54 protein-coding genes and 1 riboswitch (1 of these 55 running past the window's edge) are annotated in these 55,844 nt (G+C 60.1%); of the genes, 25 read left to right on the top strand and 29 right to left on the bottom strand.

Annotated features, from left to right (window positions below):
• The 3 genes in view from ACA065_RS00270 to ACA065_RS00260 are tightly spaced (at most 12 nt apart) and all read right to left on the bottom strand, a layout consistent with a single transcriptional unit that may run on beyond the window.
• A protein-coding gene (locus ACA065_RS00270; RefSeq protein ID WP_497692832.1) for a c-type cytochrome crosses the window boundary here: on the bottom strand, window positions 1-1,190 show its 5' portion. Its footprint begins 109 nt before the window's first position; 1,190 of the gene's 1,299 nt are visible here — the first part of the coding sequence; it begins with the start codon at window positions 1,188-1,190; its stop codon lies beyond the left edge, outside the window.
• 12 nt (window positions 1,191-1,202) lie between these two features.
• Entirely contained in the window at window positions 1,203-2,987 is a 1,785-nt protein-coding gene (locus ACA065_RS00265) for a GMC family oxidoreductase (protein ID WP_497692831.1), read from the bottom strand.
• Window positions 2,988-2,989: 2 nt separating this feature from the next.
• Complete coding sequence (locus tag ACA065_RS00260) at window positions 2,990-3,742, bottom strand: gluconate 2-dehydrogenase subunit 3 family protein (protein ID WP_497692830.1); 753 nt, start codon at window positions 3,740-3,742, stop codon at window positions 2,990-2,992.
• Window positions 3,743-4,015: 273 nt separating this feature from the next.
• On the opposite strand from ACA065_RS00260, the gene ACA065_RS00255 reads away from it, so the two are divergent.
• On the top strand, window positions 4,016-4,672 hold the full coding sequence (locus ACA065_RS00255) for a dual specificity protein phosphatase family protein (protein WP_497692829.1): 657 nt from the start codon (window positions 4,016-4,018) through the stop codon (window positions 4,670-4,672).
• A gap of 132 nt (window positions 4,673-4,804) precedes the next feature.
• Here ACA065_RS00255 and ACA065_RS00250 read toward each other — a convergent pair whose 3' ends face one another.
• Entirely contained in the window at window positions 4,805-5,080 is a 276-nt protein-coding gene (locus tag ACA065_RS00250) for a YheV family putative zinc ribbon protein (RefSeq protein ID WP_017528719.1), read from the bottom strand.
• Window positions 5,077-7,176, bottom strand: coding sequence for an oligopeptidase A (prlC, locus tag ACA065_RS00245; RefSeq protein WP_497692828.1), 2,100 nt, complete (start codon window positions 7,174-7,176; stop codon window positions 5,077-5,079). Before prlC ends, ACA065_RS00250 begins: the two co-directional genes overlap by 4 nt.
• 54 nt (window positions 7,177-7,230) lie before the next feature.
• On the opposite strand from prlC, the gene ACA065_RS00240 reads away from it, so the two are divergent.
• Together ACA065_RS00240 and ACA065_RS00235 are read left to right on the top strand one after the other, a co-directional pair.
• The gene (locus tag ACA065_RS00240) at window positions 7,231-7,773 is read left to right on the top strand and encodes a gamma carbonic anhydrase family protein (protein WP_497692827.1); all 543 of its coding nucleotides are present in this window, start codon (window positions 7,231-7,233) and stop codon (window positions 7,771-7,773) included.
• The gene (locus ACA065_RS00235; protein ID WP_497692826.1) at window positions 7,770-8,429 is read left to right on the top strand and encodes an HAD family hydrolase; all 660 of its coding nucleotides are present in this window, start codon (window positions 7,770-7,772) and stop codon (window positions 8,427-8,429) included. Before ACA065_RS00240 ends, ACA065_RS00235 begins: the two co-directional genes overlap by 4 nt.
• A 101-nt stretch (window positions 8,430-8,530) precedes the next feature.
• Here the strand turns inward: ACA065_RS00235 and ACA065_RS00230 are convergent, their stop codons facing one another.
• Window positions 8,531-9,574, bottom strand: a complete 1,044-nt coding sequence (locus ACA065_RS00230; protein WP_497692825.1) for an aminopeptidase — start codon at window positions 9,572-9,574, stop codon at window positions 8,531-8,533.
• Window positions 9,575-9,715: 141 nt separating this feature from the next.
• Between ACA065_RS00230 and ACA065_RS00225 the strand changes: the two genes are divergently transcribed.
• On the top strand, window positions 9,716-10,138 hold the full coding sequence (locus ACA065_RS00225; protein ID WP_497692824.1) for a PA0061/PA0062 family lipoprotein: 423 nt from the start codon (window positions 9,716-9,718) through the stop codon (window positions 10,136-10,138).
• Here ACA065_RS00225 and ACA065_RS00220 read toward each other — a convergent pair whose 3' ends face one another.
• Window positions 10,139-10,378: a DUF1161 domain-containing protein gene (locus ACA065_RS00220; RefSeq protein ID WP_497692823.1), complete on the bottom strand. Its 240-nt coding sequence runs from the start codon at window positions 10,376-10,378 to the stop codon at window positions 10,139-10,141.
• 239 nt (window positions 10,379-10,617) lie between these two features.
• Window positions 10,618-11,049, bottom strand: a complete 432-nt coding sequence (locus ACA065_RS00215) for an OsmC family protein (RefSeq protein WP_024072591.1) — start codon at window positions 11,047-11,049, stop codon at window positions 10,618-10,620.
• Between the two features lie 217 nt (window positions 11,050-11,266).
• On the opposite strand from ACA065_RS00215, the gene ACA065_RS00210 reads away from it, so the two are divergent.
• The gene (locus tag ACA065_RS00210) at window positions 11,267-12,268 is read left to right on the top strand and encodes an LLM class flavin-dependent oxidoreductase (RefSeq protein WP_497692822.1); all 1,002 of its coding nucleotides are present in this window, start codon (window positions 11,267-11,269) and stop codon (window positions 12,266-12,268) included.
• Between the two features lie 71 nt (window positions 12,269-12,339).
• Here the strand turns inward: ACA065_RS00210 and ACA065_RS00205 are convergent, their stop codons facing one another.
• On the bottom strand, window positions 12,340-12,564 hold the full coding sequence (locus tag ACA065_RS00205; protein ID WP_497692821.1) for a DUF1161 domain-containing protein: 225 nt from the start codon (window positions 12,562-12,564) through the stop codon (window positions 12,340-12,342).
• Between the two features lie 113 nt (window positions 12,565-12,677).
• Window positions 12,678-12,893, bottom strand: coding sequence for a dodecin (locus tag ACA065_RS00200; RefSeq protein WP_078739963.1), 216 nt, complete (start codon window positions 12,891-12,893; stop codon window positions 12,678-12,680).
• Window positions 12,894-13,049: 156 nt separating this feature from the next.
• Between ACA065_RS00200 and ACA065_RS00195 the strand changes: the two genes are divergently transcribed.
• Window positions 13,050-13,376 carry an ElaB/YgaM/YqjD family protein gene (locus ACA065_RS00195; protein ID WP_003170746.1) on the top strand — a complete coding sequence of 109 codons (327 nt, stop codon included), beginning with the start codon at window positions 13,050-13,052 and terminating at the stop codon, window positions 13,374-13,376.
• Between the two features lie 8 nt (window positions 13,377-13,384).
• Here ACA065_RS00195 and ACA065_RS00190 read toward each other — a convergent pair whose 3' ends face one another.
• Window positions 13,385-14,281 (bottom strand): LysR family transcriptional regulator, encoded by an 897-nt coding sequence (locus ACA065_RS00190; RefSeq protein WP_497692820.1) that lies wholly within the window; start codon window positions 14,279-14,281, stop codon window positions 13,385-13,387.
• Between the two features lie 110 nt (window positions 14,282-14,391).
• On the opposite strand from ACA065_RS00190, the gene trpB reads away from it, so the two are divergent.
• From trpB to ACA065_RS00175, 3 genes are all read left to right on the top strand, one after another.
• Complete coding sequence (gene trpB, locus ACA065_RS00185) at window positions 14,392-15,618, top strand: tryptophan synthase subunit beta (protein WP_497692819.1); 1,227 nt, start codon at window positions 14,392-14,394, stop codon at window positions 15,616-15,618.
• Window positions 15,619-16,428 (top strand): tryptophan synthase subunit alpha, encoded by an 810-nt coding sequence (gene trpA, locus ACA065_RS00180; RefSeq protein WP_497692818.1) that lies wholly within the window; start codon window positions 15,619-15,621, stop codon window positions 16,426-16,428.
• Window positions 16,429-16,566: 138 nt separating this feature from the next.
• Complete coding sequence (locus ACA065_RS00175; RefSeq protein WP_497692817.1) at window positions 16,567-17,025, top strand: anti-virulence regulator CigR family protein; 459 nt, start codon at window positions 16,567-16,569, stop codon at window positions 17,023-17,025.
• Between the two features lie 44 nt (window positions 17,026-17,069).
• Here ACA065_RS00175 and ACA065_RS00170 read toward each other — a convergent pair whose 3' ends face one another.
• From ACA065_RS00170 to ACA065_RS00145, 6 genes are all read right to left on the bottom strand, one after another.
• On the bottom strand, window positions 17,070-18,380 hold the full coding sequence (locus ACA065_RS00170; protein WP_497692816.1) for an MFS transporter: 1,311 nt from the start codon (window positions 18,378-18,380) through the stop codon (window positions 17,070-17,072).
• A gap of 163 nt (window positions 18,381-18,543) precedes the next feature.
• A complete protein-coding gene (gene dgoD / locus ACA065_RS00165; RefSeq protein ID WP_017137927.1) occupies window positions 18,544-19,692 on the bottom strand; it encodes a galactonate dehydratase in 1,149 nt (382 codons plus the stop codon).
• Window positions 19,693-19,753: 61 nt separating this feature from the next.
• The gene (locus ACA065_RS00160; protein WP_497692815.1) at window positions 19,754-20,374 is read right to left on the bottom strand and encodes a 2-dehydro-3-deoxy-6-phosphogalactonate aldolase; all 621 of its coding nucleotides are present in this window, start codon (window positions 20,372-20,374) and stop codon (window positions 19,754-19,756) included.
• Between the two features lies 1 nt (window position 20,375).
• Complete coding sequence (locus tag ACA065_RS00155; protein WP_497692814.1) at window positions 20,376-21,335, bottom strand: 2-dehydro-3-deoxygalactonokinase; 960 nt, start codon at window positions 21,333-21,335, stop codon at window positions 20,376-20,378.
• A 163-nt stretch (window positions 21,336-21,498) separates the two neighbouring features.
• A complete protein-coding gene (locus ACA065_RS00150) occupies window positions 21,499-21,825 on the bottom strand; it encodes a DOPA 4,5-dioxygenase family protein (RefSeq protein ID WP_497692813.1) in 327 nt (108 codons plus the stop codon).
• A 30-nt stretch (window positions 21,826-21,855) separates the two neighbouring features.
• Entirely contained in the window at window positions 21,856-22,806 is a 951-nt protein-coding gene (locus tag ACA065_RS00145) for a choline sulfate utilization transcriptional regulator (RefSeq protein ID WP_497692812.1), read from the bottom strand.
• Window positions 22,807-22,909: 103 nt separating this feature from the next.
• Between ACA065_RS00145 and betC the strand changes: the two genes are divergently transcribed.
• The 3 genes from betC to ACA065_RS00130 all read left to right on the top strand — a co-directional run bounded on the left by betC (window position 22,910) and on the right by ACA065_RS00130 (window position 27,086).
• Window positions 22,910-24,424 carry a choline-sulfatase gene (betC, locus tag ACA065_RS00140; protein ID WP_497692811.1) on the top strand — a complete coding sequence of 505 codons (1,515 nt, stop codon included), beginning with the start codon at window positions 22,910-22,912 and terminating at the stop codon, window positions 24,422-24,424.
• 18 nt (window positions 24,425-24,442) lie between these two features.
• Complete coding sequence (gene choX, locus ACA065_RS00135; protein ID WP_497692810.1) at window positions 24,443-25,357, top strand: choline ABC transporter substrate-binding protein; 915 nt, start codon at window positions 24,443-24,445, stop codon at window positions 25,355-25,357.
• Window positions 25,358-25,517: 160 nt separating this feature from the next.
• Window positions 25,518-27,086, top strand: a complete 1,569-nt coding sequence (locus tag ACA065_RS00130) for a SulP family inorganic anion transporter (protein WP_497692809.1) — start codon at window positions 25,518-25,520, stop codon at window positions 27,084-27,086.
• A gap of 128 nt (window positions 27,087-27,214) precedes the next feature.
• On the opposite strand, the gene aroE is transcribed toward ACA065_RS00130, so the two are convergent.
• Window positions 27,215-28,033 (bottom strand): shikimate dehydrogenase, encoded by an 819-nt coding sequence (gene aroE, locus ACA065_RS00125; RefSeq protein WP_497692808.1) that lies wholly within the window; start codon window positions 28,031-28,033, stop codon window positions 27,215-27,217.
• Complete coding sequence (gene hemF / locus ACA065_RS00120) at window positions 28,033-28,965, bottom strand: oxygen-dependent coproporphyrinogen oxidase (RefSeq protein ID WP_497692807.1); 933 nt, start codon at window positions 28,963-28,965, stop codon at window positions 28,033-28,035. The genes aroE and hemF overlap by 1 nt, the downstream gene beginning before the upstream one ends.
• A gap of 160 nt (window positions 28,966-29,125) precedes the next feature.
• Between hemF and ACA065_RS00115 the strand changes: the two genes are divergently transcribed.
• Complete coding sequence (locus ACA065_RS00115; protein WP_497692806.1) at window positions 29,126-30,103, top strand: quinone oxidoreductase family protein; 978 nt, start codon at window positions 29,126-29,128, stop codon at window positions 30,101-30,103.
• Window positions 30,104-30,235: 132 nt separating this feature from the next.
• On the opposite strand, the gene tsaC is transcribed toward ACA065_RS00115, so the two are convergent.
• The 3 genes from tsaC to ACA065_RS00100 form a co-directional block, all read right to left on the bottom strand.
• A complete protein-coding gene (gene tsaC, locus ACA065_RS00110; protein ID WP_053253621.1) occupies window positions 30,236-30,793 on the bottom strand; it encodes an L-threonylcarbamoyladenylate synthase type 1 TsaC in 558 nt (185 codons plus the stop codon).
• Window positions 30,794-30,847: 54 nt separating this feature from the next.
• The gene (dprA, locus tag ACA065_RS00105; protein ID WP_497692805.1) at window positions 30,848-31,942 is read right to left on the bottom strand and encodes a DNA-processing protein DprA; all 1,095 of its coding nucleotides are present in this window, start codon (window positions 31,940-31,942) and stop codon (window positions 30,848-30,850) included.
• 63 nt (window positions 31,943-32,005) lie between these two features.
• Window positions 32,006-32,782: a peptidoglycan-binding protein gene (locus ACA065_RS00100; protein ID WP_497692804.1), complete on the bottom strand. Its 777-nt coding sequence runs from the start codon at window positions 32,780-32,782 to the stop codon at window positions 32,006-32,008.
• A gap of 135 nt (window positions 32,783-32,917) precedes the next feature.
• On the opposite strand from ACA065_RS00100, the gene def reads away from it, so the two are divergent.
• The 5 genes from def to ACA065_RS00075 all read left to right on the top strand — a co-directional run bounded on the left by def (window position 32,918) and on the right by ACA065_RS00075 (window position 37,597).
• Window positions 32,918-33,424 (top strand): peptide deformylase, encoded by a 507-nt coding sequence (gene def, locus ACA065_RS00095; RefSeq protein WP_016970668.1) that lies wholly within the window; start codon window positions 32,918-32,920, stop codon window positions 33,422-33,424.
• A 69-nt stretch (window positions 33,425-33,493) separates the two neighbouring features.
• Complete coding sequence (gene fmt / locus ACA065_RS00090; RefSeq protein WP_497692803.1) at window positions 33,494-34,447, top strand: methionyl-tRNA formyltransferase; 954 nt, start codon at window positions 33,494-33,496, stop codon at window positions 34,445-34,447.
• On the top strand, window positions 34,444-35,754 hold the full coding sequence (gene rsmB / locus ACA065_RS00085) for a 16S rRNA (cytosine(967)-C(5))-methyltransferase RsmB (RefSeq protein WP_497692802.1): 1,311 nt from the start codon (window positions 34,444-34,446) through the stop codon (window positions 35,752-35,754). The genes fmt and rsmB overlap by 4 nt, the downstream gene beginning before the upstream one ends.
• 21 nt (window positions 35,755-35,775) lie before the next feature.
• The gene (gene trkA / locus ACA065_RS00080) at window positions 35,776-37,149 is read left to right on the top strand and encodes a Trk system potassium transporter TrkA (RefSeq protein ID WP_497692801.1); all 1,374 of its coding nucleotides are present in this window, start codon (window positions 35,776-35,778) and stop codon (window positions 37,147-37,149) included.
• A gap of 136 nt (window positions 37,150-37,285) precedes the next feature.
• Window positions 37,286-37,597 (top strand): tetratricopeptide repeat protein, encoded by a 312-nt coding sequence (locus ACA065_RS00075; protein ID WP_497692800.1) that lies wholly within the window; start codon window positions 37,286-37,288, stop codon window positions 37,595-37,597.
• 133 nt (window positions 37,598-37,730) lie between these two features.
• Here the strand turns inward: ACA065_RS00075 and ACA065_RS00070 are convergent, their stop codons facing one another.
• A complete protein-coding gene (locus ACA065_RS00070; protein WP_497692799.1) occupies window positions 37,731-38,618 on the bottom strand; it encodes a lysophospholipid acyltransferase in 888 nt (295 codons plus the stop codon).
• A gap of 40 nt (window positions 38,619-38,658) precedes the next feature.
• Window positions 38,659-39,216, bottom strand: a complete 558-nt coding sequence (locus ACA065_RS00065) for a DNA-3-methyladenine glycosylase I (RefSeq protein ID WP_497692798.1) — start codon at window positions 39,214-39,216, stop codon at window positions 38,659-38,661.
• Window positions 39,217-39,297: 81 nt separating this feature from the next.
• Between ACA065_RS00065 and glyQ the strand changes: the two genes are divergently transcribed.
• The 4 genes from glyQ (at window position 39,298) to ACA065_RS00045 (ending at window position 43,694) form a co-directional block, all read left to right on the top strand.
• Window positions 39,298-40,251, top strand: coding sequence for a glycine--tRNA ligase subunit alpha (gene glyQ, locus ACA065_RS00060; RefSeq protein WP_003213601.1), 954 nt, complete (start codon window positions 39,298-39,300; stop codon window positions 40,249-40,251).
• Entirely contained in the window at window positions 40,248-42,302 is a 2,055-nt protein-coding gene (gene glyS, locus ACA065_RS00055; RefSeq protein ID WP_497692797.1) for a glycine--tRNA ligase subunit beta, read from the top strand. The genes glyQ and glyS overlap by 4 nt, the downstream gene beginning before the upstream one ends.
• Window positions 42,302-42,841 (top strand): D-glycero-beta-D-manno-heptose 1,7-bisphosphate 7-phosphatase, encoded by a 540-nt coding sequence (gmhB, locus tag ACA065_RS00050; protein ID WP_497695445.1) that lies wholly within the window; start codon window positions 42,302-42,304, stop codon window positions 42,839-42,841. The genes glyS and gmhB overlap by 1 nt, the downstream gene beginning before the upstream one ends.
• Window positions 42,842-42,923: 82 nt before the next feature.
• On the top strand, window positions 42,924-43,694 hold the full coding sequence (locus ACA065_RS00045) for a lysophospholipid acyltransferase family protein (RefSeq protein ID WP_497692796.1): 771 nt from the start codon (window positions 42,924-42,926) through the stop codon (window positions 43,692-43,694).
• A gap of 182 nt (window positions 43,695-43,876) precedes the next feature.
• Here ACA065_RS00045 and ACA065_RS00040 read toward each other — a convergent pair whose 3' ends face one another.
• The gene (locus ACA065_RS00040) at window positions 43,877-46,153 is read right to left on the bottom strand and encodes a CHASE2 domain-containing protein (protein ID WP_497692795.1); all 2,277 of its coding nucleotides are present in this window, start codon (window positions 46,151-46,153) and stop codon (window positions 43,877-43,879) included.
• A gap of 335 nt (window positions 46,154-46,488) precedes the next feature.
• On the opposite strand from ACA065_RS00040, the gene ACA065_RS00035 reads away from it, so the two are divergent.
• The 3 genes from ACA065_RS00035 (at window position 46,489) to ACA065_RS00025 (ending at window position 49,298) form a co-directional block, all read left to right on the top strand.
• The gene (locus ACA065_RS00035; protein ID WP_497692794.1) at window positions 46,489-47,214 is read left to right on the top strand and encodes a response regulator transcription factor; all 726 of its coding nucleotides are present in this window, start codon (window positions 46,489-46,491) and stop codon (window positions 47,212-47,214) included.
• Window positions 47,215-47,439: 225 nt separating this feature from the next.
• A riboswitch (Fluoride riboswitch) is annotated at window positions 47,440-47,512 on the top strand.
• A 77-nt stretch (window positions 47,513-47,589) separates the two neighbouring features.
• Window positions 47,590-48,936, top strand: coding sequence for a voltage-gated chloride channel family protein (locus tag ACA065_RS00030; RefSeq protein WP_497692793.1), 1,347 nt, complete (start codon window positions 47,590-47,592; stop codon window positions 48,934-48,936).
• Window positions 48,933-49,298: a putative PII-like signaling protein gene (locus ACA065_RS00025; protein WP_497692792.1), complete on the top strand. Its 366-nt coding sequence runs from the start codon at window positions 48,933-48,935 to the stop codon at window positions 49,296-49,298. The genes ACA065_RS00030 and ACA065_RS00025 overlap by 4 nt, the downstream gene beginning before the upstream one ends.
• A gap of 337 nt (window positions 49,299-49,635) precedes the next feature.
• Here the strand turns inward: ACA065_RS00025 and gyrB are convergent, their stop codons facing one another.
• Genes gyrB through dnaA form a run of 4 tightly spaced genes read right to left on the bottom strand, consistent with a single transcriptional unit; the run spans window position 49,636 to window position 55,844 of the window.
• On the bottom strand, window positions 49,636-52,053 hold the full coding sequence (gyrB, locus tag ACA065_RS00020) for a DNA topoisomerase (ATP-hydrolyzing) subunit B (RefSeq protein ID WP_497692791.1): 2,418 nt from the start codon (window positions 52,051-52,053) through the stop codon (window positions 49,636-49,638).
• A gap of 4 nt (window positions 52,054-52,057) precedes the next feature.
• Window positions 52,058-53,161, bottom strand: coding sequence for a DNA replication/repair protein RecF (recF, locus tag ACA065_RS00015; protein WP_497692790.1), 1,104 nt, complete (start codon window positions 53,159-53,161; stop codon window positions 52,058-52,060).
• A gap of 20 nt (window positions 53,162-53,181) precedes the next feature.
• A complete protein-coding gene (gene dnaN / locus ACA065_RS00010) occupies window positions 53,182-54,285 on the bottom strand; it encodes a DNA polymerase III subunit beta (protein ID WP_053258802.1) in 1,104 nt (367 codons plus the stop codon).
• Between the two features lie 38 nt (window positions 54,286-54,323).
• On the bottom strand, window positions 54,324-55,844 hold the full coding sequence (dnaA, locus tag ACA065_RS00005; protein ID WP_497692789.1) for a chromosomal replication initiator protein DnaA: 1,521 nt from the start codon (window positions 55,842-55,844) through the stop codon (window positions 54,324-54,326).

Here is a 55,844-nt window from a genome sequence, read left to right as displayed (position 1 = left end):
CAGCTGCCACGCACAAAACTGACGACATCCGCCACTTCCTGGTCCGACAACCGCCAAGCAAACGCCGGCATGGTAAAGGTCGACGGCGCCGTGTGGGTGGCCGGCAAGGTGCCGCCGTTCAACACAATGTTGATCAGCGAGGTAGCATCTGCCGTCTGCAACACCGGGTTACCCGCCAGCGCCGGGAACACCCGCGTGTAGCCATGGCCATCGGTACGGTGGCATGCCGCGCAGTTGTCGATATACACCGACGCGCCCGGCTTGCTGTCATCACCCTTCCACAGCGCCTCGGCCACCTGTTTGTCGTACTGGTGCGGCTGATCCTTGGGATCCACCGCCGGCAGGCTCTTGAGGTAGCGGGCGATAGCGGTCAAGTCGTCTTGCGACATGTACTGCATGCTGTGCACCACCACATCGCTCATGCCGCCAAACACCGCGCTGCGATCACTGCGGCCGGTCTTGAGGAATTGCACCAGTTGCTCCTCGCTCCAGCTACCGAGGCCGTCCTTATGGTCGCCCCGCAGGCTTTTCGCGATCCAGCCTTCCAACGGCGCGCTGCCGGACAGGAAGGCGTTGCCGTCGGTGGCACTCAGGGCTTTTTCCTGCATGGTCAGCGCGCGCGGTGTGTGGCACGCGCCACAGTGGCCGAGGCCTTCAACCAGATAGGCGCCCCGGCTGATCACCGGGTCGGCAGCCGCTTGTGCCGGATGCTCCTCGACCGTCGGCGCAAACATCCAACGCCATGCTGCCAACGGCCAGCGCATGCTCAGGGGCCAAGGAATGTCGCTGTCCTTGTTCGCTTGCGCGACCGGCTCTACACCCTTCATGAAGTAGGCGTACAACGCCTGCATGTCGCTGTCGCTGACACGCGCGTAAGACGGGTAGGGCATCGCCGGGTAAAGCGTACTACCGTTCTTGGCGACGCCATGGCGCACGGCCTTGTCGAAGTCTTCGAAGCTGTAGTCGCCCAGGCCAGTCTTGTCCGGGGTGATGTTGGTGGAGTAAATCACGCCGATCGGCGTTTCCATCGGCAAGCCGCCAGCAAAGGGTTTGCCACCCTTGGCGGTGTGGCAGGCCACGCAGTCACCGCCGCGAGCCAGGTATTCGCCTTGCTTGATCAGGTCGGTTTCAGCGGCGCTCACCGAGCAGTTGCTGAAGAGCGCCAAGGAGGCGATAACGAGTGCTTTCATGGTCATCGCTCCTTATGCCTGAACCAGTGGGCCGGGGTTTTTCAGGTACTGCTCGCGGATCGCCCGCGCCGACCAATAGGTCAACGCCGCCACCAGCCCGGTAGGGTTGTAGCCCAAGCCTTGTGGGAAAGCCGATGCGCCCGGGACAAACACGTTGTGTACATCCCAGGATTGCAGGTAACGGTTCAACGCACTGGTTTTCGGGTCAGTGCCCATGATCGCGCCACCGTTGAGGTGGGTGGTCTGGTAGGCCGCTGTGTTGAAGTGCTCACCGACCTTTTTGCCCAACACAGCAATGGCCTTGGGGTTCATCGCTTCGGCGACCTTGCCCATCTTCTCCATCATGAAGCGGTTCATCTTGATGTCGTTTTCCTGCCAGTCAAACGTCATCCGCAGCAATGGCAGGCCGTAGGCATCGCGGTACACAGGGTCCAGGTCCAGGTAGTTGGCCCGGTAGGATTGATGCGCACCGTGAGAGTCCATCGACACCTGGTGGGTGTAGTAATCGGCGGTGGCGCGTTTCCAGGCACTGCCCCAGGCCGGGGTGCCCGGCGGGTTGGACGTACCGGCAATCGGCCGGCTGCCGGCCTGGTTAACCCACATCGGTGAACCCCCCACGAAGCCGTGCGGCCCGTGGTCGAAGTTGTCCGCGTTGAAGTCGTCGATGGCCACGCCATTGCCGCCCGCACCGATGAAGTTGTTGGTGTGGGTCTCCTTGTCGAAGAAGGCTTTGATGGTGCCCATGTTCTGGTAAGCGAAGTTCCTGCCCACCACGCCCTCGTTGGTAATCGGGTCGTAGGGCTTGCCAATGCCCGACAGCAGCATCAAACGCACATTGTTGAACTGGAAGGAGCCGATGATCACCAGGTCTGCCGGCTGTTCGCATTCGCGACCCTGGCCGTCGATATAGGTCACGCCGGTGGCTTTGCTCTTGGTGCTGTCGAGGTTGACCTTGAGTACGTGGGAATTGGCCCGCAACTCAAAGTTCGGCACCTGGCGCAACGCCGGCAGGATGTTCACGTTCGGCGAGGCCTTGGAGTACATGTAGCACACGTAGCCGCTGCAGAAACCGCAGAAGTTGCACGGGCCCATCTGCGCGCCGTACGGGTTGGTGTACGGCCCCGAGGTATTGGCCGACGGCAGGTTGTAGGGTTTGTAACCAACCTCGGCAGCCGCTTTCTGAAACAGCTGTGCGGAGACGGTGTTTTTCTGCGATTCCAACGGGAACGGGTTGGAGCGATCCGGCGCATACGGGTTGCCGCCACGGCCTTCGCCCACCAACTGACCTTTTACGGTCCAGGCTTGGCCGGAGGTGCCGAAGACTTTTTCCGCATAGTCGAAAAACGGCTCCAGCTCTTCGTAGCTCACACCGAAGTCCTGGATGGTCATGTCCTTGGGGATGAAGTTCTTGCCGTAGCGCTCTTCGTAATGGCTGCGCATGCGCAGCTCGATTGGGTCGACACGAAAGTGCACGCCCGACCAGTGCAGGCCCGCACCACCCACGCCATTGCCCGGTAGAAACGCACCCAGCTGGCGGTTGGGCAGGGCGACGTCATTCACGCTATGGCGAATGGTCACGGTCTCTTTGGAGATGTCCTGAAAGAGTTTTTTACGCACGCTGTAGGTCAGTTCGTCGATGACCTGGGGATAGTTGCCGTCCGGATAAGTGTCCTGCATCGGGCCGCGCTCCAGCGCTACCACGTTGAGGCCAGCTTCCGTCAGCTCCTTGGCCATGATCGCGCCGGTCCAACCGAAACCGACGATCACCGCATCCACTTTCTTCATGATGGTCGCCACGTTTATGCCCTCTCGCCGCGAATGGAAACAGCCGGGAAGGGGTATTGCTCGTTGCGTTCCACCCAATCCATAAAGTCGGCGCGGGCGCCGGGGAAGCCGATCATGGTCCAGCCGACCATGCCTTTGTTGCCACCGTGGATCGGGTCGCAGAAGAAGCCTTCCTTGGTGTTTTGCAGCAACAGGTTGAAAAACATCTTCGCCGGCACCGCCTCGAAATGCGCAGTCATTTCGCTGCCGCCAGCCTCCATGCGCCGCAACATATCCTCCTGGGTAGCGCTGTCTTGCGCGGCAAAAGCTTTGCCATTGAACGCCTTCGACCAAGCATCCGTGGCGGCAATGCCCAGGCGATAAATGTCCTTGGGCACCAGTTTGCTCTGCCAGCCCATCTCTGATGGCGCATCGGCGTTGAACGGGCCTTGCATGAACCACAGTGCGCCGGCGGCATACGGCGTGTTCATCTGGCGGTCGATGTATTCCGGCGCGCCGGCTTCCAGGGCGCCAGGGCCTTGGGCGTCAGCGGGAATCAAGCGTGCGACGGCGGCGTTGATGAACGCCCACTCTTCGGCGCTGAAGTAGCTCGGCTCGTAGGCCTTGTCGCTGACGGACGGCTTAGCCTCGGCGGCCTGGGCCGGTTCCGGCGTGGCCATCAGCATCGAGCCACCAAAGCCGGTGCTGGCAACCGTGACCACCGGGATCAAGGTCAAGGATTTGCGCAAAAAGTCACGCCGCGGGTTGTCTTGATCTTGATCAGACATGGGTGCACCTCATCATGTGGTCACGGGTTTATCAGCCGCTTCTGGGAGCAGCGTGAAGGCTTGCCGAAGAAATTGGATCCAAAGGAATAGAACACCCTGGCAAACAATAGTTACAAATGATAGCAGGCTAAGAATTGAGAAGAACCGATTCAGCGATAAAAACACCGGATCAGCCAGGTATTCACGATCCTTTGACGAGCACCTCACGCGGCGTTGACTCCCGGCGGGCGAATCTTTGACCCATCAGCCAACTCCCTATTCGGTCACCAACGCATGTTCGAGATTCGATTGCTGCCTGCCCTCGGCATGGCGTTCCTGGCCCTGTTCACCACCGCTCACGCGCAAGCCGAAGGCGCCTCATCGTTGCGCTCGCCGGAATGGGCCCAGCCTGTAGGCGACCAATTCAACCTGCACCAGATGACGCCCACGCTGTATCGCAGCGCACTGCCCGACAGCAGTGCGGTGCCTGTGTTGGAAAATCTCAAGATCGGTACGGTGATCAACTTCCTGCCGGAATCTGATGCGGCGTGGTTGAAGACATCTGATATCAAACAGGTACAGCTGACTTATCGCACCAACCACGTCGACGATTCCGACGTGCTGGCAGCACTAAGAGCGATTCAGGAAGCGGAGGCGAACGGTCCGGTGTTGATGCACTGCAAACACGGCTCCGACCGCACCGGCCTGATGGCAGCGATGTACCGCGTGGTGATCCAGGGGTGGAGCAAGGAGGACGCGCTGAACGAGATGACCTTGGGCGGTTTCGGCACCAGTAACGGCTTCAGGGACGGCGTTCGCTACATGATGAGGGCCGATGTCGACAAATTGCGTAAAGCGTTGGCGAATGGCGATTGCAGCACCAGCGCGTTTGCGCTGTGTTCGATGCAGGATTGGATCACGACAACGGGTAAAGACCCGAAGCCACGGTAGCGCGCCCTCCTGTGGGAGCCCGGCTTGCCCGCGATGCAGGCACCGCGGTGTATCAGTTGCACCGCGTTGATGCTATCGCAGGCAAGCCAGCTCCCACAGAATGCGCGCCCCCACAGAACTGGGGTGTGGGCCTCAGTCTTTTTTCAGCTTGGGATTGGGGAAAAACTGCACCGCCTGCACTTTCGGGTCCGCCGGCGCTTTCAGCGCCGAGGTATTGACCCGCGTGCCCAATTCCTTGGGCACCGACAGACCTTGGTCATTCAACGTGTCGGTATAACCGCAGGCTACACATTCGCGGTGCGGCACGCTGTCTTCGGTCCACATCTTCAACTTGTCCGGCTCGCTGCACGCCGGGCAAACCGCCCCGGCGATAAATTGCTTTTTGGTGATCACAGGCCCTTCGCTCATGCTGCCGCGTCCTCACTCAGGCCGCTGTGGCGCAAGAGTGCGTCAATCGACGGCGCACGTCCGCGGAAGTCGACGAACAGCACCATCGGTTCCTGGGAACCGCCACGAGCCAGGATGGCTTCGCGGAATGCGCGGCCGGTCTCGGCATTAAGCACGCCGTCTTCTTCGAACTTGGAGAAGGCATCCGCCGACAACACTTCCGCCCATTTGTAGCTGTAGTAACCCGCCGCGTAGCCGCCGGCAAAGATGTGCGCAAAGCTGTTAGGGAAGCGGTTGTACGCCGGTGGGCGCATCACCGAGACTTCATCGCGCACGCCTTCCAGCACTTGCGCCACGCTGCGGCCATCGCCGTGGGTGGCGTGCAGCTCGAAGTCGAACAGCGAGAATTCCAGCTGGCGCACCATCATCAGGCCGGACTGGAAGTTTTTCGCCGCGAGCATTTTCTCAAGCAGGTCCTGGGGCAGCGACTCGCCGGTTTCATAGTGGCCGGAGATCAGCGCCAGGCCTTCCGGCTCCCAGCACCAGTTCTCCATGAACTGGCTCGGCAGTTCCACCGCATCCCAGGCCACGCCGTTGATGCCGGAAACGCCAGCATGCTCAACGCGGGTCAGCAGGTGATGCAGGCCGTGGCCGAATTCGTGGAACAGGGTAGTCACTTCATCGTGGGTCAGCAGGGCAGGCTTGCCGCTGTCGGCCGGGGCGAAGTTGCATACCAGGTTGGCCACCGGGCTTTGCAGCACGCCGTCGACCGTGCGACGACGGTCGCGCGCGCCGTCCATCCAGGCACCGCCACGCTTGTTGGCGCGGGCGTACAAGTCGAAGAAGAAGCGGCCGACATGCTGGCCGTTTTCCTTGATTTCAAACAGGCGAACATCCGGGTGCCAGGTGTCAAAGCCTTTTTGCTCGGCGATCTCAATGCCGTACAGGCGTTGCACAATGGCAAACAGGCCGCCCAGCACTTTGTCGATTGGAAAGTAGGCGCGCAGGGCTTCCTGAGACACGCTGTAACGTTGCTCACGGAGTTTTTCGCCGTAGAAACCGCTGTCCCAGCTCTGCAGGTCGGCGCAGCCTTGTTCGGCAGCGTAAGCCTTGAGCTGTTGCAGGTCCTGGGCGGCAAACGGTTTGCTGCGCTTGGCCAGGTCGCGCAGGAAGCTCAGCACCTGGTCGCTGGACTCGGCCATCTTGGTGGCCAGGCTCAGTTCGGAGAACGAGGCGTAGCCCAACAGTTTGGCCAGCTCCTGACGCAGGTCGAGGATCTGTTCCATCACCGGGCCGTTATCATTCTTACCGGTATTCGGGCCTTGGTCCGATGCGCGGGTGCAGTAGGCCGCGTAGACCTCTTCACGCAGGGCGCGGTCGTGGGCGTAGGTCATCACCGCGTAGTAGCTGGGGAATTCCAGGGTGATCAGCCAGCCGTCGAGGCCTTTGGCCTGCGCGGCGGCGGCCATTTGCGCCTTGGCCGAGTCGGTCAGGCCAGCGAGGGTGGCCTCATCGGTGACATGTTTGGTCCAGGCTTGGGTGGCGTCCAACAGTTGATTGGAAAATTTGCTGCCCAGCTCGGAGAGCTTGCTCTGCACTTCGGCGTAGCGCTTTTGCTGCTCAGGCGGCAAATCGATACCCGACAGGCGGAAGTCACGCAGGGAGTGCTCGAGGATAGTTTTTTGCGCCACGTCGAAATCGGCCGCTTGCGGGCTGTTGGCCAGGGCTTCAAAGGCCTGGAACAGCGCGCGGTTCTGGCCCATCTCAGTGGAGTAGGCGCTCAATGCCGGCAAGCAGGCCTCATAGGCTTCGCGCAGTTCGGCGCTGTTGCACACGGCATTCAAGTGGCTGACCGGGCTCCAGGCGGCGCCCAGGCGGTCATTCAGTTCGTCCATGGCCAGCACCATGCCGGCCCATGTCGGGTTTTTGCCCTGGCTTTGCAGGATGCCTTCGATGGCAACACGGTTGTCGGCGAGGATCTGTTCAATGGCCGGCTGCACGTGCTCGGCACGGATCGCCGAGAACGGCGGCAGGTCGTAGGACTGCAGAAGAGGGTTGTTCGCGCTCACGGTTGGCACCTTGGCTGAAGAAACATGTAAGAACAAAGATGGGGCCATCTTAATTACAATCAACGCCCACCGCAGCTATCAGCAGAAGAGAGAGAGGCTATCGTGACCCTTCGCACCTATCAGAACCACACGCCAACCCTGGGCAACGGGGCGTTTGTCGACATTTCGGCGGTGGTGATCGGCGATGTCGAAATCGGCGCCGACAGCTCGGTTTGGCCGCTGACGGTGATTCGCGGCGACATGCACCGCATCCGCATCGGGGCGCGCACCAGCGTGCAGGACGGCTGCGTGCTGCACATTACCCACGCAGGCCCCTTCAATCCTGATGGTTTTGCGCTGCTGATCGGCGACGACGTGACCATCGCCCACAAAGTCATGCTGCACGGCTGCAGCGTCGGCAACCGCATCCTGATCGGCATGGGCAGCATCGTGATGGACGGCGCTGTGGTGGAAGACGACGTGATCATCGGCGCCGGCAGCCTGGTGCCACCGGGCAAGAAGCTTGAAAGTGGCTTTTTGTACGTGGGCAGCCCGGTTAAACAAATCCGCGCGCTGACTGACAAAGAGCGTGCCTTTTTCACCTACAGCGCGGCGAACTACGTGAAGCTCAAAGACCTGCACCTGGCTGAAGGATTCGACCAATGACCCAGCGTTATCAAACCGTCCTGTTCGACCTGGATGGCACCCTGACCGACCCGCGTGAGGGCATCACCCGCTCGATCCAGTACGCCCTCGGCAAGCTGGGCATCGATGAGCCGGACCTGACCAAGCTGGAACACTTCATCGGCCCGCCGTTGCTGCAAGCCTTCATGCAGTTCTACCGCTTCGACGAGGCCAAGGCGTGGGAAGCAGTGAATTTCTACCGCGAGCGCTTCAAGGTCACCGGGCTGTACGAAAACCGCGTGTTTGAGGGCGTGATGCCGCTGCTCGAAGCGCTGAACGGCCAGGGCCGCCAGCTGTATGTGGCCACCTCCAAGCCATGGGTGTTTGCCCAAGAGATTGCCCGGCATTTCGATTTTGCCAAGCACTTCAAGGTGATCTATGGCAGCGAGCTGGATGGCACGCGCACCAACAAGGTTGAGTTGATTGCGCACTTGATGAGCGAAGAGGGCCTGGACCCGGCGACCACCTTGATGATCGGCGATCGCAAGCATGACCTGATCGGCGCCCGCAGCAATGGGCTGGACTCGGCGGCGGTGGGGTATGGGTTTGGCAGTTTTGAAGAGTTGAGTGCAGAGGCGCCGACTTGGCATTTTGAGACGTTGGATGAGATGCATCAGGCGTTTTCGCAGCGCGCTTGAGATCGCTATCGCAGCGATGCGGCGACCCGACGAGCCAGCTCCCACATTGGATCGGCGTACACCGATCAAAATGTGGGAGCTGGCTTGCCTGCGAAGAGGCCCTAACGGCCAACACCCTCCAACTGCCTCAACGCCGCCTTACGCTGCGCCACCGGCAACCCACCCAACCGCTCCACCGCCGCAAAGAACTTCACCCAATCCCCACCTTCCTGCGCAAACAACGCCGCAAACGCCGGCACCCATTGGTCATACAGCCCAAACGGCAACAAGCGCGCATTGTTCATCGGCTGGTTGATCCACACGTCGTAACGTTTATCCCCACCCCATTGGCTGTCGCGCATGTGCCGATACTCGCTACGCAAACGCTCAAATTCCGCCGCCTTGGCCCGCCGCAGCACATCAACCGCCAACGGCTGCGCGTAAAGCACTTCCAGGCGTTTGCGGGTATCCAAGACCAGCCGGATAAACTGATCACGTTGCTGCAACGCCGCATTACTGACCGGCGCCAAGCCACGCGCCGCACGCCATTGGCGAGTGCCTTCCTGCTCGACGAAGTTGGCATACGACTCGTTGAACTCGGTGTCGTCCTTCACATAAAAACGCTGGTGTGCCAACTCATGAAAGATCAGCGTGGCCAGGCGCTCGTCGCCCCAACTCATCATCGAACTCATGATCGGGTCGTTGAACCAGCCCAGGGTGGAGTAAGCCTCGACGCCGCCAATCGACACGTCCATGCCTTTTTGCTGCAACAACGCCGCCTCGCCGCGCGCTGCGCCTTGGTTGTAGTAACCGCGATAAGCGACGCATCCGGCAATCGGGAAGCAATGGGTTTGGGGTGAGAGGGAAAACTCCGTCGTAGCGAAGACGTTCCAAACGACGTAGGGCCGGCCAATGTCCGCATACAAGCGGTAACTCTGGTTGTCGGGCAAGTGCAGGTGCTCACTGGCAAAGGCGCGCGCCTTCTGCGCTTGCACCAAGTGATCGCGCAACACCTGTGGGCGGGAAGGGTCGGCGATAACCTCAGAAACCGGCTCGCGCGCCCGCAACAATTGCCACTGGCCGCTGGCCAACTGGCTGTAATAACTGACACTGGAACAGCCGCTGAGCAGCACAACCATTAACCCTGGAAGAAAACGCCTCAACATGCTCCGACTGCTCCTGGGTGATTGGCTCGCCAGACTATCCTGCCTGCGCGGAATTTTTCCATGCCCAGCATGTTTATACTCATGGCGAGTCTGCTGCCATCGGCGCCAGGCTCAACTTCTTCTTACCGTTGAGTGCCCGCCATGCGTCAGCTCTTGCTACCCGTCACCGCCCTGTTTCTCAGCGCCTGTACTACGACGCCGATACCGCCGGCCGACCCGCATCAGGCCTGGGTCGATTTCACCACCCCCACACCGGGGGCCAAACTGGTGATGGCGCAACGTCTGGATGGTAAAAACCTCAACGACGGACGCTACTTCCAGGTCCCGCCGGGCAGTCACGAACTGATGGTGCGCTTTGATTTCGAAGTGCCGACCGGCGGCGGTTTGGGCGGGTTGTCGCAGACCCAGGACCGGACCTGCTTCATGACCTTGCAGTACGACAACTTCCAGGCGGGCCAACGCTATGTACTGGAAGGCCGCTCGCTGGCCTTCACGCCCAACATCCGGCTCTACAACGCCGCGCGGCAATTGTTGGCGGAGGAACGCAGCGTGAACTGCATCTGATCAGTCGTTGTTCTTCTGATAGATGATTGTTTTGGTCCCGTTATCGCAAGTACCTACACGCATGGCCTCGTCGTGCTTGTCGCCTTCTTCCTTACTGACGACTTCAAGGGTGTAGGACGGAACGGCGTTAGCCTGGATCTTGACCTCGATCTCTTTCCTGAGCTCTTCACAATCTTTTGGCGCGGCCACGGCCGAAGTGGCCAAAACACCGCAGATGATCGCCAAGGCAAAACGTTTCATGTGTGTAGCTCCCTGAATGCACTGCGCACGGGTGTGCGCCTAGGCTGCATAGGCTATTCGACCACAGTTTGGAAACGCGAGTTCTGATTTAACGCAGAACTAAATGTGGGAGCGGGCTTGTGTGGGAGCTGGCTTGCCTGCGATGGCAGCGCCTCGGTGCAACTGAAAAACCGAGGTGTACCTATCGCGGGCAAGCCCAGCTCCCACACAAGCCCGCTCCCACATTGGAAGGTGCTGTATCAGTTAACCAGCGTGGCATCCAAGCTGATTTTCGCGTTCAGTACCTTGGAGACCGGGCAGCCTTCCTTGGCCTTTTTGCTCAGTTCGTCGAACTGTGCCTGGCTCGCGCCTGGAATCTTGGCTTTCAGAACCAGATGCACGGCGGTAATCGCGAAGCCGCCTTCAACCTGGTCCAGCGTCACTTCAGCCTGGGTGTCGATGCTGTCAGCCTTGAGGCCCGCGTCGCCCAGAATCATGGAAAACGCCATCGAGAAACAGCCGGCGTGGGCCGCACCAATCAATTCCTCAGGGTTTGTGCCCTTGCCGCCCTCGAAACGGGCCTTGAAGCCGTAGGGCGCTTCGCGCAGCACGCCGGTTTCCGTGGAAATGGAACCCAGGCCTGTTTTCAGATCACCTTCCCAATGCGCGGATGCTTTTTTAACGATACTCATAGCGGTCTCCTCGAACGGTGGTTTTGCTTCAGTAAGGGTTCTGAGGATAGAAGCTCTGGCAAAGTTCATCTTGTCGGAGAAACCTAGCGATCTAGTAGGAAATTTCATTAGCCGCTATTGAATCTCGGGTATATGCCCTCATTGCATAGAACATGCACATGAAGCGGCAGGTTTTGGTTCGACTATGAGCCTGCGCACCTATTGGAGAAGCAGGCTTATGAAATCGCTGACCGACGTGAAGTTCTCGACCCTGGACCTGGTGCCCGTGCGCGCCAATGGCAGCCCGGCGCAGTCGCTGCGCAATTCGCTGGACCTGGCCCAGCACGTGGAAAAGTTTGGCTACAACCGTTTCTGGGTGGCCGAACACCACAACATGGACGGTATCGCCAGTTCGGCCACTTCGGTGTTGCTGGGCTATCTGGCGGGCGGCACCTCGACCATTCGCGTCGGCTCCGGCGGCGTCATGTTGCCCAACCACGCGCCCTTGGTGATCGCCGAACAGTTCGGCACCCTGGAAAGCCTGTACCCCGGCCGTATCGACCTGGGCCTGGGCCGCGCGCCTGGTTCCGACCAGATGACCGCCCGCGCCCTGCGTCGTGAACGCTCGGGCAGTGCCGATGACTTCCCCGAAGACGTGGCCGAACTGATCGCCTACCTCGGCCCACGCACACCCGACCAGCGGGTGATCGCTGTGCCAGGCACCGGCACCAACGTGCCGGTGTGGCTGCTGGGTTCCAGCCTTTTCAGCGCGCAGCTTGCGGGAGAGAGGGGTTTGCCCTACGCCTTTGCCTCACATTTCGCACCGCGCCTGATGCATGAAGCGATTCGCGTGTACCGCAACCACTTCAAGCCTTCAGCCGTATTGGACAAACCCTACGTGATGCTCGGCATTCCGCTGGTGGCTGCCGATACCGACGAGCAGGCCGATTACCTGGCAACTTCCGTATACCAACGCATCCTGGCACTGATGCGCGGGCAAAGCCTGGTGCAGCGCCCGCCGGTCAAGACCATGGACGGCCTATGGCTGCCCCATGAGAAAGACGCGGTCGGTAGCTTCCTCGGCTTGGCGATGGTTGGCAGCCCGGCGAAGATCCGCGCTAAATTGGAGGTGCTGATCGAGCAGACCGGCGCCGATGAGCTGATCTTTACCTGCGACCTTTACGAGCATGCTGACCGGATACATTCCTACGAGCTGCTGGCGCAGTTGATGAAGGGCTAATACCCCACAGGACCCACAGGCGAAAAAAAACCGACGCACTCGCGTCGGTTTTTTATGTCTGGAACACGGGGTTAACCGCGCTTGTAGACAATTTCCTTGGTGCCGCCTTCGCAGCTGCCGACCACTTTAGCGTCGGTAGAGGCGCCTTTATCCACTACTTCCAGTGAATAACCCGAGGCCCCTTTGGCGTCGATTTTTGCCGCGATTTCGCTTTTCAGCTCATCACAAGGTTTGCCCGCCGCCATTGCCGTCCCCGCAATGCTCAACAAACCTACCGCTAACAGAAGCTTCTTCATCCGATACTTTCCTTGCGCTGATCAAAAAGAGCGTGCCGACGCATCGCGTCGGCACCCCAAGGTTGTAGCGCAGGTTATGGCAATCGGCCAGTCAGCAAGTTCAACCAGCGTGATCAACTACTGGCAATTCGGAATCCCACCTTCAGCGTGACCTGGAAGTGCGCGGCCTTGCCGTCCTTGATATGACCACGGGTTTCAGTCACCTCGAACCACTCCAAGTGCTTGATGCTCTTGTTTGCTTCAGCGATTGCGTTGTTGATGGCATCTTCGATGCTGGTGGTCGAAGAACCGACCAGTTCGACTTTCTTGTACGTGTGATGATCAGACATAGCGTTTTCTCCTGAGGTCTCTAGTCAGCGTAGCAGTCAATGTTCGTACTGCTTCTGGCGACCATTCCTACCCGAAAGTTCAGATTTACTGCACTTTCTGAAAACGCTGGAGTCGGTATCTACACATGCCACTCAATCACTTCAGGAGATGTCCACATGGCCAACACTTCTTTACGCAAAGCGTCGCTGGAAAGCATGGAAGCCGAGATTTCGAGCCTGCTCAAGTCCCTTGAGAGCCTCAAGGACGATGCGTCCGACGAGTCGCGCAAAACGCTGAAGGCCCTGAAAAGCAATGCCGAGAATGCCCTCAAGCACTCCCGTCATCTGATCAGCGATGCCTACGAAGAAAGCAAAGTCAAAATCCGCGAAACCGGTGTTGCAACCCGGGACTACGCACAAGAGCACCCATGGACTACCGCCGGCGTCGCCGTTGGCGCGCTGGGCCTGCTGGCAGCCTACCTGCTGTGCAAACGCGGTGACTGATTGACCGGCTACACCGGCTGGCGCAACAGCTCTGCCTTGAGCCACTGCGCCAGCTGACCGGCACGCCCGTCTGCGGCGCGCTTGGGTAGCCACAACGCCAGGTGCGCCGGGGTTTCACTGAAACCCCACGGCGCCACCAGGCGACCCGCTCGCAGGTCCTCTGCCACCAGCGGTTCAGGCGCAATTGCCACTCCCAAACCGGCAACGGCCGCTTCCAGCAAATAATACAAATGCTCAAACCCTTGGCCGTGCTTCAACGCGCCCGGCGCGATGTCGTGTTGCTGTGCCCAACTGGGCCAGGCTTGCGGGCGCGAGGTGGTGTGCAACAGGGCTTCGCCACACAGGGCTTGCGGCGGGGCTTGGCGCAGACGCTCGTAACCGGCGAAGCGCGGGCTCATCACCGGGCCGATGCGTTCGCTGGCAAGCGTGTACACCTGCATGTCCGCGGGCCACGGCGGCTCGGCGAACACCAGCAGGGCATCGAGGCCGGGGCGCCGAGGGTCGAGGTCGCCGTCACCCGCCGACAGGTGCAGACGCAAGTCCGGCAGGTCGGCGTTCAGGCGACCCAGACGCGGGATCAACCAACGCGCCAGCAAACTGCCCGAGCAACCCAGCACAAAGGGCGCATCGGCGCTGGCCTGGGTCAGTTCAGCGCATACATCCCTTAAGCGTTCGAAGGCTTCAGCACTTGCATCGCGTAGGCGAATGCCCGCATCTGTGAGTTTAAGGCCGCGCCCATCCTTGGCGAACAGGCTGACACCTAAATGCTCTTCAAGCACCTTCAACTGGCGGCTGACGGCGCCGTGGGTTACATGGAGTTGCTCGGCAGCCTGGCTCACGCTGTTGAGCCGCGCGGTGGCTTCAAACGCGCGCAGGGCATTGAGGGGTGGAAGGTCTCGGCTCATCTGTGAGTTTTCCTGACAGGTTACAGCGATCTTATCGGTTTTCAGCGTAGCGTGTCAGGGGTAGAGTGGCCGTCATTGCTTCTCACACGAATTATTTCCTGGAGCGCCCCATGACTCAGTCCCAGACCGATCTACGCAACGGCCCCGACGCCAATGGCCTGTTCGGCGCGTTCGGCGGCCGCTACGTCGCTGAAACCCTGATGCCGTTGATCCTTGAGCTGGCCCGCGAATACGAAGCGGCCAAGATTGATCCGGCTTTCAACGAAGAACTGGCCTACTTCCAGCGCGACTACGTCGGACGCCCAAGCCCGCTGTATTTCGCTGAGCGCCTGACCGAGTTCTGCGGCGGCGCCAAGATCTACCTCAAGCGCGAAGAGCTGAACCACACCGGCGCGCACAAGATCAACAACTGCATCGGCCAAATCCTGCTGGCACGGCGCATGGGCAAAAAACGCATCATCGCCGAGACAGGCGCCGGCATGCACGGCGTGGCTACCGCCACCGTGGCTGCGCGCTTTGGTCTGGACTGCGTGATCTACATGGGCACCACCGACATCGAGCGCCAGCAGGCCAACGTGTTCCGCATGAAGCTGCTCGGCGCTGAAGTGATCCCTGTGGTGGCCGGCACCGGCACCCTCAAGGACGCGATGAACGAAGCCCTGCGTGACTGGGTGACCAACGTCGACAGCACCTTTTACCTGATCGGCACCGTGGCCGGCCCGCACCCATACCCTGCGATGGTGCGCGACTTCCAGGCCGTGATCGGCAAAGAAACCCGCACCCAGATGCAAGCCCAGGAAGGCCGCTTGCCGGACAGCCTGGTGGCCTGCATCGGCGGTGGTTCCAACGCCATGGGCCTGTTCCACCCGTTCCTGGATGACGCCAGCGTCGAGATCATCGGCGTGGAAGCGGCCGGCTACGGCATTGAAACCGGCAAGCATGCCGCCAGCCTCAATGGCGGCGTACCGGGCGTGCTGCACGGCAACCGCACCTTTCTGCTGCAGGACGACGACGGCCAGATCATCGACGCCCACTCGATTTCCGCGGGCCTCGACTACCCCGGCATCGGCCCTGAACACGCGTGGTTGCATGATATCGGCCGCGCCCAGTACACCTCGGTGACCGACGACGAGGCCCTGATCGCATTCCACAAATGCTGCCGCCTGGAAGGGATTATTCCCGCACTGGAAACCGCCCACGCCTTGGCCGAAGTGTTCAAACGCGCACCGAATCTGCCGAAGGATCACCTGATGGTGGTCAACTTGTCCGGCCGTGGCGACAAAGACATGCAGACCGTGATGCACCACATGGAACAGTCTCAGCAGGAGAAACACTAAATGAGCCGCCTGCAAACCCGTTTTGCGCAGCTGAAAGAACAAAACCGCGCCGCCCTGGTGACCTTCGTCACCGCCGGCGACCCGGGTTATGACACCTCGCTGGCGATCCTCAAGGGCTTGCCGGCAGCTGGCGCCGATGTGATCGAGTTGGGCATGCCCTTCACCGACCCAATGGCCGACGGCCCGGCGATTCAACTGGCCAACATCCGCGCGCTGGAAGCCAAGCAGAACCTGGCGAAAACCCTGCAGATGGTTCGCGAGTTCCGCAAAGACAACAACGACACCCCGCTGGTGTTGATGGGCTACTTCAACCCGATCCACAAATACGGCGTGCCGCAGTTCATCACCGATGCCAAAGAAGCCGGCGTTGACGGCTTGATCGTGGTGGACATGCCGCCCGAGCACAACGGTGAGCTGTGCGACCCGGCCCAGGCTGCAGGCATCGACTTTATCCGCCTGACCACGCCGACCACCGATGACGTGCGCCTGCCGACCGTGCTGAACGGCAGCTCAGGCTTTGTGTACTACGTCTCGGTGGCCGGTGTGACCGGTGCCGGTGCCGCCACGCTGGAGCACGTCGAAGAAGCCGTGACCCGCCTGCGTCGGCATACCGACCTGCCGATCAGCATCGGTTTTGGTATTCGCACCCCCGAACAAGCCGCCGCCATCGCGCGCCTGGCTGACGGTGTGGTGGTGGGTTCGGCACTGATCGACCACATCGCTAATGCCAAAAATGATCAGCAAGCCATTGATGGTGTATTGAGCCTGTGCGCGGCGCTGTCGGAAGGTGTCCGTAACGCCCGTAAGTAAACGCCGTGTAGCAGTAGGTAAAGTTCCTGATACAGAGGAATCAAACCGGCGGTTCAGTACCTAAACTGACAAGACCAAGGGATTTCGAACCTCGTTCGACATCCCTTTTTTGTTCGTGCAGTACTGAGGAAACACCCCATGAAAATGCCTAAACGCTTGATCGCTGGTCTCGGCGTGCTGATGCTCGGCGCGAGTGCCCTGGTGCAGGCCGCGCCGCCTGACCAACGCGGTGATGGCGACGGCCCTGGCCGTGGCGGCCCGCAAGGCCAGCAAGGCCAGCACGAGCAACGTGGCGACGACCATCGCGGCCCGCAGAATAATCGTCGTGGCCCGCCTCAGGACTTCGGCCCAGTGCGGCAGATCATCCACGACAACCACGGCCAGTTCTCCCGCGGCGCACCCCCACCGCCGAATGTACGCCTGGTGCGCGGCCAGCCACTGCCACGCGGCTACTATGGCGAACGCCTGGACAACCGCGCCCTGGCCCGCCTGCCGGTTTACCAGGGTTATGAATGGCGCCGCTCCGGGCCGGACGTGGTGTTGATTGCAGTGGGCACGGGCATCGTCTACGAAATCCTCGACGGCGTGCTCAACTAACACTGATGCTTTTGTGGCGAGGGAGTTTGCTCCCTCGCCACACGTTATTCATTCAGTTCGATGCGCTCGACTTTGCCTACCAGCAATACGTAGGACAGCGCCCCCAACAACGCCAGCACCGCAATGTAGGTAATCGCCGGCGCAAACGAATCCCCACTGGCCAGAAAGCCAATCACAATTGGCGTGGTGATCGCCGACAAGTTACCGATGAAGTTAAACACCCCACCCGTCAGCCCCAGCAACCGCGCCGGCGCCAAGGTGGACACCAATGACCAAGTGATCGACGCCAAGCCATTGCCGAAAAATGCCACCGCCAGAAACACAATCACCCACGCGGTCGAGTCCGCATAGTTGGCGCCAATGATCGCGGTAGAAATCAGCAACCCACCAATAATCGGCAACTTGCGCGCAAAGCCTACCGACGCGCCTCGGCGAATCAGCCAGTCGGAAAAAATCCCCGAACACAGCACACCCACAAACGCCGCCAGGAAGGGCAACGACGCCAGCAAGCCGGATTTGATGAAGTCCATGCCGCGGTATTTCACCAGGTAGGTCGGAAACCACGTCAGGAAAAACCACAGCGTAGAGTTCAGGCAGAACTGCCCCAGATAGATGCCCCACAGCTTGCGCTTGCTCAGCACGATGCCCAGGTCGACCCAGCTGAACGGCGCCTTGACCACTTTCGCCTGCATGTCCACCAGCCCGCCACCTTCGCGGATCAGCTCGATTTCAGCCGCGTTGGCGCCTTTGAAATCCTTCGGCTCGCGGTACACCGCGTACCAGATCAGCGCCCACACAATGCCCACGCCACCGGTGGCGACAAACACCATGTGCCAGCCAAACGCATGTTGCAGCCAAGCCAGTACCGGCGTGAGAAACGCCAACCCGACAAACTGCCCCGACGTATAAACACCAATCGCCGTGGCGCGCTCGCGCTCGGGAAACCAGGTGGTGACCACACGGCTGTTGATCGGGTAGGCCGGTGCTTCCAGCGCGCCGACGGCCATGCGCAGCACGAACAGCGCGATAAAGCTGGCGGCAAAGCCGAGCATCACGGTGGCAATCGACCACAACAGCAGGGCCACGGTGTAGAGAATGCGCGGCGGCACGCGGTCCACCAACCAGCCGCCGGGGATCTGCATGGCGGCATAGGTCCAGCCGAAGGCGGAGAAGATCAGCCCAATGTGCACCGGGTCGATGCCCAGTTCGCTGGTCAAGGCCGGGGCAGCAATCGACAGGTTGCTACGGTCGAGGTAGTTGATCACCACGGTGATAAACAGCAGCACCATGATGAAGAAACGCTTTCTGCTGGGCGTGACGAGAGAAGCCTGCCCGGTGAGGGATTCAGGGTGCATGGGGGTTGCCTCTTCTTATGATTATTGAGGTCTGTGTTGATCGTTCCCACGCTCTGCGTGGGAATGCAGCTCGGGACGCTCCGCGTCCGCTTTTAAAAGCGTGACGCAGAGCGTCACAGGAGGCATTCCCACGCGGAGCGTGTGAACGATCAGTGTGGAGGAATCACCACTCGGCAAAGCTGCCATCGGCATGCCGCCAGATCGGGTTGCGCCAGCGGTGGCCGATGGCTGCGCGTTCGATCACGTATTCCTCGTTGATCTCGATGCCCAGGCCTGGCCCGTTGGGGATCTTCACGAAGCCTTTGTCATAGTCGAACACGCCCGGGTCACGCACGTAGTCGAGCAGGTCGTTGCTCTCGTTGTAGTGAATGCCCAGGCTTTGCTCCTGGATAAACGCGTTGTAGCAAACCGCGTCCAATTGCAGGCAGGCCGCCAAGGCAATCGGGCCCAGCGGGCAGTGCAGGGCCAGGGCCACGTCGTAGGCTTCGGCCATGTTGGCTATCTTGCGGGTTTCGGTGATGCCGCCGGCGTGGGAGGCGTCCGGCTGGATGATGTCGACGTAACCTTCGCTGAGCACGCGCTTGAAATCCCAGCGCGAGAACAGGCGCTCACCCAGGGCAATCGGCGTGCTGGTCAGCGGCGCCAGTTCTTTCAGCGCTTCGTAGTTTTCGCTGAGCACCGGCTCTTCGATAAACATCAGTTTGTACGGGTCGAGCTCTTTCATCAGCACCTTGGCCATGGGCTTGTGCACGCGGCCATGGAAGTCGACGCCGATGCCGACGTTAGGGCCCACCGCATCGCGCACGGCCGCCACATTGGCCAGGGCCAGGTCGACTTTTTCAAAGCTGTCGACGAATTGCAGCTCTTCGGTGCCATTCATCTTCACCGCAGTGAAGCCACGGGCCACGGCTTCTTTGGCAGCACGCGCGGTGTCGGCCGGGCGGTCGCCGCCGATCCATGAATACACGCGGATCTTGTCACGCACCTGGCCGCCCAGCAGGTCGCTGACCGACACGCCCAACGCCTTGCCCTTGATGTCCCACAGCGCCTGGTCGATACCGGCGAGGGCGCTCATGTGCACGGCGCCGCCTCGGTAGAAGCCGCCGCGATAGAGCACAGTCCAGATGTCTTCGATATTGCGTGGGTCTTTGCCGATCAGGTAGTCGGAAAGTTCTTCGACAGCCGCCGCCACGGTGTGGGCGCGGCCCTCTACCACAGGCTCACCCCAGCCGGTCACGCCCTGGTCGGTTTCGACCTTGAGGAAGCACCAGCGCGGCGGGACGATGAAGGTGGTCAGTTTGGTGATTTTCATCTTCTTATCTCTCTTGTCGATGCAGCGCCGAGGGCGCAAAACTTGCGTTCTTTTCAGGGCATCAATTCAGCGCGTTCCAGGCCGCGACATACGCCTGCGCACTGCTCGCCACTTGATCCACAGACATGCCCGGCTTGAACAAGCCGGAGCCCAGGCCAAAGCCCTTGGCGCCTGCGTCGAAATACACCTGCATGTTGTCCGGGGTCACACCGCCCACCGGCAGCAACAACGTGCCAGCCGGCAACACCGCCAGCCACGCCTTGATCACCGCCGGGCCCATTTGCTCGGCCGGGAACAGCTTCAACACGTCGGCGCCTTCGGCCAGTGCGGCGAAGGCTTCAGTGGGCGTAGCCACGCCCGGCGACAGGTACAAGCCCGCTGCTTTCGCGGCGCGCAACACCTTGGCATCGCTGTGAGGCATGACGATTACTTGGCCGCCCGCGGCTTTGACTTGCTCCACCTGCGCAGGCGTCAACACAGTGCCCGCGCCGATCAGGCAATCGGCAGGCAGACTGTCGCGTAACGTGCGGATGCTGGTGTAAGGGTCCGGCGAATTCAGCGGCACTTCGATCACCCGAAAGCCGGCTTGATAAAGCACCTGGCCAATCGCTGCAGCTTCGTCCGGGCGTACGCCGCGCAGGATTGCGATCAAACCGTTGTGTGCGAGTGCTTGCTTGAGCATGTCAGGCCTCCAGGACAGGTTGAGTGAGCCCGGCGGCCACGGCCAGTTGCCACAAGCCACGCGCGGTAGCTTCCTGCGCCACGCTGACGTGGGCAAAGCCGCACAGGGCGAGGGCGCGTTGGTAACGGGCGCAGAGCGGTGCGGTGCCGACCAGGACGATAGGCTTATGTTTTACGTGCGCCGGCAAGCCGGCAAGTTCATGGCCGATCAGCAGGCCGGAGAGGTAATCCGGCTGCTGGTCGGGAGCCAGTTCGGCGGTCAGCCCAAGGGTGCGGGCACTGAACACTGTCGAGAGCATGCCGCGCTGGCCGTCTTTGGAAAGCGCCACGTGCACGCCGCGATCAAACGCCTCGGCCTGGAAGTGTTCACACGTCTTTTGCGTACGGCCGAGGATGCTGTGCTGGCTGAGCACGGCGAACAGCTCACCGGTCATAAAGGTGTCGAAGTGCGTGATGCAGCCATCCACCACCTCCACCCATTTGGAATGGCTGCCCGGCAGGCCGATCAACACTTCAGCACCCAGGCCTTGCAGCACGCCGAGCACTTGGGTTTCTTCGCCGCGCATCACATTGGGCAAGCCGACCCGTTCGATCACGCCGGGCACGATATGCACATCAACGCCGCGCAGGCTGCGCACGGTATGCAGCGCCTGGCCGAGGCTGGCGACATCGACCGGCGTGTTGCGATAGGCCGCTTCGCTCCAACCCTGGGCGCTGCCGACCATGCCGCAGGCAATCACCGGCAGGCTGGGCGCAGCATCCAGCCAATCACCGCAGGCCGCATCGAACGCCAACTCGAAGCCATTGCTGCAACGCACGCCGGCGATGTCCCGAGGTTCGCTGGGCAGGTGCATGATGCCGAACGCCAGCGCGCGCTGTTCGAGCACCCTGCCGGCCAAGCCGATTTTATAAGCACGAAGGGAGCTGGTCCCCCAGTCGAGCGCGATCAATTGCGCCTGCATCGCTTCACCTGAAATGAGTGGGTGCTGAAAAAAGCAGATGGGCGAATATAAACCTATGACCGGCGATATCTCAATATATAAATAACGGTCCCATATATTGGGCTGATATACAAAAAATCCCGCTGCCTTTTTACAAAGGCAGCGGGATTGTTATCAGCACTGGTTAAAAAATAGACAGGTCCAACTCGGGCATCGCGCCCATCCAGATCGCATAATCGGTGTGGTCCTTCAGGTCGTCGCCGGTATCAGGGTGCAGGAACACCACCAACCCCTCGCGATGCAGCGCCAACCAGGGCAGCACCACGCCGATGTATTCCGGCTCGAACGCCAGTTGGCAGCTCCAGTCCGGGTGCGGGCCCACTGGGCGCTCATGCACGCGGCCCATGCGCAGCGGGAACAGCTTGGCCGCGTCCTCGCAGAGCGTGCGTGCCTGGTCGATGGTGCTGGCGTCGAAGTAGATATGGGCGTGGTAGCCCTTGATACGTTGCATGGCGAAATCCGGCTCCAATATGCGCCGATCCTAGACCGCAATCGACGGCAGGGCCAGCCCGGTCAGCGACTGCGCGCTGCTGGCTTGCTCGGCCACCAGCCAATCAACAAAGCGCTCGACCAACTGCCCACGGCGTTTGCGCTGCGGTTGCACCACGTAATAACCGAAGCGTGAAATCACCGTGTCGCTGATCGGCCGGCACAGCCAGTTCTGTTCCAGCAGGTTATCCACCAAGTGGCGCCAGCCGATGGCCACGCCTTGGCCGGCAATCGCGGCCTGGATCAACAAGGTGTAGTTGTCGAAACGCAGTTGGCCGGGCGTGGGTGCGGTGGTGATGCCCAGCTCGCGAAATACGCCGCTCCAGTCGAACCACTGGCTGTTGTTTTCCTGGCGCAGGTGCAGCAGGGGATAGTCCTGCAACGTCTGCACAGTCAGCGGCTGGGCTTGGTGCTTGAGCCATTGCGGGCTGCACACCGGAAACACTTCCTCGTTGAACAGCCACAGGCTGTCGCCTTGCTTGAAACGGCCATCACCGAACAACACCGCCACGTCGATATCGCTGCGCAAGGTGGCGTGGTTGCGTTCGCTGGTGACCAGGCTGACGTCGACCTGCGGGTTGGCCTGGTGAAAGCGATGCAGGCGCGGCATCAGCCAGTAGGCGGCAAAGGCGAAGTCGGTGGCCACTTGCAGCACTTCATGCTGGTCCTGCTGGGTGATCGCGCTCAGGCCTTGGTTGATGGTCTGCAAACCGCCTTGCACATGCTCAAACAACAGGGCGCCAGCGTCGGTCAGCTCGATGCCACGGTAGATGCGATCAAACAGGCGGATCATCAACTGTTCTTCGAGGCGCTTGATCTGCTGGCTGATGGCCGGCTGGGTGGTGCCCAGTTCCATCGCGGCGGCGGTAAAGCTGCGATGGCGTGCCGCCACTTCGAAAGCGCGCAGCAGGTCGAGGGATACATCACCGAGGGCTTCATACATAATCTGTGCTTATCCTAGACATTGCTTTTCATGGGCTTTACCCCATTTTCCATGGGCTGCATGCTCATTCGCATAAACACTGCCTATGGAATGCCGAAGACTCATGAAGCGCAAGAACATTCTTTTCATCATGGCCGATCAAATGGCCGCGCCGATGCTTCCGTTCTACGGATCCTCCCCGATCAAACTGCCCAACCTGAGCCGTCTCGCCGCACAGGGCGTGGTATTCGACGCCGCGTATTGCAACAGCCCGCTGTGCGCGCCGTCACGTTTCACCCTGGTCAGCGGCCAGTTGCCGAGCAAGATCGGCGCCTACGACAACGCGGCGGATTTCCCCGCCGATGTACCGACTTATGCCCACTACCTGCGCCGCCTCGGCTACCGCACCGCGCTGTCCGGCAAAATGCACTTCTGCGGCCCCGACCAACTGCACGGTTACGAGGAACGCCTGACCAGCGACATCTACCCTGCCGATTATGGTTGGGCAGTGAACTGGGATGAGCCGGACGTGCGCCCCACCTGGTATCACAACATGTCCTCGGTGTTGCAAGCCGGCCCGTGCGTGCGCACCAACCAGCTGGATTTCGACGAAGAGGTGGTGTTCAAGGCCCAGCAATACCTGTTCGACCATATCCGTGAAGACGGCGACCAGCCGTTCTGCCTGACCGTGTCGATGACTCACCCACACGACCCGTACACCATTCCCAAGCCGTTCTGGGACCTGTACGACGACAACGACATCCCTTTGCCTACGACGCCGGCCCAGGCCGACCTCGACCCGCACTCCCAGCGCCTGCTCAAGGTCTATGACCTGTGGGACAAGCCGCTGGCGCTGAACAAGATCCGCGATGCGCGCCGCGCCTACTTCGGCGCATGCAGCTACATCGACAGCAACGTCGGCAAACTTCTGCAAACCCTGGAAGACACCGGCCTGGCCGACGACACCATCATCATCTTCTCCGGCGACCACGGCGACATGCTTGGCGAGCGCGGCCTCTGGTACAAAATGCACTGGTTTGAAATGGCTGCCCGCGTGCCGCTGCTGGTCAGTGCGCCGGGGCAGTTTACGGCTGGCCGCGTGAGCAAAGCCGTGTCCACCGCCGACCTGCTGCCAACCCTGGTGGAACTGGCCGGCGGCGAGCTGGACCCGCGCTTGCCGCTGGACGGCCGTTCACTGGTCCCGCACTTGCTGGGGCAGGGCGGGCACGACGAAGTGTTTGGCGAATACATGGCCGAAGGCACCATCAGCCCTTTGATGATGATTCGCCGTGGCGCGTACAAATTCATCTACAGCGAAGACGACCCATGTCTACTGTTCGATGTACACAACGACCCGCACGAGCGGGAGAACCTCAGCCAGTCAGCGGAACACCGAGCACTGTTCGAGGCGTTTTTGAGTGAGGCGCGGGCCAAATGGGACATCCCGGCGATCCACCAACAGGTGCTCGCCAGCCAACGCCGTCGTCGCCTGGTGTTTGAGGCGCTGACCCAAGGCAAGCTGAAGAGCTGGGATCACCAGCCACTGGTGGACGCCAGTCAGCAATACATGCGCAACCATATCGACCTCGACGACCTGGAGCGCAAGGCACGTTATCCACAACCCTGCCAAAACCAATAAATAGACAGAGGGAAGGCCATGCAAAAGTTGACTGTAGTGTTGGGCATGTTGGTGCTCAGTAGCGCCAATGTGTACGCGGACACCCGCTGTGACACGGTGAAGATGGCCGATCCGGGCTGGAGCGATATTGCCGCCACCAATGCCATCACCGGTTTTCTGTTGAACGGCATGGGCTACAAGGCCAAGGTCGACACGCTGGCGGTGCCGATTACATTCGGCGGGCTCAAGGACGGCCAGGTGGATGTGTTCCTGGGCAACTGGATGCCGGCGCAACAGGGCTTCTATGACAAGTTCGTGGCCAACGGTGATGTGGTGCAACTGGCGAAAAACCTCGACGGCACCGAGTTCACCCTCGCCGTGCCGGACTACGTGTGGGACGCCGGGGTGCATGACTTTGCCGACTTGAACAAATATGCCGATAAGTTCGACAAGAAGATCTACGGCATCGGCTCCGGCGCGCCGGCGAATATCTCGCTGCAGGAGATCATCAAGAAGAACGACTTCGACCTCGGCCAGTGGAAGCTGATCGAATCGAGCGAACAAGCAATGCTGGCCGAAGTGTCGCGGGCGGTTAAGAAGCAGAAGTTCGTGACCTTCCTGGGCTGGACGCCGCACCCGATGAACGTGCAGTTGAAAATGCACTACCTCAAGGGCGGCGAGAAGTACTTCGGCGACACCGGCAGCGTGTATACCTTGACCCGCAAGGGTTATGCACAGGCCTGCCCGAATGTCGGGAAGCTGCTGACCAACCTGAGTTTTACCCAGGAGATGGAGAACAGCATCATGGCTGAAGTGGTGAATAAAAAAGTCAGCAATGCTGATGCGGCGAAGGCGTGGATCAAGGCCAACCCGGCTGTGTTGGACAAGTGGCTGGATGGCGTAAAAACCATGGACGGCCAGGATGCGTTGGCCGCTGTAAAAGCAAAATTTTAAAGCCCAACACACGCCAAATGTGGGAGCGGGCTTGCTCGCGAAGGCGGTGGTTCAGCAAAGCAAATGTTGCCTGAACCACCGCTATCGGGAGCAAGCCCCCTCCCACAGATGCCGGTGTGTACTGATACCCTGAGCTAATCCCTTCAAACCCGAGTCTGCGATGCCCCGGCCCAACCGCCACACTCTCTTCCCCTTCCTCGCCTGGCTGCCGCGCCAAACCCGCGCCAGCGTCGGCCGGGACGCGATGGTCGGCCTCAGCGGTGCCGTGCTCGCGCTGCCGCAGTCGATTGCCTACGCGCTGATCGCCGGTCTCCCACCGGAATACGGCTTGTACGCCGCCATCATCCCAGTGCTGATCGCCTGCCTCTGGGGTTCCTCCTGGCACCTGATCTGCGGCCCGACAGCCGCCATTTCCATCGTGCTGTACGCCAGCGTCAGTCCCTTGGCTGTGCCAGGGTCGCAGGACTACATCACGTTGATCCTGCTGCTGACGTTCCTCGCCGGGGTTTTCCAGTGGCTGTTGGGCATGCTGCGCTTCGGCGCGCTGGTGAATTTCGTCTCGCACTCCGTGGTACTGGGGTTCACCCTGGGTGCCGCCGTGGTGATTGCCTTGGGGCAGCTGCCCAACCTGCTGGGGCTGGAGCTGCCCAGCCAAGCCACGGCGATTAACAGTTTGCTGGCGCTCATCGATCACGCTGGCGAATGGGACCACGCCTCCCTCGCCTTGGGCTTAAGCACCTTGCTGGTTGGCGCGCTGCTCAAATACCTGGTGCCACGCTGGCCGACGTTGTTGATTGCCCTGGCGTTGAGCAGCCTGGCAGCCTGGCTGTGGCCAGCGATGTTCGGGCATGTGGCGCGGGTCAGTTCGTTTGTGGGCAAGCTGCCGCCGTTCAGCCCATTACCGATGGACCTGGACATGCTCCTGCGCCTGCTGCCGAGTGCCGTGGCAGTGGGCATGCTGGGGCTGGTGACCAGCCTGTCGATTGCGCGCTCGCTGTCGGCGCGTTCGCAGCAATTGCTCGATGCCAACCAGGAAGTCCGCGCGCAGGGTTTATCCAATATCGTCGGCGGTTTTTTCTCCGGCTACCTGTCAGCCGGTTCCTTTACGCGTTCCGGCCTCAGCTACGAGGCGGGCGCCTGCTCACCGTTGGCAGGCGTGTTTTCCGCACTCTGGGTGGCTTTATTCGCACTGTTTGGTGCGGCGTTGATCGCGCATATTCCGATCCCGAGCATGGCCGCAAGCATCCTGCTGATTTGCTGGGGCCTGGTGGACCACCGCGGCATTCGCGCATTGTTCCGCGTGAGCCGCGCCGAGTTTGTGGTGATGAGCCTGACGTGCGTCGCCACCTTGCTGCTGGAGCTGCAAACAGCGATCTATGCCGGGGTGCTGGCTTCGTTGTTTTTCTACCTCAAGCGCACCTCGCAACCGCGCGTTCAGCAGTGGCGCGACGGTGACGAGGATGTGTTGCGGGTGGGTGGCTCGATCTTTTTTGGCGCCAGCCATTACCTGCAAGTGCGCCTGCAAAGCTTGCAGGGCAAGCGGGTGGTGATCGAGGCGCAGCAGATCAACTTTATCGACTATTCCGGGGTGGAGATGCTGCACCAGGAGGCGCGGCGGCTTAAGGGGTTGGGGCGTAGCCTGACATTGCGCCGGGCCAGACCGCAGGTGGTGGAAGAGCTGAAAAAACTCGAAGGGGCCGACAACTGCCCCATCCATTTCGAAGACTGAATGCGGTTAAAACTGTGGGAGCGGGCTTGCTCGCGAATGCGGTGGCTCAGTTAAGTAATTATTGACTGACACAGCGCTTTCGCGAGCAAGCCCGCTCCCACACTGACTGTGACCACATTCGCGTTGTGTCAGGCCAACTGCCGCCGCAGCTCAGCCAACACCGGCGCCGAATCCGGGCGCACGCCGCGCCACAGGAAGAACGCTTCCGCCGCCTGTTCCACCAGCATGCCCAAGCCATCCATCGCCACTGCTGCGCCTTGCTCTGTCGCCCAACGGCAGAACGCCGTGGGCTCCTTGGCGTACATCATGTCGTAGCAAAAGGTCTTGCCCGGTTCGATCAGGCTGCCGGCAATCGGCGGTACATCGCCTGACAGGCTGGCGGAGGTGGCATTGATGATTACGTCCACCGACTCACGCAGCCAGTCGAAACCACTGGCAGACACCGGGCCCAGGTCATCGAACAGCTCGGCGAGCAATTCGGCCTTTTCCACCGTGCGGTTGGCAATGATCAGCGCGGCAGGCTGCTCGGCCAGCAAGGGCTCCAACGCGCCGCGCACCGCGCCACCGGCACCGAGCAACAGGATGCGTTTGCCGTGCAGGCTTAACCCGGCGTTCACCTTAAGGTCGCGCACCAGGCCGGCGCCGTCGGTGTTGTCGCCCAGCAAAGTGCCGTCGGCCAACTTGCTCAGCGTATTCACCGCCCCGGCGCGCTGGGCGCGTTCGGTCAAGCTGTTGGCCAGGCGGTAGGCATCTTCCTTGAACGGCACGGTGACGTTGGCGCCACGGCCTTGCTGAAAAAACTCACGGGCACAGCCGGTAAAATCCTCCAGCGGCGCGAGCAAGGTGCTGTAGTCCAGCTGCTCACCGGTCTGCTCGGCGAACAGGCGATGAATCAACGGCGACTTGCTGTGGCCGATAGGGTTGCCGAACACGACATAACGGTCCATCAGACAGCCGCCTTGGGCGCGGCGAGGCCGAGCCAGTCGCGGTCCTGCAGGAAGTAATCGGTGAGGCGTGCCTCTTCGCTGCCGGCCTCGGCCTTCCAGTCGTAGCTCCAGCGCACTTGCGGCGGCAGCGACATCAGGATCGACTCAGTGCGCCCGCCCGATTGCAGGCCGAACAGGGTGCCACGGTCATAGACCAGGTTGAACTCGACATAGCGCCCACGGCGGAACTCCTGGAACTGGCGCTGCTGTTCGGTATAAGCCAGGGCCTTGCGGCGCTGCACGATTGGCAGGTAGGCGTCGATGTAGGCATCGCCGATGGCGCGGATGAAGGCGAAGCAGGTGTCGAAGTCCCATTCGTTCAAGTCATCGAAGAACAGGCCGCCAATGCCGCGCGGCTCATTACGGTGCTTGATATGGAAGTAGGTGTCGCACCAGGCCTTGTAGCGCGAGTACACATCCGGCCCGAACGGCGCGCAGGCCTGCTCGGCCACGCGGTGCCAGTGGATGCAGTCTTCTTCGTTGCCGTAGTAGGGCGTGAGGTCGAAACCGCCACCGAACCACCACACCGGCTCTTCGCCGTCTTTTTCAGCGATGAAAAAGCGCACGTTGGCGTGGGACGTCGGCACATGCGGGTTGTGCGGGTGGATCACCAGCGACACGCCCAAGGCTTCGAAGCCGCGACCGGCCAGCTCAGGGCGATGCGCACTGGCGGACGGTGGGAGGCCGCTGCCAAACACGTGGGAAAAGTTAACGCCGCCTTTTTCGATGACCGTGCCGTTTTCGATCACGCGGGTGCGACCGCCACCACCGGCAGGCCGAGTCCAGGCGTCTTCGATAAAGCGAGTGTCCGTCTCGAAGGTTTCCAGGGCGCTGCAAATACGGTCTTGCAGGTCGAGCAGGTAGGCTTTAACAGCCTCGGTGCGGGTAGTCATGGCATCACCTTGAATCGGGCAAAGCTACGCGAGGCCATTGGGCGTCGGCGGCAAATGGGCGCACAGGATACCACTGCGGTCCGTTTCGCCGCAGTTGACGAAGATCAAGCTTAGGAGTGGGATAGAGGGCTACGCGAATTCGACCTCAGGAGAAGTGCAGATGGCCAAACGTATCCAGTTCCGTGCCCATGGCGGCCCCGAAGTGCTTGAGTATGTGGACTACACGCCGGCAGAGCCTGGCCCGCAACAGGTTCGCGTGCGTAACGAGGCCGTCGGCCTGAACTTCATCGACACTTATTTCCGCAGTGGTCTGTATGCGCCACCCGCCTTGCCGTCGGGCCTGGGCGCCGAAGGTGCTGGCGTTGTTGATGCGGTGGGCAGCGAGGTTACGCAATTTAAAGTCGGCGACCGTGTGGCCTACGGCAGCGGCCCGTTGGGCGCCTACAGCGAGCTGCATGTGTTGCCCGCCGCCAACCTGGTGCATTTGCCGGACGATATCAGCTTCGAACAAGCCGCCGGCGCGATGCTCAAGGGCCTGACCGTGCAGTACCTGCTGCGCCAGACCTATGAATTGAAGGGCGGCGAAACCATTCTGTTCCACGCTGCTGCCGGTGGCGTGGGTTCGCTGGCCTGTCAATGGGCCAAGGCCTTGGGCGTGAAGCTGATCGGCACGGTGAGTTCGCCGGAAAAAGCCGCGCTGGCCAAATCCCTCGGCGCCTGGGAAACCATCGACTACAGCAAGGAAAACGTCGCACAACGCGTGCTGGAATTGACCGACGGCAAAAAAGTCCCGGTGGTGTACGACGGCGTCGGCAAGGACACCTGGCTGACCTCGCTGGACAGCGTGGCGCCGCGTGGGCTGGTGGTGAGCTTCGGTAATGCGTCGGGCGCAGTGGACGGCGTGAACCTGGGGATTCTGGCGGCGAAGGGCTCGCTGTACGTGACCCGGCCGACGTTGGCGACCTACGCCAATAACCCGGAAAACCTGCAGGCGATGGCCGATGATCTGTTCTCGATGATCAAGAGCGGCAAGGTGCGCATTGATATCAACCAGCGGTTTTCGTTGGCGGATGCGGCGAAGGCGCAGACTGAGTTGTCGGGGCGGCGAACGACGGGGTCGACCATTCTGTTGCCGTAAGGCGATAGATCTCTGGGGGCAGTAATGGCCTCTTCGCGGGCAAGCCCGCTCCCACATTTTGATCGGATTCCAATGGGAGGAATGCGTTCGAATGTGGGAGCCGGGCTTGCCCGCGATGGCCGCACCTCGGTCTCAGGAAGGCCGCACCACCTCACCCGTCGCCAAGTCACGAATCAGGCTCGGGTTCTTGCGCCCACCCAGGGCGCCACCCAACACCCGATCGACCTGGCCACGGAAATACTGCTCCACGCGAAGCCGCGTACGCGCAGCCGGGCGCCCTTGCGGGTTGGCCGAGGTGGAAATCAGCGGCCCCACCAGCGAACACAAATCCCGCACCAGTGGGTGATCGCTCACCCGCAACGCCACCGTGTCGTGCACACCCGTCACCCATTCAGGCAGCAAATCCTGATGCGGCACCAGCCAGGTATTAGGCCCAGGCCAGGTGCTGGCCATGCGCTCGATCCAGGTGTCCGGGAAGTCTTCAAAGAGAAAGTCGAACTGGCGAATGTTATCCGCCACCAGGATCAGGCCCTTGTCCACCGACCGATTCTTGATCGCCAGCAGCCGGTCCACCGCTTCTTCGTTCCACGGGTCGCAGCCAAGGCCCCAGACCGCTTCGGTCGGGTAGGCAATCACCGCGCCTGCGCGAATTTCTCGTGCGGTTTCCAGCACACGCCACCTGTTGACCATTGCTCACTCTCCGGACTAAAGCTCTGCGCAGTTTACCGATCTTCTTTACAAAACCTAGCAGCGCGCAAGCCAGCGCCCGCTTTCGCAGATCACCTGGCCTTCGAGCTCAAGCTCGGTCAGTGTCGCCAGCACGTGGGACAAAGGCCGCCCGCTGGCAATCGCCAGGGCCTCGCTGGTGTGCGGCGCGGCATGCAGCAACGCCACCAGTGGATGAGTCACCGGCATCGGCGCCGGGCGGGACAGTGCCTGCCAGCCCCGCAACCCTTCCAGAATATGCTCGATGGATTCCACCAACGTCGCGCCATCGCGGATCAATTGATGGCAGCCCTTGGCGCCGGGATGATGGATGGAGCCCGGGATCGCATACACCTCCCGCCCTTGCTCAGCCGCCAGCCGCGCGGTGATCAGCGAACCGCTGGCCATGCTGGCTTCCACCACCAGCACGCCCAGCGACAGGCCACTGATGATCCGGTTGCGCCGGGGGAAGTTCGCGGCCTGGGGCGCGGCGCTCAGTGGAAACTCGGAAACCACCGCGCTGCCTTGGGCAATCATCGCCGCTGCGAGCTGTCGGTGGCGCTGTGGATAAAAGTTTTCAAGCCCAGTGCCGAGCACGCCGATTGTCTGGCCGCCGACGTCCAGGGCTGCCTGATGCGCCGCGCCATCTATGCCCAACGCGAGACCACTGGTGATGACAAAACCGGCACTTGCCAAGGCGCGGGAAAAGGCCGCCGCAGTGTCCATGCCAGGGCGCGAAGCACGGCGGCTGCCGACCATGGCCAACTGCGGTTTTTCGAGGATTTTGGGGTCGCCGGCGACGAACAATAGTGGGGGTGCGTCGTCGATCTGGGCGAGCAGTGCGGGGTACTCAGGTTGGTCCCACATCAGCAAATGCTGGGCCGGCTGCGCCAACCATGCCAATGCCTCACCGGCACCGTCACGTATTTCAGGGCTGCGCCGGGCATCGGCGCTGATGGCCGGCAAGCCGAGGGAACGCCAGGCACTGGCGGGGGCACTGATGGCCTTTGAGGCAGAGCCGAACGCGTCAATCAATACACGAAAACGCTTGGGGCCCAGCTCTGGCAGCCTGTGCAAGCGTAGTCGAGCTTCCAGTTCTGACGGGGAAATATCGCTGCTGTTTATCGGATACATTTGATCATCCTTGACCGGAACAAGCTGTGGATAACTCTGTTGGTAACTTATTTAGCAGGCTATTTATTGTGTTTGTTGGGCAGTCTCGAATCGATCCATAACGGCCAGTGCGCGTGAGGCACTGAGCACCAGGCCATAACTGAGCTTTTCATAGGTACGAAACACCACCAGGGTGCCGGCGCGTTCATCGGGGAGCTTGGTCGGGATGCCGGTGAGGGTGTCGCGTACGGTGGCCCCGGTCTTGATCACCCTGAGCAGTTGGCCTTCGACCAAGCCGTCACGACGGCCCTTGTTCAGGGTCACGGCGTCCAATACGCCGATCTGGGTGATGCCTTTGGGGACATCGATAATGTGCCCTTCGATAAAAAGCGCAGGCTTGGGGGCCTTGAGGTTGGCCAGCTCCACGGGCGGCTCGGTGCGCAACAAGCGGTCGCCCGGGCGTACTTCCTGGGTGACCCGCTGCACTGCCAGGGTGGTGAGGTCGCCAGCCATCACAAAACGCGCGGTGCCGATGTCGTCGGCGTTGATGCCCAGCAGTTCCTGGGTGTCGGGGTCGGTGTAGGCCTTACCCCGGCGAAAGATCCCGTAATTTGGCTGGGCCGGGTCCAGGTTGCCTCTGGCATGTACCCGCTCGCCATTGGCGCCGAGTACTCGGCCCGCGTCCGCCGCGACAATGTAAGGTGCGTTGTCCAGGTCCTGGGCTGTATCGAGAATGCGGTTGTGCAGTAAAAACTGCTGGATGGCCTGTTGCGTCGCGTGTTCCAGACGCTGGCCGGGCTGGGGAAGCAGGGCCACGGCGAGCGGCGCCCACAGCAGCAAGACGAGTAGCGATTTCCTCATGGGGTGAATCTCCTTTATTATGTACGTTCGCGTGAAATGCCATAGCCTTCGCGGCTTTCGAACCTTTCACACCGGCTGACTGGGTCCATCCCACCGCCGATTTGCCTCTACCTCACATGTGCAGCAATTACGCTTATGGCTATTTTGAACATCCTCGAATTCCCCGACTCGCGCCTGCGCACGATCGCCAAACCGGTGGCCGTAGTGGACGACAAGGTTCGTCAGTTGGTCGATGACATGTTTGAAACAATGTATGAAGCCCCGGGCATCGGCCTCGCCGCCACCCAGGTCAACGTGCATCAACGCGTCGTGGTCATGGACCTGTCGGAAGATCGCAGCGAACCGCGGGTGTTTATTAACCCCGAGTTCGAACCGCTGACTGAAGAGATGGGCGAATACCAGGAAGGTTGCCTGTCGGTGCCGGAGTTCTACGAGAACGTCGAACGCCCCCTGCGCGTGAAGATCAAGGCCTTGGACCGTGACGGCAAGCCCTATGAACTGATCGCCGATGGCCTGCTCGCAGTGTGCATCCAGCACGAATGCGACCACCTCAATGGCAAGCTGTTTGTTGATTATCTGTCCACGCTTAAACGCGACCGGATCAAGAAGAAGCTGGAAAAAAAGCATCGCCAGCAAGCTTGATGCCCTTCTTCCAAAGGCTTGCTGCGGCAAGCCTTTTTCTTTTGTGACTGTTTTTAACCGAGACTTCCCATGACCGAGCCACTGCGCATTGTTTTTGCCGGCACTCCTGAATTTGCCGCCGAACACCTAAAGGCCCTGCTTGCCAGCCCTTATGACATCGTCGCGGTGTACACCCAGCCGGATCGCCCGGCCGGTCGCGGGCAAAAACTGATGCCGAGCCCGGTCAAGCAGCTGGCGCTTGAGCACGATATTCCTGTGCTGCAACCGCCGACCCTGCGCAACGCCGAGGCCCAGGCTGAACTGGCCGCGCTGCAGCCGGACCTGCTGGTGGTGGTGGCTTACGGCTTGATCCTGCCTCAGGCCGTGCTGGATATCCCACGCCTGGGCTGCATCAACAGCCATGCTTCGCTGCTGCCACGCTGGCGCGGGGCGGCGCCGATCCAGCGCGCCGTGCAAGCCGGTGACAGCGCAAGCGGTGTGACCGTGATGCGCATGGAGGCGGGTCTGGACACCGGCCCGATGCTGCTGAAAGTCACCACCCCGATCACCGCCCAAGACACCGGCGGCAGCCTGCACGACCGCCTCGCCGAGCTGGGCCCGCCCGCCGTGATCCAGGCCATTGCCGGCCTGGCTGCCGGCACCCTCGACGGCGAAGTGCAGGACGACAGCCTGGCCACCTACGCCCACAAACTCAACAAAGACGAAGCGCGCATCGACTGGAGCCGCCCGGCCGTAGAGCTGGAGCGCCTGGTACGCGCCTTCAACCCGTGGCCTATCTGCCACAGCACCCTCAGCGGCGAAGCCTTGAAAGTGCTGGCCGCCACCTTGGCTGACGGCAAAGGCGCCCCCGGTGAAATCATCGGCGCCAGCAAAGACGGCCTGTTGGTCGCCTGCGGTGAACAGGCGCTGTGCCTGACGCGTCTGCAATTGCCCGGCGGTAAAGCGCTTAATTTCAGCGATTTGTTCAACAGCCGTCGTGAGAAATTTGCCCTGGGCACGGTTCTCGGGGCGGTCGCTCAATGAACCCGCGTCTGGCCGCCGCCAAGGCTCTCGCCGCCGTCCTGAATGGCAAGGCTTCGCTGAACAGCTCGCTGCCTACGCAGCTGGATAAGGTCGACGACCGCGATCGCGGTTTCACCCAGGACCTGGCGTTTGGCACCGCGCGCTGGCAACCACGCTTGTCGGCACTGGCAGCCAAGCTGCTGCAAAAGCCTTTCAAGGCCGCAGATGCAGACGTGGAAGCGCTGCTGCTGGTCGGCCTCTATCAGCTGCTCTACACCCGCGTGCCGGCCCACGCCGCCATCGGTGAAACCGTCGGTTGCGCCGACAAGCTGAAAAAGCCTTGGGCCAAGGCCCTGCTCAACGCCGTGCTGCGCCGCGCCCAGCGCGAGAGCGAAGCGCTGCTGGCCGAGCTGGAACACGACCCGGTGGTGCGTACCGCCCACCCGCGCTGGCTGCAAAAATCGTTGAAAGCCTTCTGGCCTGAGCAATGGGAAGCCATTTGCGCGGCCAACAATGCGCACCCGCCGATGATTCTGCGGGTTAACCGTCGTCATCACAGTCGCGACGCTTACCTGCAATTGCTCACCGACGCTGGCATCAACGCTACACCGTGCGTGTACAGCCCCGACGGCATCGTGCTGGAAGCGGCCACTGACGTGCGCGCCTTGCCGGGCTTTGCCGAAGGTTGGATCAGCGTGCAGGACGAAGCCGCGCAATTGGCCGCCGACCTGCTCGACCTGGCGCCCGGCCAGCGCGTGCTCGACGCCTGCTGCGCGCCGGGTGGTAAAACATGCCACATTCTGGAAGTCGAAAAAGACCTGGCCGATGTAGTCGCCGTCGACTTGGAAGCCAAGCGCCTGGTGCGCGTGCGTGAAAACCTCGCACGCCTGGGCCTGAGCGCCGAACTGATCGCCGCCGACGGCCGCGACACCGCCACCTGGTGGGACGGCAAACCGTTCCAGCGCATCCTGCTCGACGCACCGTGCTCCGCCACCGGCGTGATCCGCCGCCACCCGGATATCAAGCTCACCCGCCAACCCGACGACATCGCCGCCCTGGCCGTGCTGCAAGGTGAACTGCTCGACGCCCTGTGGCCAACCCTGGAAGTCGGTGGCATCTTGCTCTACGCCACCTGCTCCACCTTGCCCACCGAGAACACCGAGGTAATCGAAGCCTTCCTCGCGCGCACCAGCGGCGCGCGCGAACTGGACCTCGCCACGGCAGCCGGCATCAAGCAGCCTCATGGCCGCCAACTGCTGGCGCAGGAAGGCGGACACGATGGCTTCTACTACGCCAAACTGATCAAGATTGCCGCCGCACGCGGCTAATGGGTTTAAGGGAGTGACCGGATGAAAATCATCATCCTTGGGGCAGGGCAGGTCGGCGGCACGCTGGCCGAACATTTGGCCAGCGAAGCCAACGACATCACGGTGGTCGACACCGATGCCGAGCGCCTGCGCAACCTCGGCGATCGCCTGGACATCCGCACCGTGCAAGGCCGCGCGTCATTCCCGACCGTGCTGCGCCAGGCCGGTGCCGACGACGCCGACATGCTGGTAGCCGTGACCAACAGTGACGAGACCAATATGGTCGCCTGCCAGGTCGCTCACACCCTGTTCCACACGCCCACCAAAATCGCCCGCGTCCGTGAGGCGGCGTACCTGACTCGTGCAGGGCTTTTCGACAACGACGCGATTCCGGTGGACGTGCTGATCAGCCCGGAACAGGTGGTGACTCACTACATCAAGCGCCTGATCGAAATTCCGGGCGCCTTGCAGGTGATCGACTTCGCCGAAGGCAAAGCGCAGCTGGTGGCAGTGAAGGCTTATTACGGCGGCCCACTGGTGGGCCAGCAACTGCGCCAACTGCGCGAGCACATGCCGAATGTAGAAACCCGCGTAGCCGCTATTTTCCGTCGCGACCGGCCAATCCTGCCTCAGGGCGACACGGTGATCGAAGCCGACGACGAAGTGTTTTTTATCGCCGCCAAAGCGAATATTCGCGCAGTCATGAGCGAAATGCGCCGGCTGGATGAGACCTACAAGCGCATCGTCATCGCCGGCGGTGGGCAAATCGGTGAGCGTTTGGCCGAGGCCATCGAAAGTCGCTATCAGGTGAAGATCATCGAGATGAGTCCGGCGCGCTGCCGGCATTTGTCCGACACCCTCGACAGCACCGTCGTACTGCAAGGCAGTGCCTCAGACCGCGACCTGCTGATGGAAGAGAACATCGCCGACGCTGATATCTTCCTGGCCCTGACCAACGATGACGAGGCCAACATCATGTCCTCGCTGTTGGCCAAACGGTTAGGGGCGAAGAAGGTGATGACCATCATCAATAACCCGGCCTATGTCGACCTGATTCAGGGCGGCGACATCGACATCGCCATCAGTCCGCAACTGGCCACCATCGGCACCTTGCTCGCTCACGTGCGCCGTGGCGATATCGTCAGCGTGCACTCCCTGCGCCGAGGCGCGGCGGAAGCCATCGAGGCGATTGCCCACGGTGATTCGAAGTCGAGCAAGGTGATTGGCAAGGCGATCCGCGATATTGGCTTGCCGCCGGGTACGACCATTGGCGCAATCATTCGCGATGAAGAAGTGATCATCGCCCACGACGATACGGTGATCGTCACGGGGGACCATGTGATCCTGTTCCTGGTGGATAAAAAACATATCCGCGATGTGGAGAAGCTGTTCCACGTGGGGTTGAGCTTTTTCTGATCACAACATTCAGGTGAGCCTACCGCCGTCATCGCGGGCAAGCCCGCTCCCACAGTGGGAATGCGATCACATGTGGGAGCGGGCTTGCCCGCGATGACGATATTGAAAACCCTACCTAGCTGAAGGACACACAGCCATGCTCGAATCCCTGGAAAAAATGCTCACCAAGGGTGTGGATAATTCACTGCTACGCTTTGGCTTGGGCAAGGGTTATCTGGATCTGAAGGACAACGCCAAGGCGGCGGAGCATTTGCAGAAGTGCGTCGAGTTCGATCCGAAGTACTCGGCGGCGTGGAAGTTGTTGGGTAAGGCGCAGTTGGGACAGGGTGATAATGCTGCGGCGCGGTTGGCTTGGGAGAAGGGCATAGAAGCGGCCCAGGCCCATGGCGACAAGCAGGCCGAAAAAGAGATGACGGTGTTCCTGAAAAAACTCGACCGCCAGGCTTAATCGGAACCAAATGTGGGAGCGGGCTTGCTCGCGAAGGCATAGTGTCAGCCACCTAATGTGTGTCTGATACACCGCATTCGCGAGCAAGCCCGCTCCCACATTGGTTTTGCATCGACCGTAAGTCAGTCGTATATCAATACCACCGCGCCTCACCCGGCGGGCGTTTCTTGAAGCGCTTCATGCTCCACATGTACTGGCTCGGGTAAGCCCCCACATACCGCTCCACCACCTTGCTCATCGCCGCGCAGGACGTGGCGGTATCGGTGCTGTACATGTCTTCCGGCGCCGCTTCCAGAATCACTTTGTAGCCCGAGCCGTCCGGCAGCCGCAGCGCATGCAGGAACACGCCCACCGCCTTATGGCCCGCGAGCATGTTCGGCACGAACTTGCTGGTCAGCGCCTGGGTGGCGAAGAACGGTACGAAGATCCCGGCCGATTCTGCCGGCTCCGGGTCAGCGGGAATCCCCACCTGGCCGCCCTTGCGCACTTCCTTGATCACGCTGAGGATGCCTTCCTTGGTCGATGCGGCCACCCGGTTGCCCAACTGCACGCGTTGTTTGCGCAGCAGGTCATCCACGGCCTTGAGCTTGGGCGGACGGTAGAAAATGATCGGTTTGCACTGGCTGCAATAGAAGTGGTTCAACACTTCCCAGTTGCCCAGGTGGCTGGTGATGCCGACCACACCTTTGCCGGAGGCCAAGGCTTCGTGCAGCACTTGCAGGCCTTCGACTTCGCGCACCAGGTCGATGGAGCGCTGGGCCGGCCAGATCCAGGCGCAGGCGCTCTCGGTGAGGGACTTGCCGATGTCCATCAGGCTCTGGCCGACCAGGCGCTCGCGCGCGGCGGGGTCCATGTCCGGGAAGCATTTGGAGAGGTTGATCCGCACCGTTTCGCGGGAGCGGTTGGGGGTTTTCCACATGATCCAGCCAATCGCCGTGCCGACGGCCTGGACAGCGCGCCAAGGCAGCAGGGCAAATAACCGAAGAGCGCCTACCAGCAAGGCGCCTTTAAACTTTTCCACAGGTCACTCCTGATCGTGTGTGGTGCGCAAAGCAGGCATTCTAACCGGCGTTGGCCAAGTCCGCGTAACGGTCGCAATCCTGGGTGTGGTCCATGACCATCCCAGAGGCCTGCATGAACGCGTAGCAAATGGTCGGGCCGACGAACGTGAAGCCGGCTTTTTTCAGGGCGCGGCTCATGGCTTCGGCCTCGGGGGTAATCGCCGGGACCTGGCTGCGGTCCGTGAAGTGATTGACCTTGGGCACGCCGCCGACAAACGACCAGAGCAAGCCCACCGGGTCCTCCAGCGCCAGCCAGGCGGCGGCGTTGCGACGAGTGGCGTTGAGCTTCAGGCGATTGCGCACAATGCCCGGGTCCTGCATCAGCGCTTCAATCTCGGCATCGGTCAATCGCGCCAAACGCTGTGCATCAAAGCCGAACAAGACCTTTCGATAATGCTCGCGTTTGCGTAAAACGGTGATCCAGGACAGGCCTGCCTGGAACCCTTCGAGCAAAAGTAACTCGAACAGACCCTGCGCATCGCGCAGCGGCGTTCCCCACTCCTGATCGTGATAAGCCATGTACAGCGGATCTTCAGAACACCAAAAGCAGCGTGGCATAAGGCTCCATGGAGTGGTGGCAGGGCCGAATCGGGTATACTCCCGCTCTTTAAATCGCAGCCCAAGTAACAGGTGAATTTCGTGAGCCAGCCTACGCCAGCCGTGCGTACCTTCCAAGACTTGATCCTCGCCCTCCAGCAATACTGGGCCGAGCAAGGTTGTGTGGTACTTCAGCCCTACGATATGGAAGTAGGCGCCGGCACTTTCCACACCGCTACATTCCTGCGGGCCATCGGCCCGGAAACCTGGAACGCCGCTTATGTGCAGCCCAGTCGTCGCCCGACTGACGGCCGCTACGGCGAAAACCCGAACCGCCTGCAGCACTACTACCAATTCCAGGTGGTATTGAAGCCGAACCCGGACAACTTCCAGGAGCTGTACCTGGGCTCGCTGAAACATGTCGGCCTGGACCCACTGGTGCACGACATCCGTTTCGTCGAAGACAACTGGGAATCGCCAACCCTGGGCGCTTGGGGCTTGGGCTGGGAAGTCTGGCTCAACGGCATGGAAGTGACGCAGTTCACTTACTTCCAGCAAGCGGGCGGCATCGAGTGCTACCCGGTGACCGGCGAGATCACCTACGGTCTCGAGCGTCTGGCCATGTACCTGCAAGGCGTGGATTCGGTCTATGACCTGGTGTGGGCTGACGGCCCGTTCGGCAAAGTGACTTACGGGGACGTGTTCCACCAGAACGAAGTGGAGCAGTCCACTTACAACTTCGAACACGCCAACGTCGAAAAGCTGTTCGAACTGTTCGACTTCTATGAGAGCGAAGCCAAGCGCCTGATCGAACTGGATCAGCCGCTGCCGTTGCCAAGCTATGAAATGGTGTTGAAGGCCTCCCATACCTTCAACCTGCTGGACGCCCGCCGTGCCATTTCGGTGACCGCGCGCCAGCAATACATCCTGCGTGTACGCACCCTGGCGCGTTCCGTCGCCCAAGCCTACCTGCTGGCGCGCGCCAAGCTGGGCTTCCCGATGGCTACCCCGGATTTGCGTGATGAAGTGTTGGCTAAGCTGGAGGCTGCACAATGAGTGCTCAAGATTTCCTGGTTGAACTGGGCACTGAAGAGCTGCCACCCAAGGCACTCAACACCCTGGCCGATGCGTTCCTGGCCGGTATCGAAAAAGGCCTGCACACCGCCGGCCTGAAATTCGCTGCAAAGAAAGTCTACGCCGCGCCACGTCGCCTGGCCGTGTTGCTGACCGCGCTGGAAACCCAGCAACCGGACCGCAGCATCAACCTCGACGGCCCGCCACGTCAGGCGGCTTTCGATGCTGAAGGCAACCCGACTCAAGCCGCCCTTGGTTTTGCCAAGAAGTGCGGCGTCGAGCTGAGCGAGATCGACCAGAGCGGCCCGAAACTGCGCTTCAGCCAGGTCATCACCGGTAAGCCGACGGCGAGCCTGTTGCCGACCATCGTTGAAGACTCGCTGAACGACCTGCCGATCCCTAAGCGCATGCGCTGGGGTGCGCGCAAAGAAGAGTTCGTACGCCCAACCCAATGGCTGGTGATGTTGCTCGGTGACCAAGTCATCGACTGCACGATCCTCGCCCAGACGGCTGGCCGGGATTCCCGTGGTCATCGCTTCCACCACCCAGAAGCCGTGCGTATCACTTCGCCCGCCAACTATGCCGCCGACCTGCGCGCTGCTTACGTGCTGGCCGATGCCAACGAGCGTCGCGAGCTGATCAGCAAGCGCACCGAAGAGCTGGCGCGCCTGCAGGAAGGCACCGCCATCGTGCCGCCAAGCCTGCTCGACGAAGTGACCGCGCTGGTTGAATGGCCGGTGCCGCTGGTGTGCTCGTTTGAAGAGCGTTTCCTCGATGTGCCGCAAGAAGCGCTGATCACCACCATGCAGGACAACCAGAAGTACTTCTGCCTGCTGGACGTGGACGGCAAGTTGCTGCCGCGCTTTATCACTGTGGCCAACATCGAAAGCAAGGACCCGCAACAGATCATCGCCGGTAACGAGAAAGTCGTTCGCCCGCGCCTGACTGACGCCGAGTTCTTCTTCAAGCAAGACAAGAAGCAGAAGCTCGAAGACTTCAACCTGCGCCTGCAAAACGTGGTGTTCCAGGAAAAACTCGGCAGCGTCTACGACAAGGCCGTGCGGGTTTCCAAGCTGGCGGCCTACATCGCGCCACGCATTGGTGGCGATGCTGCCTGGGCTGCACGTGCGGGCCTGCTGTCCAAGTGCGACCTGGCCACCGAGATGGTCGGCGAGTTCCCGGAAATGCAAGGTGTTGCCGGCTACTACTACGCCCTCAACGACGGCGAGCCGGACGATGTGGCCCTGGCGCTGAACGAGCAGTACATGCCGCGCGGTGCCGGTGCTGAGCTGCCGACCACCCTCACCGGTGCAGCCGTGGCCATCGCCGACAAGCTGGACACCCTCGTGGGTATCTTCGGTATCGGCATGCTGCCGACCGGCAGCAAAGACCCGTATGCCCTGCGTCGTGCCGCCCTGGGCGTGCTGCGTATCCTGATCGACAAAAAGCTCGACCTCGACCTGACCCAGGCCGTGGTGTTTGCCGTCGGCCAGTTCGGTGGCAAGGTCAAGCAAGCCGGCCTGGCCGAGCAAGTACTGGAATTCGTGTTCGACCGCCTGCGTGCGCGTTACGAAGACGAAGGCGTGGACGTGTCGGTGTATCTGTCGGTACGTGCCCTGCAGCCGGGTTCGGCGCTGGACTTCGATCAGCGTGTGCAAGCCGTACAGGCCTTCCGCAAGCTGCCGGAAGCCGATGCGCTGGCCGCCGTGAACAAGCGTGTGTCGAACCTGCTGAGCAAGGCCGACAACCTCGGCAATGCCGACGTCGACCCAGGCCTGTTTGCCGATGCCAAGGAGTTCTCGTTGAACTCGGCCATCGCCAAGGCAGAAAACGCAGTGAAACCACTGCTCGCCGAACGCAACTACGCCGAAGCACTGGCGCGCCTGGCCACCTTGCGTGAGCCGGTGGATGCGTTCTTCGAAGCGGTGATGATCAATGCCGAAGATGCCGGCGTGCGGAAAAACCGCTACGCCATGCTGGCGCGTCTGCGTGGCTTGTTCATCAACATCGCTGACATTTCCGTACTGGGCTGATCATGTTGAAACTGCTGATTCTCGATCGGGACGGGGTGATCAATTACGACTCCGACGCTTACATCAAGTCGGTGGCGGAATGGATTCCACTGCCCGGCTCGATCGAGGCCATCGCGCAGTTGAGCAAAGCCGGCTGGACGGTGGCCATCGCCACCAACCAGTCCGGCATCGCCCGCGGTTACTACGACATCGCCACCCTGGACGCCATGCACGCGCGCTTGCGCACGTTAGTGGCGGAGCAGGGCGGTGAGGTGGGGCTGGTGGTGTACTGCCCCCACGGGCCGGATGAGGGCTGCGATTGCCGCAAACCCAAGCCTGGGATGTTGAAAACCATTGCAGAACATTACAAGGTGCCCTTGGCTGGGATATGGTTCGTCGGGGACAGCCTCGGTGACCTGGAGGCGGCTAAAGCCGTCGACTCTCAGCCAGTTTTGATTAAGACCGGGAAAGGCGAAAAGACCCAGGCGAAAAACCTGCCGGTAGGCACTTTGATTTTTGACGATCTGGCGGCGGTTGCCGCAGAACTTATTAACAACTAGCCGCCCTCGACTTCCTGAACAAGGATTGCTCGGGAGTGCGCTTTTAGCAGGCGGGCCGTGTCCCGCAACGGTAAATGCCGCCATGTCGATCTTGCAGGCCATCAGAACCTTTTTCTTTTACCTGCTGTTGGGCACCAGTTCGTTTCTCTGGTGCACCCTGAGCTTTTTTATTGCGCCGTTCCTGCCGTTCAAGGCGCGCTATCGTTTTATCAACGTCTATTGGTGCCGCTGCGCGTTGTGGCTGACCAAGGTGTTCCTGAATGTCCGTTTCGAGGTGAAGGGCGCGGAAAACGTCCCGGACCAGCCCTGCGTGATTCTGTCGAACCACCAGAGCACCTGGGAAACGTTTTTCCTCTCGGCATACTTCTCGCCCCTGAGCCAGGTGCTCAAGCGCGAGTTGCTGTACGTGCCGTTCTTTGGCTGGGCCATGGCCATGTTGCGTCCGATTGCCATCGACCGTGACAACCCCAAGGCGGCGCTCAAGCATGTGGCCAAGAAGGGCGATGAGCTGCTCAAGGATGGCGTGTGGGTGCTGATCTTCCCGGAAGGCACGCGAGTGCCTTACGGCACCGTGGGTAAATTCTCACGCGGCGGCACCGCCTTGGCGGTCAATGCCAACCTGCCGGTGTTGCCTATTGCGCATAACGCCGGCAAGTTCTGGCCGAAGACTGGCTGGGCCAAACGCGCAGGCACGATCACCGTGGTAATTGGCGAGCCGATGTACGCAGAAGGCGAAGGACCGCGTGCCATTGCTGCATTAAATGACCGCGCCGCAGCCTGGAACGAAGCTCAACAACGGGCGATGGGTTCATTGCCTCCTGAGCCTGTCGTAGTAGAGACGCCGGCGATTTGAGCTTCTGTGGATAACCTGTGTACGGTTTGTTGGCGAATTGGCCTTTTTGGCTCATAACAGGCTGATTTACTTACATATTTCTTAAGCTCATAAAATCGCGAAAAACGTGCATAAGTTTTTTCAGCATTAAAAAACCGGTCCTTGTGACCGGTTTTTTATGCACAGCAGAAAAGTACGTTTTTTCAGTCCTCGAGCAGAGGCAATTGCAGGCTGAAGGTCGAGCCTTTACCCAACTCGCTTTCACACACAATGCGGCCGCCATGGCGCTCAACCACGGCTTTGACCATGGTCAACCCCAACCCTAAACCCTCGCTGCCTTGGGCTGAATCGAAGCGTCGGTATTGGCTGAACAGCTCCGGCAAATCCTGCGGTGCGATGCCTGGCCCCTGATCGCTGATGCGGCATTCCAACCACCCTTGCGCGCTGCCATGGCGCAAGGTGACGGTAGTGCCTGATGCAGAGTATTTGATGGCGTTTTCCAGCACATTGAACAGTGCTCGCGTCAGCAGGGATTGATCGGCTGAGACCATAGTCTCGTCTGCTTCATCCAGGTCATGGACCAGGTGAATGCCCTTGAGCTGGGCAATCACCGCTACTTGGTCAAAAGCATCCATGACCAGCATGGCAAACAAGGTCGGCTGGAAGTGGTAACCATCCGCCTCGGCTTTGGCCAATTGCACAAAGGATTCGGTGAGGCTCAAGGCGCGCTTCACCTGTTGTTCGATCTGGGCAAATATCGGGGACTCGCCGTTGTGCACATCCAGCAAGGCCAGGATCGCCGAATGTGGCGCACGCAGATCATGGGAAAGGAAGCGCAGCATCGTCTCGCGATGTTGCTGGGCTTCGCGCTCTTTGCTCAAGTCTGTGAGGCTCAGCAGCCAACCGAGGGCGACATCACCTTCGGCCGGCAGCAACGGCGCTAGCTCCATGCGCAGGCTGCGCTGGTGGATGTCACGGAACTCAACGAGCTCCAACGCTGACAGGGCAGGGCGAACACCGTTATGCAGTGGCGGATAGCCCAGGTCGGCGAGTTGTTCCAGAAGATATTTGTTTACCAGATCATTACCGAACACATCACGGGCAACCCGATTGGCCAGCAGGATACGGCCCTGCGGATCGGTAATCAGTGTGGCCACCGGCAGGCATTCCAGCCCGTCAGCCATAAAGCGCCGTGTGTCGCGTGTACGGCTTACCGCCTGTTCAAGCGCAAAGATCCGCCCCTGTAACACGTCGCCTTTGCTGGCGGGCGCACGGCGGCGCTCGGGAAGCACTTTGGGTTCGTCATCCAGACGTGCCAGCTCCCAGCCGAAGTACGCAAGGATCACGCTCAGCCGGCGCCAATTCCAGATCAAATAGCTAAGCAGCAAGCCGATCAGGCACGCTGCGGGTGACCACCAGTGCCCCAGGCGCAACAAGGCCCATGAGCCGAGCAGCGCGGTGGCCATACACGCCAGGGTCATCCACAGTGCATATCGCGGCCGATACAACAGCAGGCCTAGCAGCAATGCCACCAGTGAAGTCGCCAGCAAGGCGGCCAGCCAGCCTGGAAGGTCAACAATGCTGCGGCCCTGCAGCAACCCGTTGAGGATATTCGCTTGGAGCTCCACACCTGCCGTGGCGCCCACGGTGGAGGAGAGCGGCGTGACAAAACGATCACCCATTCCATAGGCGGTGGCACCCACCAGTATCAGCCGGCCGCGCAACTCTTCAGGGGGCACCTCGCCGCGCAATACGCTGACGTAGGACACGCTAGGAAAATGCTGATGTGCCGTGAAGGGAACACGAATCGCGTGTTCACGATGCCAATGTTGGTTGCTGGGTTCCTCGGGCAGCCCGGGCATGGGTGAAGTTTGCCCACTCAACGTATAGACCAGCCACGCTAACTGCGCATGCGTGTTCCCAGGCGGGCCCTCACGCATATACAGGCTGCGTACGACGCCATCGTGATCCGCTTCGACATTGATGTGCCCCACGCCTTTGGCGCACTTGAGCAGCGGCAATAATTGTTCACCTGGCAAGTCGGCACTCGCGGCGCCACCGTTCACCAACGGCAATAAGACATTGCCGGCGTTGCACACAGCATCAGCCAATCGCTGATCATCCGCCGCATCGCCGGGCTCACTGAAGATTACGTCGAACAATATTCCAGCGGGTCGAGCGGCGCTGAGTTGGTCGATCAGGTCGGCATGCAGGCTGCGGGGCCATGGCCAAGGGCCGAGCTTTTTCAGGCTCTGATCATCAATGGTTACCAACAAGATACGCGGGTCAACAGGCAGCGAGGTCAGGCGACGGAGGCTGTCATACAGCGGGTTATTGAGGGCCAGACCGGGGCTCAGAGACAGGTAGACAGTGAAGGGCAGCAAGACCAGGCCAATCCATAGCCACTCGCGTACCAAACCGTGGAACAGCAATTGCGCCCGAGTGGGTTGGCGTTTTTCGGCTTTGCGCCACAGCATCATCGGGCTACCGCCGCAGGTTTGCATGGACGCTGATAACGAATAGTTGAACGTGCCATATGCCCCGCCTTCTCCTTGGTCGATGTGAACGACGTACTGAACCCAGTGAAGCTCATTTCGGTCTCACTGTTAGACTTTCCTGAATGCTTGGTGCAGAACCTTTTCCTTACGGGCAGGAGTCGGTATCTTTCCTCCAAGGTATCGAGGTCTTTCAATGGATTAAGGGCTCTTTGATATCAGCGTATCGAGAGATTCGAGGGTCGATGAATCTGACCACAATTATTCAGATTCGATGACTGGCATTTGCGCCGTATTTTTTAAAAAGAAAGGACCCACCCATGCGTGTCGCAATACTGGATGACGAGCCCGCTGAATTGCGTCGGGTTGAGCAGACACTGCGACAAATCCCCAGCACCACGGAGCAGCCGTGGTCTGTGCATTGCTTCGAACGCGGTGAAGACCTGCTGCGGCAACTGCGCCGGGAAACCTTCGACCTGCTGATACTCGACTGGCAGCTGCCAGATATCAGCGGCATTGCACTGCTGCGTTGGACCCGCGAGCACATGGAGTCTCCGCCCGCCGTCATCATGCTCACCAGCCGGGATGCCGAGAGCGACATCGTCACGGCGCTGAACAGCGGGGCGGATGATTACGTCAGCAAGCCCTTCCGGCCCAACGAACTCAACGCTCGAGTTACTGCCGTTCTGCGTCGCCATGGTTTGCAAAAATCCGCGACCCACGAAGTACAGAGCTTCAACGACCTGACCTTCGACGATGCTGAGCTAACCGTCACCCGCGCGGGCAAACCTATCAACCTGACCGAGCGTGAATACCGCTTGGCCAGTTGCTTGTTCGCCAATCTGGCCCGCCCTCTGTCCCGAGAATATCTGTACGAGCGGTTTTGGTCGCATGAAGAAATGGTCTCATCGCGACCGCTGGATACACATATCTACCGTCTGCGTAACAAGCTGGGTTTGACGGCTGACCGAGGCTGGCAGCTGTTGACCATCTACGGGTACGGCTACCGGTTGGAGAGTGTCGCGGCAGCAACGACCTCGGGTTGAAAACCTTGATGTTCCACGTGGAGCATTTAAAAATCGCTTGTTAACACCCAATAAAAAAGGCCAACGCTGAGCGTTGGCCTTTTTGTTTTACGGGCTAGATCAGGGTTTCGTCGGCAAAAAACCACCTAGTCCGGCATCCCTTTACCAGGCAATGCTTCAGGAGATCTTCCTGTGCTTACTGCCTCCGTAACATGATTTTACATTTTGAGCGGAGCTAGCTAAGATCGACGGATTGGAGATGGCATTCCTCCATTAACCAACCGCTGCGCCCGTAGCAGCTGATGATGCCTACAGAAACCTGATCAATCAGGTCTGTAGGCGTTCGCGCTCAGAATCCCTTTTGGTCAGGCCCACTTACTTTTTGTGGCTGGCCAAATGTCTAAATTTCGACGACCTGAACAACTCGACTTACTGCCCTACATAGCGAAATGGCTTGCGCTTGCAGGTCTTGTAGCTCTTTTGGCAGGCTCTGCCTCTGCGTTATTCCTCCTTTCTTTGGATCATGCCACCCGGTGGCGAGAAACCCATCCCTGGGTGATCTGGCTCCTGCCAGTGGCTGGCTTTGCTGTGGGGCTTGCGTATCACTTGATAGGCAAACCCGTTGATGCCGGAAACAACCTGATCATCGATGAGATCCACGATCCTAAGAAGATCGTGCCATTGCGCATGGTGCCGATGGTGCTGATCGGAACCGTGGTGTCCCACCTCTTCGGTGCATCTGTTGGACGTGAGGGTACGGCGGTGCAGATGGGCGGCGCTCTTGCCGATCAACTGACGCATGTCTTCCGGCTACGCCGCGAAGATCGCAGGGTGATTCTCATGGCCGGGATCAGTGCTGGCTTTGCGTCCGTCTTCGGCACACCTCTCGCGGGGGCTTTGTTCGGACTTGAAGTGTTGGCCATCGGACGTATGCGTTACGACGCGCTCTTCCCTTGTGTGGTTGCGGCAATCGTTGCTGACCAGGTGGGGCAAGCCTGGGGAGTGGTTCATACACATTACGTCATTGGCGAAGTGGTTCCCGTGCAGCTATGGAGCGTCATGGCTGTGGTCGCCGCTGGGATTATCTTCGGCCTCACTGGCCTGCTATTCGCGACAGCGACCCACAAGCTCGGGGCCTTCGTTAAGCGGCTTATCACCTATTCACCATTAAGACCCTTAGCCGGCGGCCTGCTGATCGCAGTCGCCGTGTGGGCGCTCGGTAGTAACCATTACATCGACGTCGATAAGTACATCGGACTGGGCATTCCGAGCATCGTCCAATCCTTTCAAATGCCAATGGCTCCTTGGGACTGGCTTGGAAAGATGGTGTTCACCGTTGTCTCCCTGGGGAGTGGATTCAAGGGTGGCGAAGTCACACCGCTGTTCTACATTGGTGCCACCTTGGGGAACGCGCTAGCACCCCTGTTACACCTTCCCTTCGGCATGCTGGCTGGTATCGGTTTTGTCGCCGTCTTCGCTGGTGCAGCTAATACGCCACTGGCAACCATTGTCATGGCCATGGAACTGTTCGGGCCTGAAATCGCCCCCCTCGCGGCCATTGCTTGTATCGCCAGTTACCTCGTATCCGGACACACCGGGATCTATCACGCCCAGCGCGTTGGTCACAGCAAGCATCACCGCCCGCTGCCGGAGGAAATCCGGCTCTCCGATATCAAGCAATTCCACGCACAAACTAAATCTGAAAACGAGCGGAAAGTGGCTCTTGAGGGAGAAGAGAAATGACCGAGGATCGTCAAGACCGCCTGACAGCTTTGCAACTCTATTTCCCTGGCGCTAGTCGCGCTCGGGTTACCAGCTTCTGGCACCACCTAAGTGCACCTGCGCTAGCCCAGCACCTCCTTAAAATTGCTCAAAAAGCAAAAATCGAGCAGGTCATGCTCAAGACGATCTCTGCAGGTTATTTGCCGGGGCATCGCATCTCGCATCATCACCCGGAGCTGGGTGATATGCGTCATCCCCAATGCCTGGAATTGCTAGATACAGAGGACAGGCTGCGCGCCTTCCTGCGCGATCACGCTGACGAATTACGCAAGGTGCGAGCAGTTCTTCTCTTATGTGAGTTACCGCTGACTGACGCGTCGTAATTCAGTTTGAAAACAGCTTGGAAATGAAGAGGTAAGGCCGACCGAAGCGTCGGTCACTCGCCACATTAGAGGATGCAGCCTTCATAAACTCTTTACGAAATGTTGTGCGTTCTTGAGTGCTCATAGGATCACCAGCATCGTTTGAGTCCAATATTTACAGTACGCCTGTCACCTGAGTCTCGCTACCGCCTCACGACAAGGGGCGGAAATCACTTTAATTGAAGCGAAAAAAAGCCCGCTTTCAGCGGGCTCTCTTTGGAATGGTCGGCTAATCGGTAAGGTTTAGCCGAACCATCTATTTGTGAAAAACGCAGTTAAAGTGTGAACCTGCACCTGATCAGAAGTCCAGGTTGGACACCGCCAAGGCGTTGCTCTCGATGAAGTCACGACGAGGTTCGACCGCATCACCCATCAGGGTGTTGAAGATCTGGTCTGCGCCAATGGCGTCTTCGATGGTTACGCGCAGCATGCGACGCTGGGCCGGATCCATGGTGGTTTCCCACAGCTGATCCGGGTTCATCTCGCCCAGACCTTTGTATCGCTGGATGGTGTGGCGCTTGGTGCTTTCGGCCATCAGCCAGTCGAGGGCTTCCTTGAACTCCTTGACCTGCTTCTTGCGTTCGCCACGCTGAATGTAAGCACCGTCGTCCAGCAGGGTGCTCAATTGCGCGCCGAGAGTAACCACGGTTTTGTAGTCGTTACTGCCGAAGAAGTCGCGGTTGAAGGTGACGTAGTTCGACAGGCCGTGGGAGATCAGTTCGACCTCCGGCAGCCACACGTTACGCTCACGGTCTTCACGCAGGCTGGCTTTGTAGACCAGGCCAGACTTCTCAGAAGTGCGCAGGCGAACTTCGTACTGGGCCAGCCAGTTCTGCATGTGGGCGTGATCGCCCAACTGCTCCAGGCTCACGGACGGCAGATAGATGAAGTGCTCGGTCAGCTCCTGAGGGTACAGGCGCGACAGACGCTTGAGAGTCTTCATTACCATGCGGAAGTCGTTAACCAGACGCTCCAGCGACTCACCGGAAATGCCAGGTGCTTCGTCGTTCAAGTGCAGGCTGGCATCTTCCAGGGCCGACTGCGTCATGTACTCTTCCATGGCGTCGTCGTCTTTGATGTATTGCTCTTGCTTGCCCTTTTTCACTTTGTACAACGGCGGCTGAGCGATGTAGATGTAGCCACGCTCGATCAGCTCCGGCAACTGACGGAAGAAGAACGTCAGCAGCAGCGTACGGATGTGCGAACCGTCGACGTCAGCATCGGTCATGATGATGATGTTGTGGTAGCGCAACTTGTCGATGTTGTACTCGTCGCGACCGATACCGCAGCCCAACGCCGTGATCAAGGTGCCGACTTCCTGCGAGGAAATCATCTTGTCGAAGCGCGCCTTCTCAACGTTGAGGATCTTACCCTTCAACGGCAGGATGGCCTGGGTGCGGCGGTTACGACCCTGCTTGGCGGAACCGCCAGCAGAGTCACCTTCCACCAGGTACAGTTCGGAGAGGGCAGGGTCCTTCTCCTGGCAGTCAGCCAGTTTGCCCGGCAGGCCGGCGATATCCAGCGCGCCTTTACGACGGGTCATCTCACGGGCTTTACGCGCCGCTTCACGGGCACGCGCAGCATCGATCATCTTGCCAACAACCAGCTTGGCTTCGTTCGGGTTCTCCAGCAGGAAGTCGGAGAAGTACTTGCCCATCTCCTGCTCCACTGCAGTCTTCACTTCGGAAGACACCAGCTTGTCTTTGGTTTGGGAGCTAAACTTAGGATCCGGTACTTTCACCGAGATAATCGCGGTCAGGCCTTCACGCGCATCGTCACCGGTGGTGGCAACTTTGTGCTTCTTGGCCAAGCCTTCGGCTTCGATGTAGGTGTTCAGGTTACGCGTCAGTGCGGAACGGAAACCCACCAAGTGAGTACCGCCATCGCGCTGTGGAATGTTGTTGGTGAAGCACAACAGGTTCTCGTTGAAGCTGTCGTTCCACTGCAGGGCGATTTCGACGCCGATGCCGTCTTCACGCTGGATGTTGAAGTGGAACACCTGGTTGACCGCAGTCTTGTTGGTGTTCAGGTATTCAACGAATGCACGCAAACCACCTTCGTACTTGAACAACTCTTCCTTGCCGCTGCGCTCGTCCTTGAGGACGATGCCGACACCGGAGTTGAGGAAGGACAGTTCACGAATCCGCTTGGCCAGGATGTCCCAGCTGAAGTGGATATTCTTGAAGGTTTCATCCGACGGCTTGAAGTGGATCTGTGTACCAGTAGTCTCACTGTCACCGACGATTTTCATCGGTTCTTGTGGCACACCGTGCACGTAGGTTTGTTCCCAGATCTTGCCGCTACGGCGAACAGTCAGGATCAGCTCTTCAGACAGAGCGTTCACCACCGACACACCCACACCGTGCAAACCGCCGGAGACTTTATAGGAGTTGTCGTCGAACTTACCGCCGGCGTGCAGCACGGTCATGATGACCTCGGCTGCCGAAACGCCTTCTTCTTTGTGCACATCTACCGGAATACCACGACCGTTGTCGCGCACGGTGATGGATTCATCCGGGTGGATGATAATGCTGATGTCGTCGCAGTGACCGGCCAAAGCTTCGTCGATGGAGTTGTCGACCACCTCGAACACCATGTGGTGCAGACCGCTACCATCATCGGTGTCGCCGATGTACATACCGGGACGTTTGCGTACGGCATCCAAACCTTTCAGCACTTTAATGCTGGTCGAGTCGTACGTGTTTTCTTCGCTCATGCCTTCACTCCCGGTGGTCGTGGGTCTGGGTGATACGGCCTTGTTCCACGTGGAACAAAGCGACTGGCGTTTCCGTCTGCCAGCCTTCCCTCAATAATTCGTGGTCTACACAGGTGATAAACACCTGGCAGCGTAAGTCTTCCAACAAGCGGCATAACGCGCGGCGGTGTTGCTCGTCGAGTTCGGACGGCAAGTCATCCACCAAATAAATACACTGACCGCGCCGGGCTTGGCTAACCAAATGCCCTTGGGCAATACGCAGTGCACACACCACCAACTTCTGCTGACCGCGGGATAAGATATCCGCGGCATTGTGTGCGCCTAATCTAAGGCGCAGATCAGCCCGTTGGGGGCCTGCCTGTGTATGGCCAATTTGCTTATCCCGTTGCAAGGACGTGGCAAGCACTGCGCTCAACTCACGCTCTTTATCCCAACCACGGTAGTAGCTCAGTGTTAGACCCTCGAGATCCAACAACTCACTCAAGGTCTGCTCAAAGACTGGTTTCAAGGCTTTGATATAGGCGCGTCGGTATTCATCTATTTCGTCGCTGGCCAGGCACAGTTCCCGGTCCCACGCTGCTTGCGAAGCGGCGTCAAGTGTACCATGCCGCAGCCATGAGTTCCGCTGCCGCAGGGCCTTCTGCAGGCGCTGCCAAGTGGCCATGAAACGCGGTTCCACGTGGAACACTCCCCAATCAAGGAATTGCCTGCGGATCTTCGGAGCACCTTCCAACAGGCGGAAGCTGTCCGGGTTGATCAACTGCAATGGCAGAATTTCCGCCAGTTGCGCCGCACTGCGAGCATTTTGCCCGTCGATGCGAATTTGAAATTCACCGCCGCGATCTCGCGATATCCCCAAGCTGCTATGACCGCCCTCAGCCAATTCGACTTGGCCAAACACAGTGCACGCCAGCTGTTCATACTGAATCACCGGCAACAAGCGTGCGCTGCGAAAAGAACGGGCGAGCCCCAGCAAATGAATGGCTTCCAGCACGCTGGTTTTGCCACTGCCGTTGGCGCCATGGAGGATATTGATGCGGGGGGAAGGGGAGAAGGTCACCGGGTGCAGATTGCGCACCGCGGTGACCGAGACGCGACTGAGGGACATCTAGCTTCTGCTGAGCATGATTACAGGCGCATCGGCATAACAACGTAAGCCGAGTCGTCGTTATCGGATTCTTGCACCAAGGCGCTGCTGTTGGAGTCTGACAGAATCAGGCGAACCTGCTCGGTGGTCATCACACCCAATACGTCCAACAGGTAGCTCACGTTGAAGCCGATCTCCAGCGAGCCACCGTTGTAGTCCACGCCCACTTCTTCTTCCGCTTCTTCCTGCTCTGGGTTATTCGCCTGAATTTTCAGCTGACCATTAGCCAGTTGCAGACGGATACCACGGTACTTTTCGTTAGACAGAATCGCGGTACGGCTGAACGCTTCACGCAGCGCCTGACGATCACCGATCACCAGTTTGTCGCCACCTTTAGGCAGTACGCGCTCGTAATCCGGGAACTTGCCGTCGACCAATTTGGAGGTGAAGGTGAACTCGCCGGTGGTTGCACGGATGTGGTGCTGGCCCAGGACGATGCTGACGTTACCGTCCGGCTCGGTGAGCAGACGCGCCAGCTCCAGGATACCTTTACGCGGAACAATCACTTGATGGCGATCTGGCTGACCGATGTCGGCTTTCATCGAGCACATGGCCAGACGGTGACCGTCGGTAGCCACCGCGCGGATAATGCCTTCCGAAACCTCCAGCAGCATACCGTTGAGGTAGTAACGCACGTCCTGCTGGGCCATGGCGAAGCTGGTGCGCTCGATCAAGCGACGCAGCTTGCTTTGCTCCAGGCTGCAGGTCAGCGAGCCTGGGCCTTCTTCTACCGTCGGGAAGTCGTTGGCAGGCAACGTCGACAGGGTGAAGCGGCTACGACCCGCCTTGACCACCAGCTTCTGCTCATCAACCTTGATGTCGATCAGCGCGTCGTTGGGCAGGCTCTTGCAGATGTCCATCAGCTTGCGCGCCGGCACAGTGATCTCGCCCGGTTCAGCGGGCTCTTCCAACTGCACGCGACCCACCAGCTCGACTTCCAGGTCAGTACCGGTCAAAGACAATTGCTGGCCTTCGACAACCAGCAATACGTTGGAGAGCACCGGCAAGGTCTGTCGGCGCTCGACGACGCCTGCGACCAGTTGCAGGGGTTTCAACAGGGCTTCGCGTTGAATGGTGAAATGCATGGTCTAGTCCCTTGCCTTAATAAGCTGCGCTGGTGTCATCAAGTAGTCAGTGTACGCAGCAGGTTCTTGTAGTCCTCGCGAATATCCGCGTCGGATTCCTTAAGTTCGTTGATCTTGCGGCACGCGTGCAAGACCGTAGTGTGGTCGCGACCGCCAAACACATCACCGATCTCCGGCAGGCTGTGGTTGGTCAGCTCTTTAGAGAGCGCCATCGCAACCTGGCGTGGACGTGCCACCGAGCGCGAGCGGCGCTTGGAGAGCAAGTCGGAAATCTTGATTTTGTAGTACTCAGCCACGGTGCGTTGGATGTTATCCACACTCACCAGCTTGTCTTGCAGTGCCAGCAAGTCTTTCAGGGATTCACGAATCAACTCGATGGTGATATCGCGGCCCATAAAGTGTGAGTGAGCGATGACCCGCTTGAGCGCGCCTTCCAGCTCACGCACGTTGGAGCGAATACGTTGGGCAATAAAGAAAGCCGCGTCGTGAGGCAGATCGACTTTCGCCTGGTCGGCCTTTTTCATCAGGATCGCGACACGGGTTTCCAGCTCCGGCGGCTCTACCGCTACGGTCAGGCCCCAGCCGAAGCGCGACTTCAAGCGTTCTTCCAGGCCTTCGATTTCCTTCGGGTAACGGTCACTGGTCAAGATGACCTGCTGGCCGCCTTCGAGCAGGGCGTTGAAGGTGTGGAAAAACTCTTCCTGGGAACGTTCCTTGCGCGCGAAGAATTGAATGTCATCGATCAGCAAGGCATCAACGGAGCGGTAGAACCGCTTGAACTCGTTGATTGCGTTGAGCTGCAAGGCCTTGACCATGTCAGCCACGAAGCGCTCCGAGTGCAGGTACACGACCTTGGCATTCGGGTTCTTCTTTAATAGATGGTTACCCACAGCGTGCATCAAGTGGGTCTTACCCAAGCCGACGCCACCATAAAGGAAGAGCGGGTTGTAACCGTGCTTGGGGTTGTCAGCCACCTGCCAGGCGGCCGCACGGGCCAGCTGGTTGGATTTACCTTCGACAAAGTTTTCAAAGGTGAACGTACGGTTCAAGTAGCTGGTGTGCTTGAGCGCACCTTCAACCTGCACGGTGCGCTGTTCGGCGCGGACCGGTGCTTGCTGGGAGCTGGCACCCGCCATCGGATCGAAGCTGTCGCGGGACGGCTCTTCATTTACAGGCGCGTTTTTCTGCGCCGAGGATTTCGAAGGCGTCTGGGCAACGTGCGCTGGCGAGTTATTAACAGGTGCCGCAGCGGCCTGAGCCTGCGAGGCACTGGCTGCCAGCGGCGCATTTGGCGCAGCACGCGGTGCAGAGCTACGTTTGCTGCCTATTAATAAGGAGAGCACGGGCGCGAGGCCGTTGCCGTGTTCATCGAGCAATTCGAGAACACGGCTCAGGTATTTCTCATTAACCCAATCGAGAACAAAACGATTCGGCGCGTAGACACGCAACTCGTCGCCTTCGGCTTCGACCTGTAGCGGACGGATCCAGGTGTTGAATTGCTGGGCAGGCAGCTCTTCGCGCAAAAGCTCCACGCACTGCTGCCAAAGTTCCACTGACAC

This window comes from Pseudomonas sp. LBUM1640 (assembly GCF_059716225.1).
This window is presented reverse-complemented; position numbering and strand designations above follow the sequence as displayed.

Excerpts from the sequence above, each read along its gene's own strand:
- aroE (WP_497692808.1), bottom strand. The coding sequence starts at position 28,033 with ATGGACCGTTATGTCGTGTTCGGCAACCCTATCGGCCACAGCAAGTCG.
- betC (WP_497692811.1), top strand. The coding sequence starts at position 22,910 with ATGAAGCGCAAGAACATTCTTTTCATCATGGCCGATCAAATGGCCGCG.
- glyS (WP_497692797.1), top strand. The coding sequence starts at position 40,248 with ATGAGTGCTCAAGATTTCCTGGTTGAACTGGGCACTGAAGAGCTGCCA.
- ACA065_RS00235 (WP_497692826.1), top strand. The coding sequence starts at position 7,770 with ATGACCCAGCGTTATCAAACCGTCCTGTTCGACCTGGATGGCACCCTG.
- ACA065_RS00160 (WP_497692815.1), bottom strand. The coding sequence starts at position 20,374 with ATGCTCAAGCAAGCACTCGCACACAACGGTTTGATCGCAATCCTGCGC.
- ACA065_RS00030 (WP_497692793.1), top strand. The coding sequence starts at position 47,590 with ATGTCTAAATTTCGACGACCTGAACAACTCGACTTACTGCCCTACATA.
- dnaN (WP_053258802.1), bottom strand. The coding sequence starts at position 54,285 with ATGCATTTCACCATTCAACGCGAAGCCCTGTTGAAACCCCTGCAACTG.
- dgoD (WP_017137927.1), bottom strand. The coding sequence starts at position 19,692 with ATGAAAATCACCAAACTGACCACCTTCATCGTCCCGCCGCGCTGGTGC.
- ACA065_RS00170 (WP_497692816.1), bottom strand. The coding sequence starts at position 18,380 with ATGCACCCTGAATCCCTCACCGGGCAGGCTTCTCTCGTCACGCCCAGC.
- ACA065_RS00150 (WP_497692813.1), bottom strand. The coding sequence starts at position 21,825 with ATGCAACGTATCAAGGGCTACCACGCCCATATCTACTTCGACGCCAGC.
- fmt (WP_497692803.1), top strand. The coding sequence starts at position 33,494 with ATGACCGAGCCACTGCGCATTGTTTTTGCCGGCACTCCTGAATTTGCC.
- ACA065_RS00220 (WP_497692823.1), bottom strand. The coding sequence starts at position 10,378 with ATGAAACGTTTTGCCTTGGCGATCATCTGCGGTGTTTTGGCCACTTCG.
- trpB (WP_497692819.1), top strand. The coding sequence starts at position 14,392 with ATGACTCAGTCCCAGACCGATCTACGCAACGGCCCCGACGCCAATGGC.
- ACA065_RS00115 (WP_497692806.1), top strand. The coding sequence starts at position 29,126 with ATGGCCAAACGTATCCAGTTCCGTGCCCATGGCGGCCCCGAAGTGCTT.
- rsmB (WP_497692802.1), top strand. The coding sequence starts at position 34,444 with ATGAACCCGCGTCTGGCCGCCGCCAAGGCTCTCGCCGCCGTCCTGAAT.
- gyrB (WP_497692791.1), bottom strand. The coding sequence starts at position 52,053 with ATGAGCGAAGAAAACACGTACGACTCGACCAGCATTAAAGTGCTGAAA.
- choX (WP_497692810.1), top strand. The coding sequence starts at position 24,443 with ATGCAAAAGTTGACTGTAGTGTTGGGCATGTTGGTGCTCAGTAGCGCC.
- ACA065_RS00040 (WP_497692795.1), bottom strand. The coding sequence starts at position 46,153 with ATGATGCTGTGGCGCAAAGCCGAAAAACGCCAACCCACTCGGGCGCAA.
- ACA065_RS00250 (WP_017528719.1), bottom strand. The coding sequence starts at position 5,080 with ATGAGCGAAGGGCCTGTGATCACCAAAAAGCAATTTATCGCCGGGGCG.
- prlC (WP_497692828.1), bottom strand. The coding sequence starts at position 7,176 with ATGGCCCCATCTTTGTTCTTACATGTTTCTTCAGCCAAGGTGCCAACC.
- tsaC (WP_053253621.1), bottom strand. The coding sequence starts at position 30,793 with ATGGTCAACAGGTGGCGTGTGCTGGAAACCGCACGAGAAATTCGCGCA.
- recF (WP_497692790.1), bottom strand. The coding sequence starts at position 53,161 with ATGTCCCTCAGTCGCGTCTCGGTCACCGCGGTGCGCAATCTGCACCCG.
- dprA (WP_497692805.1), bottom strand. The coding sequence starts at position 31,942 with ATGTATCCGATAAACAGCAGCGATATTTCCCCGTCAGAACTGGAAGCT.
- trpA (WP_497692818.1), top strand. The coding sequence starts at position 15,619 with ATGAGCCGCCTGCAAACCCGTTTTGCGCAGCTGAAAGAACAAAACCGC.
- ACA065_RS00130 (WP_497692809.1), top strand. The coding sequence starts at position 25,518 with ATGCCCCGGCCCAACCGCCACACTCTCTTCCCCTTCCTCGCCTGGCTG.
- ACA065_RS00175 (WP_497692817.1), top strand. The coding sequence starts at position 16,567 with ATGAAAATGCCTAAACGCTTGATCGCTGGTCTCGGCGTGCTGATGCTC.
- ACA065_RS00255 (WP_497692829.1), top strand. The coding sequence starts at position 4,016 with ATGTTCGAGATTCGATTGCTGCCTGCCCTCGGCATGGCGTTCCTGGCC.
- ACA065_RS00200 (WP_078739963.1), bottom strand. The coding sequence starts at position 12,893 with ATGTCTGATCATCACACGTACAAGAAAGTCGAACTGGTCGGTTCTTCG.
- ACA065_RS00145 (WP_497692812.1), bottom strand. The coding sequence starts at position 22,806 with ATGTATGAAGCCCTCGGTGATGTATCCCTCGACCTGCTGCGCGCTTTC.
- ACA065_RS00195 (WP_003170746.1), top strand. The coding sequence starts at position 13,050 with ATGGCCAACACTTCTTTACGCAAAGCGTCGCTGGAAAGCATGGAAGCC.
- ACA065_RS00045 (WP_497692796.1), top strand. The coding sequence starts at position 42,924 with ATGTCGATCTTGCAGGCCATCAGAACCTTTTTCTTTTACCTGCTGTTG.
- hemF (WP_497692807.1), bottom strand. The coding sequence starts at position 28,965 with ATGACTACCCGCACCGAGGCTGTTAAAGCCTACCTGCTCGACCTGCAA.
- ACA065_RS00100 (WP_497692804.1), bottom strand. The coding sequence starts at position 32,782 with ATGAGGAAATCGCTACTCGTCTTGCTGCTGTGGGCGCCGCTCGCCGTG.
- ACA065_RS00035 (WP_497692794.1), top strand. The coding sequence starts at position 46,489 with ATGCGTGTCGCAATACTGGATGACGAGCCCGCTGAATTGCGTCGGGTT.
- ACA065_RS00230 (WP_497692825.1), bottom strand. The coding sequence starts at position 9,574 with ATGTTGAGGCGTTTTCTTCCAGGGTTAATGGTTGTGCTGCTCAGCGGC.
- ACA065_RS00075 (WP_497692800.1), top strand. The coding sequence starts at position 37,286 with ATGCTCGAATCCCTGGAAAAAATGCTCACCAAGGGTGTGGATAATTCA.
- ACA065_RS00205 (WP_497692821.1), bottom strand. The coding sequence starts at position 12,564 with ATGAAGAAGCTTCTGTTAGCGGTAGGTTTGTTGAGCATTGCGGGGACG.
- ACA065_RS00215 (WP_024072591.1), bottom strand. The coding sequence starts at position 11,049 with ATGAGTATCGTTAAAAAAGCATCCGCGCATTGGGAAGGTGATCTGAAA.
- ACA065_RS00025 (WP_497692792.1), top strand. The coding sequence starts at position 48,933 with ATGACCGAGGATCGTCAAGACCGCCTGACAGCTTTGCAACTCTATTTC.
- ACA065_RS00190 (WP_497692820.1), bottom strand. The coding sequence starts at position 14,281 with ATGAGCCGAGACCTTCCACCCCTCAATGCCCTGCGCGCGTTTGAAGCC.
- ACA065_RS00065 (WP_497692798.1), bottom strand. The coding sequence starts at position 39,216 with ATGCCACGCTGCTTTTGGTGTTCTGAAGATCCGCTGTACATGGCTTAT.
- ACA065_RS00210 (WP_497692822.1), top strand. The coding sequence starts at position 11,267 with ATGAAATCGCTGACCGACGTGAAGTTCTCGACCCTGGACCTGGTGCCC.
- ACA065_RS00260 (WP_497692830.1), bottom strand. The coding sequence starts at position 3,742 with ATGTCTGATCAAGATCAAGACAACCCGCGGCGTGACTTTTTGCGCAAA.
- ACA065_RS00225 (WP_497692824.1), top strand. The coding sequence starts at position 9,716 with ATGCGTCAGCTCTTGCTACCCGTCACCGCCCTGTTTCTCAGCGCCTGT.
- trkA (WP_497692801.1), top strand. The coding sequence starts at position 35,776 with ATGAAAATCATCATCCTTGGGGCAGGGCAGGTCGGCGGCACGCTGGCC.
- ACA065_RS00155 (WP_497692814.1), bottom strand. The coding sequence starts at position 21,335 with ATGCAGGCGCAATTGATCGCGCTCGACTGGGGGACCAGCTCCCTTCGT.
- def (WP_016970668.1), top strand. The coding sequence starts at position 32,918 with ATGGCTATTTTGAACATCCTCGAATTCCCCGACTCGCGCCTGCGCACG.